Consider the following 56,569-nt stretch of genomic DNA (forward strand, 5'->3'; position numbering starts at 1 on the left):
CAGTCGTTGCTTGACGCCGTCTTGGTCCGGCTTTCCTTGTAGGTCCCGGTAACCGCATAGACGCCGTTTGACGGCTGGACGTTGAAGCTCTTGACCTCACCGGCTTTCAGGTCCTTGACGAATTCAGAGTAGCTGATGTTCTCAGTTGCCCCTGAAGACGACTGACCGCCGAGGAGGAAATTGATGCCCCAAAGGAGAAGCAAAAATACGACTATGTAGAATAGACCATTGCTAAATAGTCGATTCCGATTATTTTTCATAAATGACCTCCGTCAGATCGAAGAATTACTTCTCAAATTTTAACATAAACAAGGGCGATTATCTAAAATTTGCCTCTTACTTTTCGCGTCGTGGCGCAATTTTCCGCAAATAAAGACAAACGCGCCGGTCTTGGCTGCTTCTGGGCCTTTTTTGGTAGGCATATTCGACATAGGCCGGCTCATCCCCAGCAAAAATGCTGAGGCAGCTGCCGCGCAGGGCCAAGGGAATGCCGCTGGCGGCAAACTCCTTCTTGCTTTTAGCGTGGTGGCCGCTGGCCAGGAGCAATTTCTGTCCGGCGGGCAAGGACCCGTAGTGGATTTGGCCAGGCGCCAGATAAAAGCTGGCAGTCAATGTCCACTGCTCTTGGTCAAGCTGTCCCGCCGGCTCATCCGTCAACAAGTATGTCCTGTCCTGAAAGGCGAACGGCTGGTGCAAGGCCAGCTGGCGCAAAGGCTGCGGCTTTGGCCGCCGGCTGGGATAGAGCCACCAGCGCTTCTGGTAGCACTGGACGGTCAGACCGCCCTTTTCCTGCGTTTTTCCTTGTTTTAGCAACTGTATATCTAATTGTACTCTTTTATGATATTTTTTCGCGATAAAGTTGCTTAAATGCAGCCCTAAAAGTTCCGGCGGCAAGCTGTCCGCGAGCCGCCACCCCAGACCGGGAACCAATTCCGGCTCAGGCAGCCCGGCCTGCGCGCTGGCCGTCAATTGCTTCATCCCCTGCCTGAAGCGGTTGGCATTTTCCACCAGCTTGGGATTTTCCTGTTTGAGCAGGGGCAGGACATGGTGGCGCAGCCGGTTGCGCAGGGTTTCATCCGCCAGGTTGGTCTGGTCAAGCACGTAAGGAATTTGCCTTTTCTGGACATAAGCCAGCAATTCTGCTTTTTCAAAATTCAAGAGTGGCCGCAAAAGCTTGATTCCGCCGCGCTCTGAGACGGCCTGCAGGCTGTTCATTTCCTGGGGAATACCTGACCGGAGAAATTTGATCAGGATGTTTTCAATCAAGTCGTCCCCGTGGTGGGCCGTCAGCAGGTAGTCCGCGCCAATTTTCCGGGCCGTCTTTTCCAAGAAAGCATAGCGCCAGTTCCGGGCCGCGGCTTCTATTCCCTTGCCGTTTTCCGGCTGCTGGTCTTTAGGCCACTTGGCCTCAAACAGGCTGATGGCCTTTTGCTGACAGTATTCCTGGAGGACTTGGCTTTCTTGGAAGCTGTCCGCGCGCAGCTGGTGGTCCAGGTGGGCTGCGCAGATCGTGCAGCCTTCTGTTTTTGCCAGTTCAGTCAATAAATCCAGCAGGGCCATGGAATCCGGACCGCCGCTGGCAGCCACCAGCAGCTTCTTGCCTTTTAAAGGCAGCTGCTGCTGCTTGAAAAAGCTGGCCAGCTTCTTTGTTTCATCGTTTATCATCGTTGCTCGTCAATGCTTTCTACAAAAAAATGACCCATCCCTGGGTCATTTGCTAGTTTATGCTCTTATTCAGCTGCCGCCAAAACGGCTTCCAGCTGCTTGATTTCTGCCTGCGCCTTAGCGTCGACCTCATTCAGGGTCTGGGCAAACTGGCTTGGCGTCAGCTGGCTGAACTGGTTGGCCGGATCGGTCAAGTCAGGATCATTGACCCGGCGGATTGACAGGTCATAGCGGCCCTTGCGGATCTGCTGGACGACCACCCGGACTTCCTGGCCGATTTGGTAGCGCTGGCGCTCTCTAAGCCATTCCGGGCCAAAGTCATTCCGGTGAACCAAGCCGCGGTGATGCTGCGGCAGGGTCACGAAGATCCCTAAGTCGGTGATGTTGTTGATCACCCCGTCAAAGCGCTGGCCAGTTTGAATTTTCATTGCTTGTCATCACCTTGTTCGTTAACGTTGTAGACCTTTTCGTTGGCCTTGGTGTACTTGTACTTGTAGCGGATCAGCTTGGCCACGTAGTCGCTGTCCTTCAAGTCGTCACGATTTTCGCGCAATTTCTTGTTGTTGGACTTGACTTGCGCCAGACTGGTTTTGTTGGTGGCCACCTGCTGCTCAACCTTCTTGGTCCGGGCATGGGTAACCACCAGCTGAAAGCCAAGCAGGAGAAACAGCACTAAAAAGCCGGCAATAATCCGGTTGCGGCGCACCCGGTGCACCTCTTTAAACTTTCTCTGCCGTGACTTCAGCTTTCTGACCTGACTGTCAGGCCGCAGCTGCGTAATCTTCTCTGAGTTGTCGTTTCTACCCATCGTGCTGTCCTATTATCCTAAAAATACAGATCATCCTAATTATCCAAAATATCGGTAAATTTATACTTTAGTATAACAGCTTCCTGGGTAAAAGTCATCAGTCAACCAGCTCGTAAAGGTCGCTGGCTTCGGCTTTTTTCGTGGTTTCCCGGATGTCCAGGACCCGAGCCTTGACGACCCTCGTCCCATAAGCAACCGCGATGACGTCGCCAATAGCCACGTTGTAGCTGGACTTGACTGCCTTGCCGTTGACGCTGACGCGGCCTTGGTCGGCCATTTCCTTGGCGACGGTACGCCGCTTGACCAGGCGGGAAATCTTTAAAAACTTGTCAATTCGCATATTGTGCCTCTTTTCTTGCCTTTGTTATCTGATTTGCCTTATCTTTGAATTATCTTGGCCGCGGCCTGGATAAAGGTTCCCAGCTCTGAGAACATCGTCCGTCGCTTGGCCTGAGGCGGCACTTCCAGCAGGACGACCATTTTCTGGTCAGGCCGCATGCTGATCCGGGCCTTCCAGGAAACGTGCTCCAGGGCCTTGAAGATGTTCGGTCCGCTCAATTCCTTTGACGCTGACGTGGAGAAGACCACCTTGATCTTGGCTTCTTTGCGCCGCTTGTCGGTCTGCTTGATCATCGTCAGCACCTGAGCCAGGTCGCAGGCGGCCTTCAAGCCGGCCATGCTGAGCAGGTTCTCGACTGCTTCCGGGTAGTCGCCAAAGCGGTCCAGAAGCTCGTCTTCAATGTCCTGTAGCTCTTGCTCACTGGCAATGCCCTTGATCTTTTTGTAAAATTCGATTTTTTGCTCTTGGTCGGCAATATAGCTGGATGGAATATAGGCTTCCAAGCCCAGATCAAGCTCTGAATTGGACTTGACCGTCTGCTTTTGGCCCTTGCGCGCTCTAATGGCATCAGCCAGCATTTGCGAGTAGAGGTCATAGCCGACAGAGTCGATAAAGCCGTGCTGCTTGGCTCCAAGCATGTTTCCGGCCCCTCTGATCGACAAATCCCGCATGGCAATCTTGAAGCCGGCCCCTAGTTCCGTAAAGTCGCGGATGGCATCCAGACGTTTTTCGCCCACTTCCGTCAAAACCTTGTTGGGCTGGTACAAGAAGTAGGCATAGGCCAGGCGGGCGCTGCGCCCAATCCGTCCCCGGAGCTGGTAAAGCTGGCTGAGTCCGTAGCGGTCAGCGTCCTCAATAATCATCGTGTTGACGTTTGGCATGTCGATCCCGGTTTCGATGATGGTCGTCGTCACCAGGATATCGAATTCTCTTTCCAAAAAGCGGTGCAGAATGTCTTCCAGCTGTCCCTCGCTCATCTGCCCGTGGGCATAGGCGATTCTGGCTTCCGGGAGCAGGGCTTCCAGCCTGGCCACCGTTTCCTCGATGTCGCCGACCCGGTTGTGCAGGTAAAAAATCTGCCCGTCTCTTTGCATCTCCCGCTCACAGGCTTCTTTAATGGTGCCCGGCAATTGCTCAAGCACGTAAGTCTGAATAGGATAGCGGTTTTGCGGCGGCGTTTCCATGACGGACAAATCGCGTACCCCCACCATGGACATGTGCAGGGTCCGGGGAATCGGCGTCGCGGTCAGGGTCAAGACGTCAATGTTGGTCTTCAGCTGCTTGAGCTTTTCCTTATGCTTGACCCCAAAGCGCTGCTCTTCATCGATCACCAGCAGTCCCAGGTCCTTAAAGCCAACGTCCTTGGACAGGATCCGGTGGGTGCCGACGACTAAGTCAATGCTGCCGTCCTTCAGGCCCGCGATGATCTTTTTGGACTCTGCTGGCGTTTGGAAGCGCGACAAACTGGCTACTTCCACTGGGAAGCCCTGGAAGCGGTCTTTAATCGTCTCATAGTGCTGCTGGGCCAGGATCGTGGTCGGCACTAAGAAGGCCACCTGCTTGCCATCCAGAATCGCCTTAAAGGCAGCTCTGAGGGCTACTTCCGTCTTCCCGAAGCCAACGTCCCCGACTACCAGCCGGTCCATTGGCCGGGGTGATTCCATGTCCGCCTTGATCTCGCGCAGGGTCTGCAGCTGGTCAGGCGTCTCCTGGTAAGGGAAGGCATCCTCAAAGGCCCGCTGGTCAGCATTGTCTTTTGAAAAAGCAAAGCCCTGTTCGGATTCGCGCTTGGCATAAAGGTCAATCAGGTCATCCGCGATGTCTTCCACCTTGGCTTGGACCTTGCGCTTGGTCTTGGCCCATTCGCTGCCGCCCAGCTTGTTGATGTGCGGGGCCTTGCCTTCAGAAGCAACGTATTTTTGCACCAAGCCCAGCTGGTCAGCTGGAACGAAGAGCTGGTCGCCCTTTTGGTAGGTGATCGTGATGTAGTCGCGCTTCTTGCCGTCAGTCTCCAGGGTCTTGATCCCTTCAAAGCGGCCAATCCCGTGGTTGACGTGCACCACGTAGTCGCCCGGCTTAAGCTCCGTATAGTTGCGCAGGCGCTGGGCATTTTCCAGGGTCTTGATCCGCCGCTTGGGCTGGCTGGTCTTGTTGAACAGCTCCTTTTGGGTCAAATAGACCAGCTTGCGGCTTGGCAAAAGGAAGCCGCTGGGCATGGCGCCAACGATGATCTGAGCCCGCCCTTCAAGCAGATCTTCGGCCCGGCACAAGGGGTAGTGCATGTCGAAGTCGTTGAAGGTGATGCTCATCTGCTTGGCTTGCTTCTCCGTAGCGGCCTGCAGAATGACGGTCTGTCCGCCCTTTAGGTATGACGTCACTTCCGTGTGCAAAAGCGGCATTTGGCCAAAGAACTGCTGGGGCTCCCGGCTGTCCCACTCCAAGTGCTGGCCAAAGCGCAGGCGGCCCATGGACCGCTTGAACAGGCTGGCAAAAATCCGGTGGTGGCGGTCCTTCTTTAAGACTGCCCCGAAATCCAGGCGCAAGGTCTGCCTTGGCAGCAATTCCCCGCTTTCCAGCTGGCTGTTGAGATAGTCCTGGTTGGCCGCATCGATGGCTTCAACGCTGTCAGTGATCGGCTTCCAGTCATTGAAGAAGAGGAGCGCGTCCTTGGGCAGGTAGTCCAGCAGGCTGCTGGCCTTGGGGTTCAAGTAGTCCACATAGCTGGCGCGATTTTCCGGCAGCTCCCCGCTGGCCAGGGCTTCTTGCGCCAAAGTCAGCTGGGCGGACAAGTCCTTGCCAGCTTTTTCAGCCGCTGCCAGGTCTTTGGCCAGCAAGTCGCCGGCCTGCAGGATGGCCTCTGGGGAATAGACCTGATCGATTGCCGCGGAAATGGTCACTTGGTCCAAGTCCTCCTGGCTGCGCTGGCTAGCCAGGTCAAAAGTCTTGACCGTGTCCACTTCATCGCCGAAGAACTCAAGCCGGACCGGCTCTTCCCGGTCCAGCGGGTAGATATCGACGATATCCCCGCGCATGGCAAATTCCCCTGGCCGCTGGACCAGGGCTTCTTTCTTATAGCCTGACTGCCTGAGCCAGGCCGCCAGGTTGGCTAGTTCAACCTCATCTTCCGGCTGGAAAGTCCGCTTGGCCTTCTTAAAGGCGGCAGGATCCGAAAGCTTGTACTGCAAGCCCTGCGGGGTCGTGATAATGATCCCGCTCTGGCCGCTCAAGGCCAGGTTCAGCGCCTGAATCCGGCTTGAGAGCTCATCTGGCGAGCTGACGGCCGTCTGGGTGGCAATCGTTGGATCCAGGGTGAACAGCTGGACCTGTTCATCAGCAAACAGGCTGACCAGGTCGCTGTAGCGCTCCTGGGCTTTGTGTTCATTTTCTTCAACGACTAAGACCGTCCCCGGCCGCTGGGCCAGCAGGTACTGCAAAAAGAAGGCGAAAGCACCACGCTCGGCCCCCGTCAAAAGCGAGTTCTTGACCGCGGATGTTTTCGCGATGAAGTCATTGACCTGCTGGTCGTCTTTTAAGAAATCAATTAATTGCATACGCTAACAACATTTTTCCTTAATTGTACTTGTTCATCAAATATTGGGCACTCTTGCCGGCGATAAAGTCGTCAATGATCTTGGCGCTAGTCGCGAAGGCTTGATCCATTGCCTTCTGCTGGTCAGCGTCAAAGGGCGTCAGCACCCAGGAAACCACGCTCTGCTTTTGCGGGTGGCGGATCCCGATCTTGAGGCGGTTGAATTTCTCAGTCCCCAAGTCGGCGATGATGCTCTTGATCCCATTGTGGCCGCCTGACTTGCCGCCGGCCCGGATTCTGATCTTGGCAATCGGCATGTCCATGTCGTCGTGGATAATCAGAATGTCTTCTGGCGCGATCTTGAAGAATTTGGCTATTTGGGCCACGGAGCGGCCTGACTCGTTCATGTAGGTCTGCGGCTCCAGCAGAATGACGTCTTCGCCATTGATCTTCTGCTTGCTGTAAAGGCCCTCAAACTTGTCCCGGTCTAAGGTCAGCCCCTTTTCCTTCAAGTAGTGGTCTAGGGCCATGAAGCCCGTATTGTGCTTGGTGCGGTCATACTTGGCACCTGGATTGCCTAAGCCTGCGATTAATTTCATTTTTGCTTGTATCTCCTCGTAATCTGTATCTTTTCTATTCTAGCACATCCCGGCAAATTCCTTATTTTAACGCTCTCTCAGTAATCTTTAATTTAAGCTTTTAGCATGATATAATGTGAAAGTACGAAAACATTTACATCTATTAGTATTTAGACAACTTTACCGGAGGTTCTCCTATGCTGATTAAATCATTGGTGATCAAGAAAGATTATTTGACGACGGTCAACGAACACGCCACCTTGGAAGAAGCCCTGAAGGTTCTGGAAAGCTCTGGCTACCGCTGCGTGCCAATTTTGGATGACAGCGGCAAGATCTTCCGCGGCAACATCTACAAGATGCACATCTACCGCCACAAGTCCCAAGGCGGCGACATGAGCCTGCCAGTTACCTACCTGCTCAAGAACGCCACCAAGACTATCAAGATCAACGCCCCATTCTTCCAAGTCTTCTTCACGATCAAGGACTTGCCTTACATTTCCGTTTTGGATACTGACGGCAGCTTCTATGGGATCTTGACCCACGCCCGCTTGCTGGACATGCTGTCATCCGCTTGGAACGTCAAGACTGGTGCTTACGTTTTGACCGTTTTGTCAACCAACGACAGCGGCAACCTGGCCAAGATGTGCAAGATCATCGCTAAGTTCGTCAACCTGGCCGGGGCGATGACTCTGGATGCGCCAACCGGCCAATACAACGGCAAGTACGTCCGCCGCACCTTGTTCACCCTGCCGCAGGGCACTTCAGAAACCCAGATGAAGGCTATCTGCAAGAAGCTCAAGTCCAAGGACTTCCCAGTCGTGGCCGTCGAAGACCTGGCTGCCGGCATGAACATCATGAGCGAAGAAAAGCCTGGCGTCTTCTTAAACGAAGAAATCAACAAGCACTAAAAAAGCTAGCAAAACAACAAAAGTTTCAGGATCAGCTGATCCTGAAACTTTTTTCTTTGAAATTCGTTATTTTCGCAATTTTTTAGCCTACTTATTGTCGTAGACCCGAGCCAAGCGATCGTTGAACAGGCAGGCCACTTCGTAGTGGATGGTGTCCAGCCAGTCCGCGGCCTTGCGCAGGCTGTTTGGCGCTGCCGGATCCTTGGAGATCAGTTCCACCTTGGTGCCAGCCGGCATTTCTTTTGGCAAAAGCACCATGAACTGGTCCATGCAGACCCGGCCCACAATTGGGCAGTAGACGTCGCCGACCTTGACCTTGAAGCCTTGGAACTTGCGAATCCAGCCGTCAGCGTAGCCAACTGGAACCGTCCCGATCCATTCATCCCCTTCGGCGATGTGGGTTGACCCGTAGCCAACCCCATAGCCCTTGTGAATCTGCTTGACATAGGTCAGTTCACTGATAAAGGACATGGCTGGCTTGAGCTCAAAGGCAGGCTCAAGATCGGCTGAACCGGGAGCTGAAGACGGGTTCAAGCCATAGAGGCCGATCCCGAAGCGGACCAGGTCACTGTCGATGTCCTTTTCAAACAAGCTGGCCGCCGTATTGTCAACATGAATCCACTTTGGCTTGACCGTCAAGAGGCTTTGCAGGTGCTTGAAGCGCTTGACCTGGTAGTCAAAGTAGGCGTGGTCGGCGCTGTCGGCAGAAGCAAAGTGGGTAAACATCCCTTCAACGAAGAAAGCGTCATTGTCCTTCAGGTAGTCGTTGACCCGCTTGAAGTCTTCGTCTTCGCTGAAGCCGATCCGCCCCATTCCGGAGTCGATGGCCAAGTGGATCTTCAGCTGCAGCCCCTCCTTGCGCAGGACCTGTTCGGCTTCCTTAAGCCATTCCAAGCTGGAAACCGGCAGGGAAATGTCATTGGCCGCGGCTAAGGCTGCCTCAGCTGCTGGCTGCAAGCCCAAGACCAGGATTGGCTTGACGACTTGCGCCCGGCGCAATTCCAGCCCCTCATCCAGCATGGCCACGCAGAAACCGTCAGCACCGGCCTCCTCCATCACTGGCGCTAAAGCCACGGCTCCATGCCCGTAGGCGTTGGCCTTGACCACGCAAAAGAGCTTCTGGCCCGGCTTTAAATGCTTCTTGGCATTGACGGTATTCTCTCTAATCGCGGCGACATCAATGTGGAGCGCTGCTGGTCTGTTAACTGCCGTAATCATCGTTATTTATCCCTCCAGAACAACAAATGTACTGATTTCATGATTATCATGCGCGATCGTGGAAAAAATCTTCCCCGGGTAGCCCTTGACCGTGGTCACTGGGGCGCCGTTTTCATCCCACAGGGTTTCAATGTCCTGCAGGGCTACGGCCTTGCCAATTCCAGTTCCAAGCGCTTTGGCAAAAGACTCCTTGATCCCCCAGCGCCCGCCCAGATATTCAGCCTTGCGCTTGTCGCTGAGCTGCTGGTACTGGGCAAATTCAGCTGGCGTCAGGACCTTTTGGGCGAAGTCATCGCCCTTGGCCACCAGAGCCTGAAAACGGGCGATCTCGATGATGTCATTGCCGATTCCCTTGATCATTTTTCCTCCTTGTGCGCTTTCTAAATTATATATCTACAAATTTTAAATAAAAAGACCAAGTCAAAAAGCTTGGTCTTTTTATAAAATTTATCTTTATTTCAGCCTTAGCCCTTGCGGTTCCGGATCTTGAAGCCCTGCTTGCTGCCGTGGCCTGACCGGCCCTTGCGGTCAAAATTGCGGTTGCGGCGGGCGCTCTTCCCGTAGCGGCCGTGGTTGTCGCCCCGGTGGCTGCCATGGCCATTGCCGCCATGGCGGCGATTGCCACGGTATGGCAACGGCTTTTCTGGCGTAATCTTGACTTGAACGTCAGCATCATTGGCCAATTCCTTCAACAAGGCCGCGGCCAGGTCTTCTGCCGTGTAGTTCTCCAGCAGCTGCTCAGCTGCTTCAGAATACTTGGTCAAGTCGTTGGCAAGCAGCTCATCAACCTTGACTGCTGCCTGCTGCATCTGCCCTTCAAAGGCTTGCGCGGCTGTTGGCGGACGAAGCGGAGACATCTTCTTCTTGGTCAGGTCTTCGATGGTCCGCATGTAGCCGACTTCATTCGGCGTCACGAACGTCACGCTCATCCCGCTCTTGCCGGCCCGGCCGGTTCTGCCGATCCGGTGCACGTAAGAGTCAGGGTCTTGCGGAATGTCATAGTTATAGACGTGGGTCACGCCCGAAATGTCCAAGCCACGGGCCGCAACGTCGGTGGCCACCAGGATGTCCAGCTTGCCTTCCTTGAAGCGCTTGAGCACCTGCATCCGGCGGGCCTGGGTCAAGTCGCCGTGGATGCCGGCAGCGTTGTAGCCGCGGGCCAAGAGCCCCCGGGTCAATTCGTCGACCCGGCGCTTGGTCCGGCCAAAGACGACGGCCAGATCAGGATTTTCCACGTCGATCAGCCGGCACATGGTGTCGAACTTTTCGTTTTCGCGCACGCGGACGAAGTATTGGTCGATCAGGTCAGCCGTCAGTTCCTTGGCCTTGATCTTGACGATCTTCGGGTCATTCATGAACTTTTCGCCCAAGCGCTGGATTGGCTTTGGCATGGTAGCACTGAACAGCAGGGTCTGGCTGCGGTTGTCCGCGTAGGACAAAATGCTTTCGATATCTTGAATGAAGCCCATGTCCAGCATTTCGTCAGCTTCATCCAGAACGACTGTCTTGACCTGGTCCAGCTTGATCGTCTTGCGCTTCAAGTGGTCCAGCAGGCGGCCTGGAGTGCCGACCAGGATTTCCGGAACGTTCTTCAAGGCCCGGATCTGGCGGCCAATGTCTGCCCCGCCGTAAACGACCTGGACGCGGGCTTTTTCATCGCGCCCTAAGCGGAAAAGCTCTTCCTGGGTCTGGATGGCCAGTTCCCGGGTTGGCTCAATAATGATCGCCTGGATTGAATGCAGGTTCTTGTCCAGCTGCTGCAGGATCGGCAGGCCAAAAGCCGCCGTCTTCCCGGTCCCGGTCTGGGCCTGGCCAATTACGTCTTCGCCGGCCAGAGCCAAAGGGATGGTTTGGGCTTGAATTGGCGTAGCCTCTTCAAAGCCTGAGCGCTTAATCGCCTTTAACAAATCATCATTCAATCCTAATTCAGTAAATTTCAAATTGTTCTCCTATTTCAGTCTGTCGAGCACTTTTTCCAGGTGCATGCCGTGTGAGCCCTTGAGCAGGACGATATCGTTTTCGTGAATGTCGCTGCGCAGATCATCGATCAAGTGGTCCATCTCATCTTCTGGATAGTAGTGCAGGTTTTCTTCCGGGTACTTGTCTTTTACGGCTTCGTACAAGTACTTCATTTCTGATCCGAAAAGGTAAAGGACGTTGATCTTTTCCGGATCCAGGTCTTGGGCCAATTCCGCGTGCAGCTCATGGGATTTGGCGCCTAATTCCAGCATGTCGGCCAAAACGGCAATCCGCTTGCCGCCTTCCTTTGGCGCGACCTGACCGAAGCTGGCAACGACGGCCTTAACGGCCGTTGGGTTGGAATTGTAGATGTCAGACATGATATCTTCGCCGCAGTCGCCCTTTTCCCATTCCATCCGGTTGGCCGTTGGCACGAAGTGGGCCAGGCCAGCCGCGATTTCTTCATCGCTTTCGCCAAAGTGGCGGCCAACGCAGATGGCGGCCATGGCGTTAGATACGTTGTGGCGGCCGATCATTGGAATGCTGAATTCCTGGTCTGAGTCGTTGATGGTAAAAGTTGCGTGGTGCATGAAGCTGTGCATGCTGGTGGCGTGAACCGTGTCCTGGTCGCCAAAGCCAAAAGTCGCCTTGGCCTGGCTGAGCTTGCCGGCTCTTTCCACCAGCAGCGGCTCATCGCCGTTGTAGATAAACTCGCCGTCTTCCTGCAGGAAGTCGGTAATCTCCATCTTGGAGTCCGCGATCTTGTCGCGGCTGCCAAAGAATTCAATGTGGGCTTCGCCGATCATGGTAATGACGGCAACGTCTGGCCGGGCCAGCTTGCTCAGTTCGTGCAGTTGTCCTGCCCGGTCCATGCCCATTTCCAGGACCAGGATCTCCGTAATCGGCTGCATTTCCAAAATCGTCATTGGCACGCCGATTTCGTTGTTAAAGTTGGCTTGGGTCTTGTAAACGTTGAAGCGCTTGGACAAAACAGCCGCGATCATATCCTTGGTCGTTGTCTTGCCGTTGGACCCAGTGATGCCCACGACCAGGGGATTGACCTTCTGCAGGTAGTAGCGGGCTAAATCCTGCATGGCCCGCAAAGTGTCAGGCACTTCCAAAACCGCGATATTGTCCGGCTTGCCAGGGTGACCCGCCTCCCACAAAGTCGCGCTCGCCCCGGCGCTGACCGCGCTTTCGACGAAGTCGTGGCCGTCGCGCTCGCCCTTGATTGGGACGAACAGGCCACCCGCCGTAATCTTGCGCGAGTCAAAAGCGACCGAAGTGATTACCGTTCCTTCATTGCCTTCACAAGTTGTATTTAAAGCTTGGGCAATTTCTGCCAGCTGCATCTTCATTCCTAAAACTCCTTAAGTTAAGAATCTATTTACACTGTCACCTATTATACTTTGTTTGATACAAGACACTCAACACCTACAATAAAAAAAGCAACCCGGACGGGCTGCTTTTAAAGTGCAAAGAACGATTAGTTCTTCTTGTTGAAGCCGTACTTCTTGTTGAAACGTTCGATTCGACCATCTGCTGCAGCAAACTTTTGCTTGCCAGTGTAGAATGGGTGAGAATCTGATGAAACTTCAACACGAACCAGTGGGTAAGTCTCGCCTTCAAATTCGATAGTTTCTGACGGCTTCAAAGTTGAGCCGGCAACGAACTTAAAGCCAGTTGCTGAGTCCATGAAGCAAACTTCTTGATAATCTGGGTGAATACCTTGTTTCATAATTCTATAACTCCTTTGCCATAACCATTTTTCAGGCCATAGATTAATCGATTAACTCTAATATAATAACACCCTTCGCCGCAATTTACAAGGCCTTGGCGCAAAAGTGCCCCCGAAAAAGCCAAAAACTAGAACTTCAATTCTTGAATGATCCGCTGCTTTTCTTCTGGAGCCAGAACCGGGTAATCTAGTGGCAGCTGGCTGATTGCCTGGGAAATAATGTTGGAGACCAGGTAGCGGGAATACCACTTGTCGTCAGCCGGGATCACGTACCAAGGGTTGGCCGGCGTTGCCGTATTGTTGATGGCTCTTTCATAGGCATCTTGGTATTGCGGCCAGAAGTCGCGCTCCTTAACGTCATTGGCTGAAAGCTTGTAGTTCTTCTTTTCCACCGCCAGCCGGCCCTTGAAGCGGGAAGCCTGCTCTTCCTTGGAAATGTTCAAGAAGAACTTGAGAATCAGGTAGCCTTGCCGGTTCAGATATTCCTCCCAGTAGCGGATGTCGCTGTAGCGCTGCTGCCAAAAGGCCTCCGTCACGTCCGCGGTCTTGACGATGCCCGGCAATTCCTGCTTCAAGACCAGTTCCGGGTGCACGCGCTGAACCAATACGTCTTCATAGTGGGACCGGTTGAACACGCCCAAATAGCCGCGCGGCGGCAGCTGCTTTTCTACCCGCCACAGGTAGTCGTGGGTCAATTCTTCACTGGTTGGCTGCTTGAAATTAGCCGTTTGAAAGCCGATCGGGTCTACCCCTTCAAAGACGTGGGTAATCATGCTGTCCTTGCCGCCGGCATCCATGGCCTGGAAGACGCACAAGACCGCGTACTTCTTATCGGCATACATCTTCTTTTGGGCCTTGCGGATGACTTTGGCGTTGGCCTGAACAGTCTTCTTGATCGCGGCCAGCTGGGCGCTGGAGTCGACCAAATGGGTCGGCAGGGTCTTCAAGCGCAGGTCAGGACCGGTAAACTTGACGTTTTCAGGCAATTCAAATGGCTTAAGCAACATCTATTTTTCCTCCTCATCTCAGCAAAAAGCGAAATATGCAATTAGTCTTCTTAATTTTAAAACAAAAGCCGGCAGCGGGAACAAAAAAAGCTGGATTTGCTCCAACTTTCCTTTTTTTATCGTTTTGCTTTTGTTCTTTTTACTTGTCAGGCACGTCGCGAATCTCGACGTCGGCCCCAATTTGGCGCAGCTTCTGCTCTACCCGGTCATAGCCCCGCAAAATGTTGCCGGCATTGTTGATGACGGTCTCGCCTTCAACCATCAAGCCCGTCAGCATCAAGCAGGCCCCGGCCCGGATTTCATCAGCATGCACCACCGCGGCGTGCAGCTGGCTGCCTGGATGAACCAAAATAATGTTGTCCACGACGTTGATCGAGGCCCCCATCTTCTGCAGCTCAGGCACGTGCCGATTCCGCTTCGGGTAGATCGGGTCAATGATGACCCCTTCGCCCGTCTTTGCGGTCAGCAGCAGCGGCGTGATCGGCTGCTGCAGGTCGGTCGCGAAGCCTGGGTAAGTGCCGGTGCGGACCTGGACCATCTTCAGTTCGCCGGCTGGGTAGACAAAGAGCGAGTCTTCATCAGTATCGATAACGACGCCCATTTCTTCCACCTTGGCCAAAAAGGCATCCAAGTGTTCCGCGATAATGTTGTGGATGCGAATGCCATTGCCGATGCAGGCGGCCATGGAAATATAGGTCCCGGCTTCAATCCGGTCAGGGATGATCGTGTGCGGCACTTTGGCTTCAAGACGCTCAACCCCGTCGATTCGGATGGTATCAGTCCCCGCCCCGCGGATCTTGGCCCCCATGTTGTTCAGGAAGGTTGCCAAGTCGATGATTTCCGGCTCCTTAGCGGCGTTTTCAATCACCGTCCGGCCACTGGCCGTTACGGAAGCCATGATGATGTTCATCGTGGCGCCAACTGAGGCCATCTTCAAATGGATATCGGCACCCTTCAGGCCTTCTTCAGGAGCCGTGATTACGATCTGTTCATTTTCATATCTAACGTCTGCACCCAGCGCTTGGAAACCCATAATGTGTTGGTCAATGGGACGCGGACCAATGTCGTCGCCGCCAGGGAAACCAACAATCGCTTTACCGAAACGACCAAGCAGAGCGCCCATAAAGTAGTATGAAGCGCGCAAACTCTTAATCTTCCCAGCAGGTAACGGGCTCATCTTGATCTCGGTTGGGTCGATGCGCAGCGTCATTTCGTGGAAATCACAGTGAACGTCCATTTCACTCAGCAAGTCCATCAAGTTGTCCACGTCAGCAATTCTTGGAACGGATTCCAAGGTTACCGGAGTACGGGACAAGATTGAGGCTGGAATCAGCGCAACCGTGGAGTTCTTCGCCCCACCAATCCAGATATCGCCCTGCAGGGGTTTCCCTCCGTGAATTATCATTTGCTTCATTTGGGAAAATAAGTCCTTTTCTTTGTTTATTGTCAAATTATCATAATAATGTTAATGGATATTCATTAAAAAAACAAGAGAAGAGATTAGCTCTTCCCTTGCAATCCTTTGTATTATTATCGTACAAAAATTAGAACTTGTCGACCTGCAAACCACTGGCTGCCCCAATAAAGCCCTTGAACAAGCCTTCTGGACGGTTAGGTCTGCTCAGGAATTCCGGGTGGTATTGGGCGGCGATGAAGAACTTCTTGTCGCTCAATTCGATAATTTCAACCAGGCGGTTGTCAGGTGAAACCCCGCTGAAGGTCATGCCGGCCTTTTCAAAGGCAGCCCGGTACTTGTTGTTGAACTCGTAGCGGTGACGGTGACGTTCTTGGATGACGTCCTGGTTGTCGTAGCAGGCGCGGGTCTTGCTGCCGGCCTTCAGCATGGCTGGGTAAAGGCCCAGACGCAAGGTGCCGCCGATCTTTTCCTGGTCGCGCTGGTCAGCCATCAAGTCAATGATGTTGTTTTCGCAGTCTGGCTCAGCTTCGGCAGAGTTGGCATCGTTGAGGTGCAGGACGTTGCGGGCGAATTCCACGCTGGCCATCTGCATCCCCAGGCAGATCCCAAAGAATGGCAGGTCATGCTCGCGCGCGTATTGGATGGCCAAAATCATGCCTTCAAGGCCGCGGGTCCCGAAACCGCCAGGCACGATCAAGCCTTGAGTGTCCTTGAGCAGGTCAGCAACATTGTCCTTGGTAATGTCTTCCGCCTGGATCTTTTCAACTTCGATCTTGGTGTTGTACAGGTAGCCGGCGTGCTGCAGGGCGTCAGTAACTGAGATGTAGGCATCTTCCAGTTCAACGTACTTGCCGACCAGGGTGATCTTGGTCTTGTGCTTCAGGTTCTTTGCCCGTTCATCCATCCGGCGCCATTCATCCATGTCAGCAACTGGCTTAGGACTGTCGATGTGCAGGAAGTCGACGATCTTTTGGTCAACGCCTTGTTCCTGGTATGACAGCGGCACGTCAAACAATGATGGCGCGTCAAGCGATTCAACGATGTAGTCGACTGGCACGTCGGTGAAGGTTGAGATCTTGTCCTTCATTTCCTGTGGAACTTCCATCTCTGAGCGCAGAACCAGCATGTTTGGCTGAATCCCGATTGACCGCAAAGTTGCTACTGACTGCTGGGTTGGCTTGGACTTCAGTTCCTTAGCCGCGCGCAGGTATGGCACGAAGGTCACGTGAACGTACATGACGTTTTCAGCCCCGACTTCCCGGCGCATTTGCCGGATGGCTTCCATGAATGGAGTTGATTCCATGTCGCCAACCGTACCGCCGATTTCGGAAATAACGACGTCGGTGTCAGTCATTTGGGCTGCCCGCATCACCTTTTCCTTGATCATGTTGGTTACGTGCGGAATCACTTGCACAGTGCCGCCGTGGTAGTCGCCGCGGCGCTCGCGCATCAGGACCTCTTGGTAGATCTTACCGGTCGTGACGTTGGAGTACTTGCTGGTTCTAACGTCGACCAGTCTTTCATAGTGGCCCAAGTCAAGGTCAGCTTCAGTACCGTCATCGGTGACGAAGACTTCACCGTGCTGGTATGGGTTCATCGTCCCTGGGTCGATGTTGATGTATGGGTCAAACTTTTGCATGGTGACCTTCAGGCCCCGGTTTTTAAGCAACCGGCCAATGCTTGACGCCGTGATCCCCTTCCCCAGTGATGAAACAACGCCACCTGTCACAAAGATATATTTTGTCATTGAGCTCTCCTTTGAAAAAAATAAAAAGCTCCCTTGGTCAGGGAGCTAAACGCACATAGGGTGCCCAAGCAAAATATTAGCGGCTTTTGCCATTTAAGTCAAGGGCCAACCCCAATAATTAATTATTCGTCGCTGTCGTCTTCGTCGTCCATGTCATCGTCAAGCTGGGACAATTGGCCTTCAATTCCGTCTGGCAGTGAGTCTTCGTCTTCATCATCGCTGTCATCGTCGTAATCACTGTAGTCGTCATCGTAATTGTCGTCGGAACTGTCGTCATCGTCGTCAGTGTCATCGTCATCGTCGACGCTGTCCATGTCTTCGTCTTCAGGGTCGTCGTTTTCGTAGTCGATCACGTCGTCGCCTTCAGTCGTTGCCAAGAAGGCGTTGACCTTCTTGTGGTGCTTGCGGGTTGAGGCTTCATCACCATCGTCTTCTGGGTGGTCGACTTCTTCGTCGATCGCCTCGTACTTGAACCAGGTCCGCAGCGCCCACACGTTTTCACCCATGGAAATAAAGCGGCCATCGGTGTTCATGTCCGTGTAAAATTGTGGCAAGCGTTCGCGAATTTCTTCATCACTCTTGTGCAAGTATTGTTGTACTTCGTTTACGATATCGGCAAAAGCCATTCTTTCGCCATGATCTTCCAAAATTGCGTGCGCAACTTCAATCATTGATAATTCGTTGCGATCTACGTCTTTAAAATCAGCTAATCCCACAGTTGAGCGTCCTCTCTATTTAATCTTATCTATTTTACACGTCATTTAAGCAAAAATCAACGAGACGGCATAACTACCAATTAAGTCTACACCACTAAACAGGTCATATTCAACTTCAAGTTGCTGGCCAGCGGCAATTTCTTTGAATTCCAGCCGCTTGGTCTCAGACATCAGATCCATTTGCCGGCCCTGGACGACGTACTTGCACTGACCTTTCTCGCCCAAGATAAAGTGCATCTGGGAGAAGTTGGCCCGATCGCTCCCCCGGCGGATCAGCAGCTCCTGCTCCTTGACGAGCATCTTGACCGGTACGTTTTCCGTCTCATAAAAAATCCGCTTGATGGCCCCGTCTTCGCGCAGCTCCCCGTCTGCCTCCTGGCGGATAGTCTCAGTTTGGTCCGCTTGGGTAATCTTGCTGGTTAAGTTGATCTTGACTTTCTTACTCATATTTCACTAACTTTCGCGCTTTAATCAAATAGTCCCTTCAGCAGGCTGGAGGGTCTTTTGCTATAATTTTAGATAGCATATTCCTGAACATATTTTAATATGTTTTTGGAAAAATAAAAACAATTAAGAATGGAGGATCCTGTTTTGCCTAAATTTACCAGTCCAAAGTTGGCCCGTGAAGTCGTCGTCCGCGACCCGGTCCACGGCTACATCCATCTTGAAACCCAAGTGGTTCTGGACGTCGTCCGGTCCAAAGAATTCCAGCGGATGCGCCGGATCAAGCAGCTGGGGCCAACGGCGTTCGTTTTCCCCGGGGCAACCCACACCCGTTTTGAACACAATCTGGGCGTTTATGAACTAGCCCGCCGCATTTCCAACCTGTTTACGGACAAGTATCCGTCCCAGGTGCCTGGCGATGGACTGTGGAACAGCGATGAGAACCTCCTGGTCCAATGTGCCGGCCTCTTGCATGACATCGGCCACGGTCCTTACTCTCACACCTTTGAGCACCTTTTTGGCACCAACCATGAAAAAATTGGCCAGATGATCATCACCGACCCCTCCACCGAGGTCAACCAAGCCCTGCGGCAGGTCTCGCCCAGCTTCCCTGAAGCCGTGGCCAGCGTAATCGCCAAGACCTACAACAACCCCCAGGTCGTCAAGATGATCTCCAGCCAGGCTGACGCTGACCGGATGGACTACCTGCTTAGAGACGCCTACTTCACCGGGGCCTCATACGGGGAATTCGACCTTGACCGGGTCTTCCGGGTCATTCGTCCATATAAGGACGGGATCTGCTTTACGGCTAACGGGATGCATGCCGTTGAAGACTATATCGTCTCCCGCTACCAAATGTACCAGCAGATTTACTACCACCGGGTCAACCGGTCCATGGAAGTCATCCTCCACCACCTTTTGGAAAGAGCCCAGCTGCTCTACCAAAAAGGCGAGCTGGAAGTCACTCCCAGCCTGGCGCATTTTTTGGCAGGCGACTGGACCTTGGACGACTACCTTAAAATGGACGACGGGGTCATGGAGACCAACTTCTCCATGTGGACCCAGTCCAAGGACCCGATTTTAGCCGACCTGGCCAGCCGCTACCTTTTCCGCAAGCCCCTGGCCAGCGTCAAGATCGACGAGGAAAGCAAGGGCCTGATCCCCAAGCTCAAGCGCCTGATCAAGCAGGCAGGCTTCAACCCGGACTATTACACCGACGTCAACTCTGCTTATGATGAGCCATATGACGCCTACAAGCCAACGGGCAAGAACGCCAACAGCCAGATTGAGATCATGCAGGACGACGGCTCCTTGATTGAGCTTTCCCACCTCAGCCCCCTGGTCAAGGCCTTAAACGGGACCTTGCAGGGCGACGAGCGCTTCTTCTTCCCGACGGCCATGCTCAGCCGCGGGGATGAGACCCAGCTTTTTGACGCGATCTACGAGGAATTCCAGAAGTACATCAAGAATGGTTCCCTGCACTACCTGCGCCGGCCAAGCAAGAAAAACAAATAAAAGAAAAACTACCAAGTTCTATGAAACTTGGTAGTTTTTTAGACTCTGAAAGCTGAAAAGCTTATTGGTCCTTGTACTTGTTGGCGTCGTAACGCGTGTCGAACAACGGGCTCATTGCCTTGTGTTCCAAGATCAGCTTGATGGCATCGCCCATCAAAGGTCCAACTGAAACCAAAGTCATCTTGTCCAGGTTCTTTTCGGCTGGCTGCTGAATTGAGTCGGTCAAAACAAGGCGCTTGATTACTGAGTTGTTCAAGCGGTCGATCGCTGGGCCGGACAAAACGGCGTGAGTCGCGCAAGCGTAGACTTCGGTTGCACCGGCATCCTTCAAGGCTTGGGCAGCCAAGGTGATGGTGCCGGCAGTATCGATCATGTCGTCGATCAGGATCGCGCGCTTGCCCTTAACGTCACCGATGATGTTCATGACTTCAGCAACGTTGGCGCGTGGACGGCGCTTGTCAACGATGGCAATTGGCGTGCCAAGGAATTCAGCCAGCTTGCGGGCACGGGTAACGCCACCGTGGTCTGGTGAAACGACAACCGCGTCTTCTTCCAAGTGGTTGCTCAGGAAGTAGTCAGCCAAAAGCGGCGCGCCCATCAAGTTGTCGACAGGGATGTCGAAGAAGCCTTGAATTTGTGGAGCGTGCAGGTCCAATGACAGCACGCGGTCAGCCCCGGCGGTTTGAATCATGTCGGCAACGAGCTTGGCAGTGATTGGTTCACGGGCACGGGTCTTGCGGTCTTGACGAGCGTAGCCGTAGTATGGCAGCACGATGTTGACTGAAGCCGCGCTGGCCCGGCGAACGGCGTCGATCATGATCAAGAGTTCCATCAAGTTGTCGTTGACTGGAGCACTGGTTGATTGAATCAAGAATACGTCCTTGCCACGAACTGAGTCGTCAATGTTGACTTGGATTTCGCCGTCACTGAAGCGAACAACGCTTGAAGTTGACAGCTTCACACCCATGCGCTTGGCGATTCTTTCAGCCAATGGCTTGTTTGAATTAAGAGCAAAAAGCTTGATATTGTCCTTGTAAGACATAATTTCCTCCGAAAAAAACAGCATTTACCAACTTCTATTTTAACAAAGTCCAGCATTCTTTTGTTGGAAAAAAGCCATTTGTGTTCAGTTTTTAAGCAAAAAATTTCCCTCTTCCCGCCTTTGCCATGGCCAAAAAGCAGGAAAGGCTTTTATTTTTGGCATGGATAGAATAAAACGTCTGTTTTCGGGCATCAAAAAAGCCTTGACTCGCGTCAAAGCTTTTCTTGGATTACTTAGTCTTGGTTACCGTAACGTCTGAAGCCTTCAAGTAAGCGTCGTTGCCGATGTAGTAGTACTTAGCGCCCTTGATAGTAACAGTCTTTACAACGTTGTAGCTAACGTTCTTGTAAGCTACAGTGCTGCTCCAGCCATTGTACTTGTAAGGCTTGGCCTTGGTGAACTTTGAACCGTTCTTGTGGTAGTAAGGAACAGTCTTCTTGGCTACCTTGACTGCTGCCACCGTCTTTGCTGCCTTCTTAGTTGAAGTCTTCTTTGATGAAGTCTTGCTTGATGACTTAGTTGAGGTCTTCTTTGATGAGGTAGTCTTCTTAGCTGCGGCCTTCTTTGATGAAGCTACCTTAACGTCTGAAGCCTTCAGGTAGGCGTTGTTGCCGATGTAGTAGTACTTGGCACCCTTGAGGGTCAATTCCTTGGAAACCTTGAAGGTAATGTTCTTGTAAGCTACAGTGCTAGTCCAGCCAGCGTACTTGTATGGGTTGGCCTTAGTGAACTTTGAGCCGTCTGCGTGGTAGAAAGGAGTAGTCTTCTTAGTTACCGTAACGGAAGTAACATTGGTTGCGGTACCAGCTGGGACAGCAGCTTTCTTAGCAGTGGCAGCCTTCTTAGTTGAAGTCTTCTTGGCTGCAGTCTTCTTTGATGAAGTCTTGCTTGCAGTCTTCTTTGATGATGACTTAGCTGAGGTCTTAGTTGAAGTGGCCTTCTTAGCCGCAGTCTTAGTTGAGGTCTTCTTTGATAATGAAGCAGCCTTAACAGTCTTGCTTGCAGTTACCTTAACGTCTGAAGCCTTCAAATAAGCATCGTTGCCGATGTAGTAATACTTAGCACCTTTGATAGTAACGGTCTTGATTACCTTGTAGTTTGCGCCCTTGCCAGTAGTAGCGCTGGAGTACTTGCCGTACTTGTAAGGCTTAGCCTTGGTGAACTTTGAGCCGTCCTTGTGGTAGTAAGGAGCAGTCTTCTTAGTGACCGTAACGGCAGTTGCTTGAGTCGCAGCCAGAGTCACGCTAGCGTTTTCAGCAGCCAAAACTGCTGGAGCAGCCATGCCCAAAGCCAGTGATGCAGAAACAAGTGCAATCTTCTTTGTAAGTTTCATTGAAAAATACCTCTCTTCGTATGTCTGAAATACAACACCCTTACTTCTGTTCGATTATACACCTCGAGACTAAAAAATAGTTGTTAAAGTTTAAAAAAGAAACAATAAATCTTTCTTAAGCATTGTAAGCGAATACACCATCTTGAGAAAATTAATTTTTCCGTCCTTTTGTAATCGTTTTGCAACAAGCGCTTTTAACCAAAATAGATTAATCAGACTTTGAACAAGTCGAAGCAGATCGCTCCTGAGTTTGTAAAAAAAGATTTGGACCTTGGCCGCAGTAGTTTTGAAACGAAACGCGTGATTTTGGCTTGGTTGGGGATTATTACGAAAAAAACGGTCTTCCGTGACTGTCAGTCACAGGAAGACCGTTATTGTATCGATCCATAAATTACTATGGATCATCTTCACTTTAAATAAATTATTTCCAGTCGTCAGACTCAGAAAGCGGCAGCTTGTGCCAGTAGTCTTCCTTGTTGACTTGACGGCCGCGGGCGATGGCCATTTCATAGCGGCCAACGTCCTTGGTAATCGTTGAGTCAGCGGCCACAAACGCATGGTCAGCCACGTTGATTGGCGCGATCAAAGTTGAGCCGGCACCGATGAAGGCCTTGTCGCCAACATTGGTGTGGAACTTCTTGACCCCGTCAAAGTTGGAGAAGATGGTCCCGCAGCCAACGTTGATGTCCTTGCCCAAGGTAGCGTCGCCAACGTAAGTCAGGTGGCCCACCTTGGTGTTTTCGCCGATTTCAGCCTTCTTGACTTCAACGAAGTTGCCTAGGTGCGCGCCCTTGCGGATCACTGCCTTTGGCCGCAGGTGGGAGTTAGGGCCAATGTCAGTGTTGTCGTCCATTTGGGCTTCTTCCAGAGTTGATGAGGTAACGGTTACCCCATTGCCAATCTTGCTGTCAATAATCCGGGAACCGGAAGTGATCAGGCAGTCTGAACCGATCTCGGTGTTGCCCTTGATGGTTACGCAGCCTTCAATCACCGTGTCGTTGCCAATCTTGACGCCAGCGTCAATGTAGGCCGTGGCTGGATCAATAAAGGTTACCCCGTCTTCCATGTGCTTCTTGTTGATGCGGGCTTGCATGATCCGCGTAGCTTCTGCCAAGGCTACCCGGTCGTTGACGCCAAGGCTTTCGCTGAAGTCCGGCATCTTGTAGGCACCGACCTTATCGCCTTGCTTGCGCAGAATTTCAATGACATCAGTAATGTAGTATTCGCCTTGGGCGTTGTCATTGCCGATCTGCTTCAGGGCTTCCCACAGTTTCTTGTTGTCAAAGCAGAAAACGCCAGTGTTGATTTCCTTGACCTTGAGCTCTTCAGGATTGCCGTCCTTTTGCTCAACGATCCGCAGCACGTTGCCTTGGTCGTCTCTGATGATTCTGCCATAGCCAAATGGGTTTGGCGCTTCAGCAGTCAAGACGGTCGCGGCGTTGCCTTCTTCTTCATGGTAGGCAAACAGCTTGGCAAAAGTCTCGCTGGTAAAAAGCGGCGTGTCGCCAGTTACGACCAGAGTTGCCCCATCCAGTCCTTCCAATTGGGCTTGAGCCTGCATTACGGCATGCCCCGTCCCCAATTGCTGTTCCTGGAAGGCAAATTCAGACTTGCCTTTCAGCACCTTTTCCACGTCTTCAGCTCCATGGCCAACGATGGTCACGATCTTTTCCGGCTTCAAAGCGCTGGCCGCGCCAACGACATGTTCCACCATGGTCTTGCCGCAGACCTTGTGCAAAACCTTGTACAGCTTTGATTTCATTCTGGTGCCCTTGCCGGCAGCCAAAACTACAACGTATTTTTCCATGATAAATAACCTTCTAAATCAATAAACTCAACCTATTGTAACATTTAGAAGCGGTCAAAGTCAGTTCTAGTCAAAAAGTTCCCAGGTTCAGCGACGATTGATTCCTTTTCGCTGTCAATTTCGTCGATATTGATCAAAGAAACGTAGTCCTTGATCTTGCGGTCGGCTTCGTATTCAGTCTCGCAAAGCACGCAGACGCCGGCGACCTTGCAGTTGAATTCCTTAACCAATTGCCGCATCCCGTCCAAAGTGCCGCCGCCCTTCATGAAGTCGTCCACAATCAGAACGTTCGTATCTTTTTGCAAGGCCCGGGTTGGCAGCTCCATCTTGGCCACGCGTGAAGTTGAAGAAGACATGTAGTTGACGGAAACGGTTGCCCCTTCCGTAACCTTTGACCGCTTGCGGGCCGTTACGGCTGGGACGTTTAAGTAGGCAGCAACGGCATTGGCCAAAGAAATCCCCTTGGTTTCCACCGTCATGACCGCCTCAATGTCTGAGTAAGCGTAGCGGGAGGCAATCAGCTTCCCAATCATGCCCAAGTCCTGCGGGCCACCCAAGACGTCGGACAAGTACACGAAGCCGCCAGGCAGAATCCGGCTGGGGTCTTGAATCCGGCTGGCCAGGTCCTTTAAGTACTTCTCAGCTGGCTTGCGACCCAGGAATGGAATGTAGCGCACCCCTCCTGCCGCGCCGGCGACCGTCTCCAAGATGCCGTCTTCGTTTGCCGCGAGGGTATGCTTCAAGATGGCCAGGTCTTCGGAGATTGAGGACTTGGCGGCCCCATAGCGCTTAGCAAAGAAAGGCAGAGCAATCAGAGTATGTGGCCGTTCCATCAAAAACTTGGTCATGTCTACTAATCTTTCTGAACGTTTCATTCTGTTTCCTTCCTAATGTCTGTTTTTGTACTTATACTAATATACTCTAAAGGGCAAAAAAAAGCACTAACATTTTTCAGAAATGTTAGTGCAAAAATTCGGCTTTTACTCAGTCGCTGCTTCATCATCGAATTCGATCAAGATATTCTTGGTCAAAACGTCCGTATAGCTGTATGAAGCATGCTCGAAGTTGTTGCTGTCCTGATCCAGTGCAACTACGAATACGGCTGGAAAGGTGTTTTTCAAAATGCCCCGTCTTCTGGTGACCTTCTTGCGGCCCGCTTGGGCAACAATCGTCAGTTCTTCACCAAGGTGGGCGTCCAACTTTTGCTTAATAGTTTGAATAGTTACTGGCAATTAATGACACTCCTTTGAGTCCATTAAAGCATATTTCACAAGCAAAAGCAAGACTATTAATACATTTATTTAGATAAACGGGAAATTTCCTCATTTATTTTTATAAAAGTTGCGATCGGCAGCTGCTCCGGCCGGGTCTTGGGATCCAAATCCAGGTCCGTGAACAGCTGGTCTCTTTGCCCCTTGTCTGGCAACAGGTTCTTCAAGTTGTTGTTTAAGGTCTTTCTTCTTTGGGAGAAGCACATCTTGACGACCCAGTTGAAGTGCTTGCGGTCGCCGACATCGGCCCGCTCGGCCTCTTTAAGCGGCGTCAAGACGACTACGGCTGAATCAACCTTCGGAGCCGGCATAAAGGAGCGGTGGTCCACTTCCAGGGCCAGGTTGACCCGCATTTGGGTCTGCACGACAATGGTCAATGGACCGTAGGCCTTAGAGCCAGGCTCAGCTGCCAGCCGCTCAGCGACTTCCTTTTGCATCATCAGGGTCAAGCTGGTGAAATTCAGGTCGGACTCGATCAAGTTGAAGATGATCGGAGTCGTGATGTAATAAGGCAGGTTGGCCACAACCTTGACTGGCTTGGCTGGGTCAAAGAAGCCGGCCAGGTCTTCGGCAAAGTTGGCCTTCAAGACGTCCTTCAAGACGATCTTGAAACGGTCAGCCAAAGCTTCCCCGGCAATCTTTTGCGGCAGCTCATTGTGGAGAATTTCCGGCAGGCTGTCGTCGACTTCATAGGCAAAAACCTTCCCGCCCGCCAAAAGCAGCTGCTCGGTCAAAGACCCGATCCCCGGTCCGATTTCAATCACCTGGTCGCCGGGCTCAATGCCAGCGGCTTCCACGATCCCCTGGACGGCATCCAGGTCGACCAGGAAGTTCTGGCCAAGGTTCTTCTTGGCGTGGACGAAGTAGCGGTTGACGATCGCGGCCGTTCTAACGGGCGTCGCGATTGGAATCTGATTGGACATTTTCTGCCTCCTTTACTGCCCGCGCTAGTTGCTGGTAGCTGATGCCATAGGTCCGCAGGCGCTCATAAAACCTTTTTGAATTGGCATAGCCGATCCCGAGCTTGATCCCGACGGCTTCGCGGAGCTTGCGCGAAGTCTTGCCCAAAGCCAGGCCCAGGTCGATATAGTCGCTGTAGTCAAAATCAGGCTCAGCCGCCTCCACGGCATGAAGCTCAGTCAAAGCGCGCTCCAGGGCCTCCTTTGAGGCATGCTCCACGCCCAGGCTGCCAGCCCCGGCCGGCTCCCCTTCCTTGCGGGTGATAAAGGCCTGCTTGGCATTAGGAACGGCTTCCGTGACGATCCGCCGAATCCGCTCCCCGTTGACGTCCGGGTCGGTAAAGACGATGATCTCCCGGGTCTGGGCCAATTTTTTCAGCTTTTCCAAAAAGACATCAGAAACGGCCGAGCCATTCGTCTCGACCGTCTCAATGCCTGGAAAAAACTGCTTCAAGCGAATTGTGTCGTCTTTGCCTTCCACGACAACGACGGCGTTAAAATTCTTCTGCATTTAATCCGTAAACCCTCATAGTATTTTCAAACGCAGCTTGGGCTGCCTCAGCCAGGCTGATCCCCTTGAGATCCGCAATGGCTTGGGCCACATAGCGGACGTAGCCTGGCTCGTTCTGGTGGCCGCGGTGCGGCACCGGCGTCAGGTATGGAGCGTCCGTTTCCACCATAAAGCGGTCCAGCGGCGCCATTTTGGCTGACTCATGCACTTCCTTGGCGTTCTTGAAGGAAACCACCCCTGAGAAGGACAAGGTCACGTCGTCCAAGCCCAGGAACTTTTCCGTCCATTCAGGGCCTCCGTTGTAGCTGTGCAAAACGGCCCCGTATTCCAGGTTGGCTTCCTTAAGAATCCGGTAGCAGTCCTCAAAGGCATCCCTGGTGTGGATGTTCACCGGCAAATGCAGGTCGCGGGCAACTTCAAGCTGCCGGGCAAAAACTGCCCGCTGCACGTCCCGGGGAGATTCATCCCAGTAATAGTCCAGGCCGATTTCGCCGATCGCGACCACCTGGTCATCCTGAGCCTGCTCAACCAGCAGGTCTTCGGCTGCCTGGTCGTAGTCCTTGGCGACGTCCGGGCAGTAGCCGATGATGGCCTTGACGTTTGGAAACTGGCGGGCCAGCCGCAGGGCGCCCAGGTTCATTTCCGGGTCTTGCCCCACGCAGTTCATCCCCACGACCTCCAGGTCACGGGCGCGGGCGACATAGTCTGCCTCCTTGCCGGCAAACGGCTTGTCGTTCAGGTGGGTATGGTTGTCGTAGATCTTCATTAGCCTAAGAGTGCCCCCAAAGGATGCTCATCGCCGACCAGAGCCAGCTTGATTTCCCCGTCCTTTTCACTGGACAAGAGCATGCCCTGGCTTTCATGGCCCAGCATCTTGCGTGGCTTCAGGTTGGTTACGGCCAACACCTTCTTGTCCAGCAGCTCAGCTGCATCTGGATAGAACTTGCGGATTCCAGACAGGATCTGGCGGGTATTGCCGTCGCCAAAGTCCAGGTGGAAGAGCAGCAGCTTGCTTGACCCTTGAACTGGCTCAACTGACAGAATCTTGCCAACTTGGATCTTGACCTTGTCGAAGTCGTCGATGGTGATCAGCTTTTCTTCAGACTTCTGTTCTCTTCTGGATTGCTTCTTTGGCTTGGCCTTCTTCATTTCTTCCTTGATGTAGGCCACTTCTACTTCGTTCTTCAAACGTGGGAAGATTGGGGTTGGCTTGGCAATAACGTTGCTGTCCCAAGCAAAATCACCAAATTCCAAAGTCTTTTGGCTGGCGTCATCCCAGTCCAGACCCAGCTGCGCGAACATCTTGGCCGGAGTTTCCGTCATGACTGGGGCAATCATGATCGCTACCAAACGCAGCGTTTCAGCCAGGTTGCTCATCACGCGTGACAATTCAGCGGCCTTGCCTTCCTTGTTCAGGACCCAAGGAGTGGTTTCGTCGATGTACTTGTTGGCACGTGAAATCAATTGCCAGACATTTTCCAAAGCGTTGGAGAAGTGCATGTGGTCCATGTTGTCGTAGTAGTCGCTGATCGCCTTGGCAGCTACGGCTTGCAGGTCAGCGCCAAACTTGTCCTGTTCTTGGTCTACAGGAGCCACGCGGCCGGCCTGGTATTGGTTGATCATTGACACCGTCCGGTTCAACAGGTTGCCCAGGTCGTTGGCCAGATCAAAATTGGTCCGTTCAACGAAGTCTTCCGGGGTGAAGGAGCCGTCAGCGCCAAATGGGATGGCCCGCATCAAGTAGTAGCGGACTGGGTCCAGGCCATAGCGGGAAATCAGTGATTCTGGGTAAACGGCGTTGCCCTTTGACTTGGACATCTTGTCCTTGTAGATCAAAACCCAGCCGTGGCCAAAGACCTGCTTAGGAAGCGGCAGATCCAAAGCCATCAGCATGATTGGCCAGTAGATGGTGTGGAAGCGCACGATTTCCTTGCCGACCAGGTGGACGTCAGCTGGCCAGTACTTCTTGAACAGGGAGTCGTCTTCTGAGCCATAGCCCAAAGCGGTGATATAGTTGGCCAAAGCGTCAATCCAGACGTAGATGACGTGCTTTGGATCGCTAGGTACCGGAATCCCCCAGTCAACCGTGGTTCTGGTGACTGACAAGTCTTCCAGGCCCGGCTTGATGAAGTTGTTGATCATTTCCTTTTCACGGGAGTTAGGCTGGATGAATTCTGGGTGGTCCTTGTAGTATTGGAGAAGCCGGTCAGCATACTTGCTCATTCTGAAGAAGTAGGATGGCTCCTTGACCAGCTGCACTTCGTGGCCAGATGGGGCAATCCCGCCGACAACGTTGCCCTTGTCGTCCTTGAAGACTTCCTTCAATTGGGATTCAGTGAAGTATTCCTCGTCTTCAACCGAGTACCAGCCCGTGTATTCGCCAAGGTAGATGTCGCCTTGCTTCAAGAGCTTTTCGAAGATCTTTTGCACGGCCTTGACGTGCTGCTCATCAGTAGTCCGGATGAACTTGTCGTAGTTGATGTCCAGCTTGCTCCAAAGGGCCTTGATGTCGCTGACCATGCCGTCCAGGTATTCCTTTGGCTTCATGCCCAGCTTTTCAGCCTTTTGTTCAATCTTCAAGCCATGCTCGTCGGTCCCGGTCAAAAAGAAAGTGTCGTAGCCACGTGACTTCTTGTAGCGCGTCATCGTGTCTGCGGCTACCGTAGTATAAGCGTTACCGATCGTCAATCTGCCTGATGGGTAGTAAATTGGCGTAGTGATATAAAAAGTTTTCTTATTTTCTGCCATTGTGGTTCTCCTAAAAAATTCTTACTCTCTATCATACACCAAAAGCAGGCGCTTAATAAAGCTGATTAGCTGAGAAAAGCCTTAAAGCCCGGCATTCAAAAAGCCATCGCTCACTCAAGTTGCGAGTGCCGATGGCTTTTTGTTTTTAATAGGAAAATTATCTTCTATATTTAAATCAGGAACTTCTGCTTCTTCATGTAGAAGTACTTGACGACCGTGGTCAAAAGCAGGTAGCAGACCAAGAGGCCAAAGACGATCCACAGGAACTGGGTTGAGATCGGGCCAAACTTCATGGCTCTGGCCACGCTGGAGAATGGCAGGTAGGTGCCAAACAAGGCGGCTCCGAAAGTCCCAACCATGACCGGCAACGAAGCCCGCTGCTGGATGAATGGCAGCTTTTCGTCACGCAGGGCGTGGATGACCATTTCCTGGGTCCACAGGGATTCAATGAACCAGCCCGTGTGGAAGATGGTGACGAAGGCCAGCTGACCGGCTGGTCCTAAGGAAGCATAGCTGCCGCCAACGATGGCCGGGCAGACAATGAAGTAAAGCAAGGCGAAAGTAATGACGTCAAAAATTGATGACGTTGGGCCAAAGTAGAACATGAACTTCGGCATGTTCTTGGTCGTCCATTCCCGCGGCACTTGCAGGTAGTTCTCTGAAACCCGGTCAAATGGCAAGGTCAGGCAGCTGGTCCCGTAGAGCAGGTCCAAAATCAGCAGCTGCAACGGCAGCATTGGCAGAAATGGCAGGAAGATTGAGGAAACCATGATCGACAAGATGTTCCCGAAGTTGGATGACAGGGTAATCTTGATGTACTTCATGGTGTTGGTCAAAGTCTTGCGGCCGATCCGGACGGCATGCTCCAAAACGGACAGGTCCTTTTGCAGCAGGATGATGTCAGCTGATTCCTTAGCAACATCGACCGCGGAATCAACTGAGATAGAGACGTCAGCCTGCTTCATAGCTGGCGCGTCGTTGATCCCATCGCCCATATAGCCAACGGTATGCCCGTTCTTTTGCAGGGTGGCGATAATCTTGGTCTTCCACTCTGGCGACAGCTTGACAAAAATATCGCACTGCTCAACGATCTTGGCCAGCTCTTCATCGCTCTTGCCGACCAGGTCCTTTTGGCTGTAGACCGTATCAATGTTCAAGCCGACCTTGAGGGCAACCGTCCGGGTAACGGCTTCGTTGTCCCCCGTCAGAATCTTGACGGTGATCCCGTCCTGGTGCAGGCTGTTCAAGGCCGCCTTGGCGCTTTCCTTAGGCGGATCAAGGAAGGTCAGGAAGCCGATGATGGTCAAGTTGCTTTCATCCTTGACCGTGAACTCGCCGACTGGCGATGGGTCAACCTTGTAGCCCAAGACAATCACCCGCATTCCGTCGTCGTTCATCTCATCGATGTCCTGCAGGATCTTCTGCTTGCGCTCATCAGTCAGCGGCAAGACTTTCCCGTCAAATTCCACGCTGCTTGAGCAGGCCAGCATTTCTTCCGCCGCCCCCTTGGTGACCAGGAGGTGCTCGCCGTGCTTTTGGTCGGAGTTGGCAACGACCACGCTCATCCGTCTTCTTCTGAAGTCAAATGGAATTTCATCAATCTTGTGGTAGTCGCGCTGGATTTCACTGACATCCAGCTCATTGTTGGCCGCGTCGATGACCGCGCTGTCGATCAAGTCCCGCATCCCCGTCTGGTAGTAGGCGTTCAGGTAGGCCATCTTCAACACGTGACTGGTTTCGCGCATATCCAGGTTGTAGTGGCGCTCCAGAATGACCTGCCCCTGGGTCAAGGTCCCGGTCTTGTCGGTACACAGAACGTCAGCAGAGCCGAAATTCTGGATGGAGTTCATCTTCTTGACGATCGTCTGGTGCTTGCCCATTTCCACGCTGCCCCGGACCAGGTTGGTGGTTACGATGACTGGCAGCATTTCCGGCGTCAGGCCCACGGCCGTAGCAATGGCAAAAATCAAGGCATCAGTCCAGTTGCCCTTGGTAAAGCCGTTGATGATGAAAACCAAAGGCGCGATGATCGCGGTCATGGTGATCAAGAGCTTGGAGATGTCCTTGATCCCAGTGTCAAAAGTGGTTTCCTTCATTTCCGTGTTGGCAATGTCGGCCGCCATCTTCCCGAACATGGTCCGGTTGCCAGTGGCAAAGACTACCCCGCGGCCTGACCCGGACACGATCGTAGTCCCTTCAAACAAGATGTTTGGATAGTCCAGGTAGTTGTCCAGCTTGTCTGAGGTTGGCACCACGTTGGCAATCTTTTCAACTGGCGTTGATTCCCCGTTCAGTGAGCTTGATGAGCAAAACAAGTCAGTGCTGGACAGCAGCTTCATGTCGGCTGGAACCATGTCCCCGGCGGCAACGTTGATAATGTCGCCAACGACCACGTCCTTGGTCGGCAATTCCTGGTCCTTGCCATCCCGGCGGATATTGGTGGTCACGGAGACCATCTTCATCAAGGATTCAACCGCGTTTGAAGTCCGCACGTTCTGAACAAAGGAAGTAATTCCGGAAATGAGCACCATGACGATCATGATGATGACCGTGCTCAGGTCCTTCTGACTGGCTGGGACCAGGATATAGTTGGTGAACAGCGACATGGTGGCCAGCACCAGCAAGACCAGGGTAAATGGCGTCAGAAAGGCTTCAGCCAGGAATTTGAGCTTGCTGTTGCTGTTGCTGTGGGCAATTTCATTGGAACCCGTTCTCTCCCGGATTTCATTCGCCTGCTCGGTCGTCAGACCGCTGCTGCTGGTATGGAGTTGGGCCAGGGTGACCGTTCTTCTTTCCAAAGCAATTCTCGCGACTTGCTTTGCGTCTTCACTCGCTGCTTTTGTCCCCTTTACGGTGGACTTAGTCATGTTGAGCATCTTTCTCCCCTTTCAAATCGCTACCGCAAACGAACAAAAAAGCCCCGCTTACACCAAACTGTAAGGGGGGCTTTGCCAAACAAGGCCTACGCGTCATCTACTAGTCGATCAGTTTTAACACTACGTGACGTAAGCACATGCTAGCTACCTGGAAAGTGCCTTATTTCGACAATTTCTATTTAACCCGTTGGCATCTCTGGATGTTTCTGGGCGATAGCGTGTGTTCACGTAGGAGTCTCACCTAACAGTTCATTTGCACTATATATTAATTTCTTCCACAGGAAACTATACACGCTCAAGTCAGCCTTGTAAACAGCTTTTTTAAAAATAAGCGTGTTTATTTTTAATCTATCTGCGCAGGCGTCTTTTGACCGTGAAGTGCCAGAAGGTCACCAAGCCAATGATGACGACCAGCAGGCCGACCATGATCGGGACGCGGAGGTCCGCTGGCTTGGTGACGCGGCTGATTTCATCCGCCGACAAGTCATACTCATCCTTTGGAAAATGAAAATGCTGGTCAACCAAGGTCACGCACATCTTGAACAGGTTCTGGATTCCCCGGTTGACGGTCAGCTTGCTGTCAGCCGCCAGGTCGCTTTCAACGCTGCGGAGCAAGTTGGCCCGCACCTGGGCAGTAAACTGGCTGTGCAAGTCGCTGCTCGAATAGATGTTGGCCTTCTTGGACCCGTCTTTTTGCACGTTGACGACGATATAGACGGTCTTTTGAGCATAGTTCAGCCCTGAAGGCTGGGTTTTCTTTGCATTGTCAAGCGTCTGCACGATCACGATCGGGTGCTGGCGGCTCTTTTGATACTTAGCATTCTTGCGGTTCACGATCTGCCGGGTGTCCTTGGTCAGGATGCCGGCATTGTCCTGGACGAAAAAGCTGCTGGCGCCCGTCAGCAAAGCCAGGACCAAGACCAGGGGCAAAGCGCGGACCAGCTTATTGATTGCCGTCTTCAAGCTTGTGCGCCAGCTCTTCGACGAATTGGCGGTCAATCTTAATCTGTTCATAAGGTACTCCACTGTCTTGCAACAACTGAATGGCAAGCGGACTGTCATGGTAATCATAGTAATAGTTGATCTTCTTGACTCCAGCCTGAACCAAGTGCTTGGTGCAGTTGTAGCAAGGGAAGTGGGTCACGAAGATTTCCGTGCCATTGGTGGAAACCCCATTTTTGGCGCAGGAAATCAGGCTGTTCATTTCCGAGTGGATGGTCCGGACGCAGTGACCGTCGACCAGCTGGTGGCCCACGTCATCGCAGTGGGGCTCACCGGACACGGAGCCGTTATAGCCGGTACTCAGGATCCGCTTGTCCTTGACCAGGACTGAGCCGACCATCGCCCGGTCGCAGGTTGACCGCTGGGCAATCACTAGCGCCTGCATCATAAAGTATTGATTCCATGGAATTCGCTTGCGTGCCATTTTTGTCTAGCCTCTGTTTTTGAAGTAATTGAAGCCGATCGCATCGCGGACTTCTTGCAAAGTCTCGTTCGCCACGGCGTTGGCCTTTTGTGAGCCCTCGTAAAGCATGTCGTAGACCGCGTCCGTGTCTTGGGCATATTTTGCCCGGCGCTCTCTGATCGGAGCCAGTTCAGCTTCCAAAACCTTGTTCAAGTAGCGCTTGATCTTGACGTCGCCCAAGCCGCCCTTTTGGTAGTCTTCCTTCAGCTGGGCTACCTTGTCCTTGTCTGGGTCAAAGACGTCAAGGTAGGTGAAGACGGTGTTGCCTTCAACCTGGCCTGGGTCTTCCACGTGGATGTGGTTAGGGTCAGTGTACATGGACATGACCTTCTTCTTGACCGTTTCCGCGTCATCTGCCAGGTAGATGCAGTTGCCCAAAGACTTGGACATCTTAGCGTTGCCATCAAGGCCAGGCAAGCGGCCTTGCCCCTTTGGCGGGAAGTAGCCCTTTGGCTCAACCAGGACGTCGACATTGTAGGTCCGGTTGAAAGTGCGGACGATTTCGCGGGCTTGTTCCAGCATTGGTTCCTGGTCATCGCCAACCGGCACCAGCGAAGCCTTGAAGGCAGTAATGTCGGCTGCTTGGGCAATTGGGTAGGTTACAAAGCCAACTGGCACGGAGTCGCCAAAATTCTTCTGCTTGATTTCCGTCTTTACGGTTGGGTTTCTTTCAAGCCGGGCCAAAGTAACCAAGTCCATGTAGTCCATGCTCAGCTCGAACAGCGCCGGAATTTGGGACTGGACGAAAATGGTGGACTTTTCCGGATCCAAGCCAACGGCCAGGTAGTCCAAGGCAACCTCGATCAGGGAGTTGCGGATCTTCTCTGGATTTCTGGCATTGTCAGTCAAGGCCTGGGTGTCAGCGATCATGATATATGGATCGTACTTGCCGGTATTCTGCAGCAAAACCCGGTTCTTCAAAGAGCCAATATAGTGGCCAATATGGAGCTTGCCGGTTGGCCGGTCGCCGGTCAAGATGATTTCTTTAGACATTAACGTATCCTTCCTTCACTCTTTTAACTTGCATTCATTCTTAATTGAACTGTCTGTCGATGTTATTTTTATTTTTTCGTAGATATTATTTTTATTTTAGCAAAAAGCGCTGGCAGATTAAATACTTGCCCGGACTGGCGAGGGGCTGAAACAAGACTTTTTGTCCTTTTTTCCGCTTTTTTGACAATTTTTTTGTAAAAAGCCTTTGCCAAACTAAAAATTAATGGTATACTAAAACCATCTTGCGGGTATAGTTTAATGGTAGAACGCTAGCTTCCCAAGCTGGAGATGAGGGTTCGATTCACTCTATCCGCTTTTTTTATACTCTAAATTAAAATAAGCAAAATAAGAGACGGCCAGATGCCGTCTCTTATTTTTTGTCTTTTTTCAAGATTAAACGACAACGGTGACCATCGTCAGCACCCCGTTAAGGGCCGCCAGGTAAATGGGCATCCAGATCGTCTGCGTGCTCAGGTAGCTCCAGGCAAAGAGCATCCCAAAGCAGACATTGCAGGCCAAAAAGGCCGGGGCAAACTGGAAGCTGAGGGCCGCGTAGAGCAAGCCGGAACACAAGATGCCCAGGTAGGCCACGCTCTTTTGCTCGGCGCGGAACCAGTAGTTGAACAAGAAGCCCGTGCACAAATACTCTTCCAAAACCGGCATGACCACGCCATTGGCCACCATCATGAACCAGTAGAGCAAAGCCGAGGCATGCGCCAGATAGGCGTTCTGCAAGGGCGATGCCGCCATGCCATGGTAGAGCTGCAGGTAGGAGACGCCAATCCTTCCCCCTGCCACCAGCAGGCTCAAAGTCACGGTCAGGCGGTAGCTGCTCAGCCAAGGCACGTTGAAGCGCGAGTCAAAGAAGCGCTGCTCACGGTTGTAGCGGTAGATGTAGAACAAGGTGCACATCGAAGCCACGATCACGAACAGGATGATGTTCCAAATGCTGATGGAGCTGCTCTTTATGGCCAGGTCGTCAACCAAGGCCGTAAAAATAAAAACTGCAAAATAGACCAGATAACGGATAATGTTACCCTCGCGTGATTGTGGCGTGTTCATCGTCTTCCGCTCTCCCTTCCGTGAAACATTTACAATTATTTTATTATAACAGAGAAAGCGGCTGGTTTTTGGTGATTTTCCGAATATTTTTCCTTACTGTTCCTTTACAATGTTTCATGCATTTTTCAATCTTCCTTCTCAGGCTAACAATCAGGTTCCCTAAGAAAAAAGTTAAATCTATCTTAAAATCACTATTGACACTCATTGATTTTCTTCCTAAAATGGACCACATATTGATTAATTTTTTATTAAAATCACCACATTAGTATTTAAAGTGAAAATCAATCTATTTTTCGAGGAACTAACAATGATTATTGCTGACAATTTAAATATTGGCTACAAGGATAAAATCGTCGTCCACGATTTATCTTTTACCCTAGATAAAGGAATGTTTGTCGCCTTGATCGGTGCTAATGGCGCTGGCAAGTCAACGCTGATCAACAGCTTGATTGGCGTTATTCCGCCAGTGTCAGGGCAAATCGCGTGGAAATTGCAGACGGACCGGACCAACCCATTCAATGACGTTGGCTTCAGCCCCCAAAGCCAGCTGATCGATTGGTATACCAGCGTTTATGACAACGTGTATCAAGGTCCGCTTTTGGCCGGGTTCAAGTTAAAAGACGCCAAAAAGGCAACCGTGCAAGCCTTAAGGCTCTTGGCCATCAGCGACTTGAGCTCCAAGCCGGTTGACCATATTTCTGGCGGCCAGCAGCAGCGGGTCCAAATTGCCCGGGAAATTGCCCGGAAGCCACAAGTCTACATCTTGGATGAACCAACGACTGGACTTGATGTTGAAACTTCGGAAAGTTTATTCACATATCTGAAGCAGAGAGTTGACGATGGCTGCATCGTGTTTACTTCTTCGCATGACCTGACTCTGCTAGAAAATTACGCGAGTCATGTCCTTTTTTTAGATGAGCATGAGCAAAAATACTTCGGCCCGCTTACTGGATTTTTGGATAGCGGTACGAGTTTGCGAGAAAAGTATCTTAATGAACGGAAAGCTGTAGAAAATGAATCCGCAAAATTTTAGAAATATTTCTTTGGGCATTCGCTCAATCAGAATCGTTGCCAACAATGAATGGCGGGCTTTCGTGCACAATAAAGGCCTGCTCTTGTCAATGTTTATGGAACCACTGATCACTTATGGCTTGCTGGTTATGGCCTTAAACCAAAATGTGGCCGCCGTGCACTATGAATCGCTGGTTTTGCCTTACAAGCAGTATGCGTTGACTGGCGTATTGACCTTCTTTATGACCACCCAGATGTCACAAGCAATGTACCGGGCAACAGTTGACAAAGAATACGGCTTACTGGCGATTAAATTCACGAATGGCGTTCAGCCCTGGCATTACTTGACGGGAATGAGCTTCTTTCCAATTGTTGGTCTTCTGTTTCAAAGCGCGGTCTTGATTATCCTCGGACTTGTCACGGGCGGCGTTTACAAGTTAGGCCTGCTGCTGTTGTCTTTACTGGTATTGATCGTTTCACTTGAATTCTGGTCTACGCTGGGAATCGTTTTGAGCACGCGGATTTCCTCTTATCAGCAGCGTGATATCATTATGACCTTGATTTTCTCGCCAGTTGCTTATGCCGCGCCAACGCTTTACGTTTTTAGCAATAATTCACCTCTGATTATTAAAATCTTGGCTTACGTCAATCCCCTGTCTTATCAGTTAAAGGCACTTAGAACCGTCGCCTTTGGCTTGTTTAACGTCAGCGATTTGCTAATCGCCCTGGCGCTTACGGTGCTTATGATTATTTTTGCCCAGATAATTTTACGTAGAATGCCATTAAGCCTGGCCGAAAGATAGTATGATTTCCCCTACAAAATTTGCTTCCTAATTTTAGAGGAAATTTTTCTAACCAAAAAATGCCGCCAAAGCAGAAACACTCTGCTTTAGCGGCATTTTGCCATTAGTTGCTATTTTTCTATTTTAGTCCATAATCGCGCAACTCATGGCAAAGTAGACCAGGCCCAGGCAGGAACAGAAAATGACGACTGGCCAGACAGCTTTAGCGACGTTTTTTTGCCGGATGCCACTGACAACCAGATAGATCACCAAGCCAAGCAAGGTTAAAAGGCCTAGAGCCACGATTAAGAGGTGGTGCCACAGCCAGAAAATCACACTGTTGCCGACAACAAGGAAAACACGTTCCCAAAATGGAAGGCGTGAAGCTTGGTACATAACGACGCCTCCTTAGAGATCAAATATCATACCTATTCTGCTTTAGTTGTGACAATTGTAGCACCAATCATGAGCAAAGCGTAGCGGTTTTTCACTTTTTGTCCAGAATAAATTAATAAGTGCTGTTGAAGAAGGAATACCAAGCTTCAGCAGCACTTATTTTAATATGATTAATTTTTCAGTAGATTACTTCAGAACTACGCCATTGGCGCCAACTGCAGAATAGCGGGCCAAGTCCAGTTGCAAGCTGATAACGGCCTTTGGCAGTTCGTTTTCAGCGAAGTTGGACCGCAATTGGGTGTCCAGGTTAGACGCAATTGAGCGGATTGATTCTGACTTTTCAGTCTTCTTAATAGCTGCTTCAATCAGCTTGCTCAAAGCTGCGTTTGCCTTGACTGCCGGGTCATTTGCGACAGTTTCCAACTGCTTCTTGAATGCTTCTTCTGCTTCATTTTCTTTCTTGTTAAACAACATCGTACAGCCTCCTATAAATGAAAAATTAAACAATATTTTTCGCTTACATTCTAGCACTGTTTGTAATTAGTGGAAGAGGAAAATTGATTCCCTAACAGCTCATTGCAATCTTACCCTTTTTAATCTTTAGTTGCAGAAAAGTACTTATCCGGTCAGTTTTTGGACTGATCCTGTTCTTCTTCCAGTGCTGCGATCTGCTTCTTCTTATCTCTCGAGAAGTAAACTATATCTCCGTTTGGAAAGGATACATATCTTTTAGCCAAATCTACGCTGACAACATTATCCGGATTGATTACGCATGACTGCGAAACCTTTAGCAAAAAATCATTTTCTTCATCCAGCTTAGAAATGTTGCTCTTAAATTCGCTGTCACCATTTGCCGCTACTAAATGAACTTTGTGTTGCATCGTGCTGTTTTCGATATAGTAAATTTCAGAAGCACTGACTCTTTGTAAATACCGGCCGCACTTGTAGCTAAAATACTGATGGTTTACGTGACTTAAAAGGTCCAGATTATCAAAGGCCGCTTGTAGAGTTTCCTTTAGCCGTTGCATAAAGGCGGCTGAGGGCAGTTCCTTGTTGATGTAATCAATTGCACCAATTCGCCGACGATAGGTCAATGGGGCGTATTTATCATACGCTGTCACAAAGATTATCTGCGCGTTGGGATCACGACTTCGAACAAACTCAGCCAAGTCAACGCCCGTCTTAATCCCCTTGTTCAATTCAATGTCTAAAAAATAAAGTGCATTAGTTGTTTCGTTAGCTACCAAATAGCCAGCCACCTCTTCAAAACTGTTGGCAACCAATGCTAATTCCACCTTGCTCTGCCGGTAATTTTCGTTGTCATCTGACAAATTCTCGCTGGCATAAACTATCCTTTGAGCAAGGCTTTCAGCCAAAGACGCATCGTCATCACACACGATAACCTTATATTCCAACTTACTCATCCTCTTCTTGATCAATCGTTAAGTAAAGGTCAAACCAGCCATCCGAAACATTGTATGAGATATCTAATTCCGAATACTTTTGTTCGATATCTTGCAAGTTTGCCAACCCCAGCCCTTGATGTCCTGTTTTCGTTGTAAAGCCTTTAGTTGCTAGATTTGTATGCTGTCTTTTACCCGGAACGATCTTGTTTCGGATTTCAAACTCTAGACTATCTGTTGTTTCTTGGTAAAGCATCGCCTGTATCTCTGGATGACCATTTCTTTCTGAAAGAGATTGACTCTCCTCTAATGCATTGTCAAAGGCAATCCCAATTACTCTAACTAAGTCAAGTTCATCAACATTGCCTGGGATTGATGCAATTATCTGCCGGCATTCAAAGTCATATGGAATGCCAGCCTGATATATAGCATTTAACTTCGTAATGATGATGCTCTTAAGGGTTTTAACTTGGATGTGATTGGCGTCTTTGTACTTAAGAAGAGCTTGGGAATCAAGATTTTCAGCCGAATAACGCTCCAATTTTTCTAGCAGTTCTTGCACATTTCCTTCTTTTGCACTCACCTTTAATGAATTTAATAGATTCCGGTAATCGTGCCTAAATGCCCGAAGATTATCTTCACTTTGTTCAAGGTAGTTAGCATATTCCTCCAGCTCTTTTTGCTTTTGCTGCTGTACTTGATTCCTAACACGTGCGTCTTCTGCCTTTCGTAACGCATAATAAATAATCCAGCTGAAAGCGGCTTGACCAAGTGACAAATAGGAATAAACAATAATAGAGGGTTTGGCCTCATCTAGAAAAACATTGACCAAATTAACCGCCATCATTGAGCAGAATGAATATGCCAATAAGCTCCAAAAGATTTTTCGACACTGATCTTTCAGTCTTTGTAATAGCCACCTCTGGAAATGTTTAATCAGCAAAACACATAGCGAATAGTAAACAATGGACAAGCCCAACGTGCAGAGACTAGACATTAAATCGCTGATATTCGGAATTTTTTGCAAGAAGACAATAATCAAGTCATACAAAAAATCTATCAGTAAGCCTACCATGAATGAGCCCGAAACCTTGAGCAAGCCATATTTTCGATAATACCAGGTGAATAGTATCAATTCCATCAAGCTAGCTACGTTTGTTTCCCATCTTCCTTGTATAGCTATTAAGATTGCCAATACGCACAGTCCGAAAGCAAATATACGATCTCGCCAACCAGTCAGTTTAATTTCAGCTAAATGATAACCAACATATACATCATATACAGCCGAAATAGCAGCTGACAAAAGTCCAGAAATCAATTCAATATATAGTTTAATTTCTTCCATAGTGCTTGTGATGCAATAAGCGGAAAATCAAGGCGGATTCACTCTGTTTTACTTGAGTAGCACCACCAATATAAATGCCAAATTTTTCCATTCCGCCCCCAACGATTTGCCCCAATTCTTCATCTGTCAGCGTTTCAATTTTATGAGATTTATTATCCATAATTTTCTTTCCTTCCGTGAAAAAGTAACCTGTTTTCATCCTAGCAAATTTTTGCGCTTTCGTGAAAAAAAGACGGAATTCGTCAGAATCCGGACCGATTTTTCAACCGCCAACACCTTCCTGCTTTAATGCTATAATTGTAAGAAAACGCGAAAGGAGCTGATTGGATGCCTGAATTAGAGAAGATCGTCGAGCGCCCCTTGATCACCATCACCAACCTGATCTGGAGCTTCAACAAGGAGACCCACCGGGTTCAGCTGCTTCTGGTCAAGCGCAAGGACCAGCCTTTTGCTGACCGCTGGGCGTTGCCAGAAACCCTGCTGCGTGAGAATGAAAGTGCCGACCAGGCTGCCGTACGCCTGATCAAGGAAAAGATCGGCCTGGATCTGCCTGAATCTTCTACCGAGCAGCTGGCCACTTTTACCGCTCCCCACCGGGCTCCCGGTGAGCGGGCTTTGGCTTTGACCTACATGACCTACCTGCCCGCCATGCCAGCGCTTCGCCCTGGCTATGGCGCGACCGCGGTTGCTTGGTTTGCCTTTGAGAATTTTGGCCATAAATATGAGTTGATCTCTAGCGACCAAACCTTTGAAATCGCCAAGGGCTCCCATGCCCTGGCCTTTGACCATGACGAGATCATCGCCGTCGCTATCCAGCGAATCAGAAACAAGCTGGACTACCAGCCAACCATTTTGCAGATCCTCGGACCTGAATTTACCCTGCGGGAAGCCCGTGAAGTCTATGCCCCCTTCTTTCAGACCACAGTCGACAAGATCGACAATTCCAACTTCCGCAAGACCCATGGCTTCTTCTTGACTGAAACCGGCGTGCAGAAAAATTACCATAAAAGCGGACGGCCACCCAAACTATATCGGCTAAAAGACTTGAAAAACAACATTTTATGGAGTAAAGTTGACGCTAAGTAAGTTTAAGTGAACTTTACTTTTATTTTTTGCCTAGCTTTAGGTAAGTTATACTTTTAACTATTATGGAATTATCCAACATCAAGGATGAAAGAGGATTTTTGAAATGACTGAAGAAGCGCTTTTGATCATTGACTACACCAATGATTTCGTTGACGACAACGGCGCCTTAACCTGTGGCAAGCCTGCCCAAGTCCTGGCTGACCAAATCGTCAAATTAGCTGACGAATTCTACAAAGCCAATAAATGGGTCATCCTGCCAACCGACAAGCATTTTAAGGGCAACCCTTACCACCCGGAAACCAAGCTCTTCCCGCCGCACAACCTGCCCGGCACTTGGGGCAGAAAGTTCTATGGCCCACTGGAAGACTGGTATCAAGCCCACAAGGACAGCGACCATGTCGTTTTGCTGGACAAGGGTCGCTACTCTGCCTTCTGTGGCACCGGCTTGGACCTCTTCCTGCGTGAGCGCCATGTTTCCCGCGTCCACCTCACTGGCGTCTGCACCGACATCTGCGTCCTGCACACGGCCATGGATGCCTATAACCATGGCTATGAAATCACCGTTCACGAAAAGGCAGTCGCAGCCTTGAACGATGCCGGCCAAAACTGGGCCCTGAACCACTTCAAGTCCTGCCTGGGCGCTGAAGTCGTTGACTAGCAGGAAAAATTAACGGGAAATCATCCAAAAAGCGAGCAAGCTTCATTCAAAAAATATATAATACTTTTAAGTTCTTGGCTTCTTCGTTGAGAACGAAAGTTTGTTTTTTATATTGAGAAAGTAGATTTTTTATACTATGTCTTTATCACACGCATTAATCACTGACCTTTACGAATTTTCAATGGCCAATGGGTACTTTGAAACCCTGCCCCGCGATACTGAAGCCGTATTTGACGTCTTCTACCGCAACGTGCCAGACAACGGCTCATTCGTGATCGCTGCCGGCCTGGAGCAAGTCGTTGAACAGCTTAGAGGCTTCCACTACACCAAGGAAGACATTGACTACCTCAAGAGCCTGCACCAATTCAGCGATGAATTCATTTCATACCTGGAAACCATGACTTTTGACTGCGTCGTTTACGCGATTCCAGAAGGCACGCCAATCTTCCCACGCGTGCCAATCCTCACGGTCAAGGGGCCTTTGATCCAATGCCAATTGCTTGAAACCTTCGTTTTGAACCTGATCAACCATCAATCCTTGATTGCAACCAAGTCACGCCGGATCAACCTGGCTGCTGCCGGCCGGCCAGTCATGGAATTCGGTGCCCGCCGGGCTCAAGGTCCTGACGCTTCCGTATTGGGCGCCCGGGCTGCTGTTATCGGCGGCTGCGGCTCAACCAGCAACTGCCTGTCCGCTGCCAAGTTCAACATTCCTGTTGCCGGCACCATGGCCCACGCTTGGGTTCAAAGCTTCCCAACCGAGCTTGAAGCCTTCGAAAGATGGGCTGACGTTTACCCTGGCAACGCCCTGCTCCTGGTCGACACCTACGACGTCGTCAAGTCCGGCGTGCCAAACGCCATCAAGGTCTTCAAGCAATTGAAGAAGAAGGGCTACAAGAAGTTCGGGATCAGAATTGACTCCGGCGACATCGCCAAGCTGTCAAGAAAGGCCCGCAAGATGATGGACGACGCTGGCTTCCCAGAAGCAACCATCACCGCTTCCAACGCCTTGAACGAAAACGTCATCCACTCTCTGCTGCAAGAAGGTGCCCCACTGGACAGCTTCGGCGTTGGCGAACAATTGATTACCAGCTCCAGTTCTCCAGTCCTGTCCGGCGTCTTCAAGCTGGCCGCTTTGAAGATGGACGGCGGCGAATGGGAGCCAAAGATCAAGCTGTCCAACTCCAAGGAAAAGGTGACCCTGCCTGGTGAAAAGAAGGCCTACCGCCTCTACCACAAGGGGACCAAAAACGCCTTCGCTGACGTCATTGCCCTGGCCGATGAGAAGCTGCCTGATGAATTCGTCGGCGTAAACATGGACCCAATGATGACCGAAACCGAAGCCGACTTGAAGGACTTCGACGCTGTCCTTTTGACCCAAGTAGTCGTTGGGCCAAAGGCCAAGTCAATCGAAACCGATACTTTCAAGATTCAAAAGCACATGTACGAAAAGCTGGCTGAACTGCCAGAAGAAACCCAAAGACTTTTGAACCCAGACCGCTACCCTGTCTACTTGACTCCAGCCTTGGCTGAACTGCAAGCCAAGATGATCAAGGACATCAAGGGCAAGTAAGCCTGAGCTAAGCCGTCTTTTAAAGCAGCACCTGGATTTTTCCAGATGCTGCTTTTTTAATGACAGAAGGATGGGAAAACGAACATGAAGCAAATCTTGGAAAGCGGCCTCCTGCTCTTAAACCTGGCCGCTTGCGCCCTCTACGGGATCGACAAGGTCAAGGCCAAGCTGCACGCCTGGCGCATCCCCGAACGGGTCCTGCTCGCCTGCGGCCTGCTGGCGCCGGTGGGGGCAGGTCTGGGAATGCTGCTTTTTCGCCACAAGATCCGCAAGCCGCGCTTCTATCTGGCCCTGCTTGCCGGCATCATCCTGTGGCTGCTGGCTTATTGCCTGATCCGCGGCCTTTAAATCTGCCAACCAAAAAATCCTGCCGCAAGCGACAGGATTTTTTCATGCAATCTTATCTATCCAACAATTCGGCGGTACACGCGCGTGGTAATGGCGTAGATGGCCAGGTAGAAGGCGAAGACGGCCACGGTCACCCAAAAGGCAACCTTCAGCATCATCGCGGAGTTGTAGATGCTGAACTCATACAAGACCTTCTTGACGGCAGGCGCCGCGATCAGCATGTTCAGCAAGCCCCCGGCCAGAGGGAAGAAGAAGATCAGCAGCACTTGCACGTGGATAGCCTGGCTGCTTTCCTGCTCGCTCAGCCCCACCTGCTGCATGGTCACGAATCTGGACCGGTCGGCATAGGCTTCAGAAACCTGCTTGAAGTAGATCACGACCGCGGTCGTCAGGATCAGGGCCACGCTGATCATCAGGCCAATCATGATCACCCCGCCCATCAAGCTGGTATAAATGGACTCATTCATGGCCGCGCCAGTGAAGTTGATGGGGGAGGCGTTGACGTTTGAGAGATTGTATGCCAGCTTTTTCTCGTAGTTCAGGCGCTGCTTCAAGCTGGAGCCGGCGATCCGGTAATTATAAGCATAGACATAGACCGGCTTGGCTTGCTTGGGCAGAGTCTTGACGATCACCCAAACTGGCTCCAGGACTGCGTGATTTGGATTGTAGGCCCACTTGAACTGGTCCAGCTGCTTGATCTGGTACTCTTTCTCGTAAATGGTCAAACTGGTCCCCATCCGGCTCTGACGGGCATGAACCAAAGCCTGGCTGCCCTTAAGACTGATTTTTTGCCCCGTCAGCTTCTGGTAGTTGGCTTGATCCAGCAGCATCAGGCTGGTATTGGCCGTACTCGAAAAAGTCCTGCTGACTTTCAGCTGGTTCCCAGTCCGCTCAGCGAAAACCGGGTCCGCCATCTTAAACTCCGTCACTGGCCCCCGCTTGGTGCCGGCCTTGACTGACGTCTTTTTGATATAAGCTCGGGTCCGCTTAAGCAGAGGCTTTTCCGTCTGGATAACCACGTCTTTAGGGTTCCAAGACTTTAAGGCTTCCTCTTTCCCGCTGTAACCGGAGATAGAGCCAAACAGCACCACCATCACGGCGGAAACCATCAGGCAGACTGAAGCCAGGCTGGCGCCGTTGGCCCGCATTCTCTGAAGCAGGCCGGAAACGGCAATGAAGTGCTTGGGCTGGTAGTAGTAGCGCTTGCGGGTCTGCAGAAACTTGAGCAGGACCACGCTGGCGGCGATGAAGACGAAGTAGGTCCCGGCAATTACCAAAAAGGCCGCGCCAAAGAAGCGCATCAGCGCGCTGGCCGTTGGCTTGGTGGTCACTGCCAGCCAGTAGCCCCACCCTACCAGGATCACGCCAATTGCTCCGCCCAGGTAGGGGGTCTTCTTGCCCACCTTGGCCGCTTTTTTGCCGGAATTCCACAATTGCCGCGGCGTCATGCTTTTGACCTTAATGGCATCCAAGATGAACAGGCAGGCAAACAAGGCCGTCAGGAGGCTGGCCGTTTTGCCAATCGCCGCCAAGGACAGCCAGCCTTCCTTGACTTTGGTCAGCTTGAGCAGCTTGGCATAGCTCTGAAAGGCGATTTTTTCAAAAATCTGCCCGACCACGACGCTCCCGGCCAGGCCAGACAGCAGAAGGTAAAGCTTCTCCAGGCCAATCATGGCGATCAGGTTCTTAGATGTCATCCCCAGCATGCTGTAAAGGCCCATCTCCTGCTCGCGGCGGCGGGCAATGAAGTTATTGGCATAAACCATGAAGGCCGCGGTCAAGATAATGACGATCCAAGATCCCAGCTGCAGCAGCACGTTGGTCGCGAAGCCGGATTCCAAGTCCTGCAGGCTGCTGTTGGCCATCAGGGCGTAAAAAATATAGTTCAAAGCGCCCAAAACCAGGACTGACAAGAGGTATGGCAGGTAGACCTGGCGGTTGCGCTTGAGGCTGGAGATGACTAGCTTATTGAGCATCTGCATCACCGCCCGTCAAAGCTACCATGGCATTATTGATCTGCTCCTGGTAAGTCCGCTGGTCCAAGTCGCCCCGGAAGATTTCGTGGTAGATCCGCCCGTCCTTGATGAAGAGGGTCCGCTTGGCATAGCTGGCCGCGGCAGTTGAGTGGGTCACCATGATGATCGTCTGCCCCTTCCCGTTGACCTCGTCAAACAGGTGCAGCAGCTGCTTGGAAGTCGCTGAATCCAGCGCCCCGGTAGGCTCATCGGCCAGCAGGAGGTCTGGGCGCGCGATCAAGGCTCTGGCCACGGCAACCCGCTGCTGCTGGCCGCCAGAAGCCTCAACCGGATAGCGGTCCAAGATCGGGCTGATGCCCAGCTTAGGCGCCAGCTCCTGCAGCCGCTGCTCCATTTCATCGACCGGCGTCTTGGCCAGAACCAGCGGCAAGAAGATATTGTCCTTGTTGGACAGACTGTCCAAGAGGTTGAAGTCCTGGAAGACAAAGCCCAGGTGCTCCCGGCGAAAGCGCGCCGCCTCATCCGGCTTAAGCGTGCCTAAGTCCTGCCCGCCTAAAATGGCCTGCCCGCCCGTAGCCTTGTCCAAGGTGGCCATGATGTTGAGCAGGGTGCTCTTGCCGGCGCCGGATTCCCCCATGATGGCCACGTACTCCCCTTTTTCCACGGTGAAGTTGATGTCCTTCAGGGCCGTCACGGCATTGGCGGCTTTTTCATTGTAGACTTTTTTGACATGATTCAGTTTTAAGAGTGGCATCTCTTTGGCTCCTTTCATCGTCCCTTTGCTTGATGCTTCTATTATAGAAAGCCCCCGCTCCTTTTCCTACTTACGAAAGTGGCAACTAGCTTACGTTTTCGTAAGGTGGCAATTTAAAATTCCTGCCAGAAAAAGGCCACATTATCTCAAATACGTGGATAATGTGGCCTTTATCGTTAATTTGCTTCAAATCTCCAGGCTTGCTTGGCGTCAGGCGCCCTTGACCTGGTCGACTGGAAAGATTACCCGGGCCGCGACGCCCTTGGCTTCCGAGGTGACGGCGACGCCCAAGCCCAGCTTGTCGGCCGCTTCTTTGACGAAATACAGGCCCATCCCCGTCGACTGGGCGTTGTGGTGGCCATTTTGACCGGTAAAGCCCTTCTCAAACAGGCGCGGCTGGTCGCTGGCCGCGATCCGCGGGCCTTCATCATAAATCGTCAGGGCCTGGTCCTTAAAGTAGATCCTGATCTGATCGCCGGTTGAATACTTCAAGGCATTGCTCAAGAGCTGCTGCACGATGAAGCGCAGCCACTTGCGGTCTGTCAACACCTGGACTTCAGCCAGGTCTACTTCGGGGATGACCCCTTTTTCCAAAAAGACGGCCATGTTCTGGGCCAGCAGCTCGCTGACCAGGCTGGTCAGCTTGCACCAGGCAAAGTCAAAGTCGTTCTGGTCCGCGGCCAGGCGCTGACCGCCCAAGAGCAGGTCGAGCTGGTAGTCCGCCTGCCTGAGCGGCTGCTCCAGGTCCCGGCTTTGCACCTGGCTGCCCTGGCTGGCCAGGCCGCTGATCTCAGTCAGGGAGTTCTTGATCTCATGAGCCAGCAGCTCCATCTGCTCAACTTCTTCCTGGGCCTTTAGGTTCCAGGCCTGCTCGCTTTTCTGCTTGTCAGCCGCAAGCAATTGGGCCCGCTTGATCAGGGCCAGTTCGCTGGGGCTGGCGGCCTTCAAGGCCCTTTGCCCGTCCCAGCGGCGAATTTCTGCCGTCTTCTTCCTTTCATGCAGGAAGTCGCCAACCAGCCAGGCCAGCAAAAAGGGCAGCGTATAGCGGATCAAGTCGCCCCAAGCCTCCAAGCGGCAGCCATAGAGGTTCAGGACCAAGGCCGCGAAGGCCAAAACAAGCGCGTACAGCAAGAGCAGGGGCAACGCTTTTTTCAGGTACTGGCGGTAAAAAGTCTTCTTCATTGCATCCCCCTAGTCCACGATCCGGTAGCCCACGCCCCGCTCCGTCAACAGCTGCTTGTCCAGGTCCAGCTGGTGGAGCTTGCCCCGCAGGCGCGAGACGTTGACGTTCAAGGTGTTTTCGTTCAAGTACTTGCCGCCCTGCCAAAGCAGCTCCAGGATCTCCCGCTTGGAAACGGCCTGACCCTTTTGCCTGAGCAGGATCTGCAGCATGGCCCCTTCCGTTGGCGTCAGCTGCACGGCCTGCCCGTCCTTGACCAGTTCGTTGGTCAGGCTGTTGAAGCTGGCCCCGGCAAAAGCCAGCTGCCTGCCCACCTGAGGCTTGTTGCGCCGCAGGATCGCCTGAATCTTGGCCAGCAGAACCGCCCCGGAGAAAGGCTTCATTATATAGTCGTCCGCCCCGGCGGAAACGGCATGCATCACGTTGGCGTCAATGTCCGCGGCCGAAATCACGATAATCGGCACGGTGCTCTTCTTTCTGACCTCCTGGATCCAGTAGAAGCCGTCAAAAGTTGGCAGGGTGATGTCGCACAAGACCAGGTCCGGCTGGCTCGCGACTGCTTCTTCTGCCACCCGGTTCCAGTCCTTGACCACGACTGGCTCATACTGCCATTTGCGCAAAGTCTGGCTGATATTGGCAATAATTTGCTGGTCATCTTCGACCAGCATGATTCTTTCCATGCTTCCTCCTTACTTGCCTTGATATTGTGGCAAAACGAAGCGTTCAATGGCCTCTGCTACCCCGCCGTGCAGGTAGTCATGCTCGGTAATTGCATCGCAATCCGCCCGCATCTCAGGCGTGGTGTTGGCCATGCCAACGCCCAGGCCGGCCGCCTTGATCATGGCATCGTCGTTGAAGCTGTCGCCTAAGGCCATTGTTTCCCGCAAGTCCAGGCCGATTTCAGCGCACAGGCGCTTTAAGCCATTGCCTTTATTGACGCCAACGGGGTTGAACTCCAGGTAGCGGCTGGAAGAGCAGCTCATCTCCGTCCGTTCCTCCATGTCGCCCATTTTGCTTCTGATCTGCTTGATCTTGGCAAAATCGGGATTCTCATACAGAATCTTCACGAATTTCTCGCCGCTTTCGCGCAGGCGGTCCAAGGTCGGGTCCGTGATTTCGATCAAGTCCAGCCGCCCCCGGCAGAATTCCCGCTCTTCGTCAGTCAAATTATAGGCAAAAACCTTGTCCTCACTGTAAATGTGCATGCAGACGCCATACTTCTGCCCGCGCTCATAGAGCTCTTCGATCAGCCCGTAGTCCATCCCGGTAAGGCTGATCAGGCGCGGCCCCTGATTTTCATAGATGGCCCCACCGTTGTAAGTGATGGCGTACTGGCCAGGCGCGTCTTTGATCCCCAATTCCTCAAGCGTCTGCTGAATCGAGCCAAAGCCGCGGCCCGTGGCAGGGACGAACTTGATACCCAATTCCTGGCACTTGCGAATGGCAGCCAGGTTCTCCTGGCTGATATGGTGGTCAGGACCCAGCAGGGTCTCGTCCAAGTCGCTCGCGATCAATCTGTACATCTTGCCTGCTCCTTTCTAAGCTGCTTGTTCTGGCTGCTTTCGTTTTTCCCTTACTTAACTATACAATTGACTGCCACAAGAAAAAAGAATCTCCGCTTGGCGAAGATTCTTTAGCTGGCTATTGCAGGCTCTTAAGCATCTTGAAGGCCGTTTCCGTGCTATGAGCCTTCATCTGGTACACGCTGGATCCCTTAGACCAAGTGATCACGGTGTTTAACGAGCCCAGGCTCTCGCCGACGTCGACCTGGACGCTGGCATTGCTGTCGCTGGCCGGCAGACCATACTGCCGGTAAAGCTTGAGCAGGGCCTTGGCCGTTGGAAGCGCCTCTTGCCCTTGCACCTGGCTGGCCCGCACGACGAAGGACCACTGGCCCTGATTGAACTGCAAGTAGGTCGATCCGGCCGCTCCTTCCTCAGTCCCAGTCACTTGGCCGTCAAGCTTGACCGTTGGCAGGCCGCTCTTGGGCTCCTGGTAGTTGATCAGGCTGCTGGCGTCAGTCACGTTCTTGTTTTCCGTCAAGACGACGTATGGCTTTTCCTTGGCCACCTGGCTGGCGTTCAACGGCAACGGACTATTGCCGACGCTGTAGTAGACGACGTTCTGACTGGCAGAACTCGTCCAGCGCGCGTTCAAATTTTCGCTGCCCTGGCCCAGGCCGTCAACCGTTGGCAAAAGCATCCCCGGCAGCTGGGTTCGCAGCTGGGCCGTCAAGCTGCTCATGCGGCTAGCGGTTGAACTAGATGCGGACTTAGAGCTGGCGCGGCTTGAGGCGGATTTGCCTGAGCTGGCGGCGGAACTAGCCGCGGACTTAGAACTGGCGCGGCTTGAGGTGGATTTTTTCTTTTGAGACTGGCTGGAAGCCTGACTGGACTTTTCCTGGCTTTGGCTTTGCTCTTGGCCCTGGCTTCCGCAACCCGCGAGCAAGGCCGCGGACGCGAGGAGCAGGCCAAGGACTTGTTTTCTATGTTTCATTGCCTACACTCTTTCCGTTGAATACTTATCCCTGCTTTTTGCTTGTTCACCTTTAATTATAAACTTGGATAAGGCTTTCATAAAGAAAGAGCCCCTTAAGACTTAGCTAATTTTTGGTAAAAAGCTTTAGCTGGTCTTCTTGCTCGAGACTGCGCTTTAGGCCTTAGTCAACCGACGCGTTTTTTAAAAATACGCGAAAAAACACCCACCTAACTGAGCACTGTCAATCAGTTAATGGTTTGACGCTGCTAAGCTAGATGAGTGTTTTAGGCCGTCCTCCGCTTAAAGGCAATGCCTTAATTCAATGACATTGGCCCGCTGGACAGCTTTCATGGTCTATCTTCTTGAGGAAATCGTGACTTCACCGGCGATATCCTTGTTGAAAAAGGCCCGGATCTCTTCCAGATCCATCTCCTGGCCCAAGGCCCACATCAGCTTGGTTACGGCACTTTCACTGGTCATGTCGCGGCCGCTGATGGCCCCTTCAAGCAAAGCAGCCCGGCCGACCTCGTACTTGGTCAGGTCAGTCCGCTCGTACAAGCACTGGCTGCAAGCGATAACCGGGATCCCCTGCTTGATGATCTCGCCCACGGCCTTGACCATGTTCCGGCGCATATAGTTCATCCCGCCCAAGCCATAAGCTTCGATGACGATCCCCTTGCATCCGGCGTCAACCATGGCTTTGAGCATGGCCGGATCAAAGCCTGGGAAAAGCTTGACCATCGCCACATGGGGGTTGACCTTGGTGTTCAGGGTGCAGATGGCGTGCTCGCTTGGCACATACTCATTCGCTGAGTGCTTGATGTCGATCCCGTCGGAAGTTACCTGGGCGACTGGATCCATGTTGATGGACTTGAAGGCGTCAAAACCGGTGGTTCTGATCTTCACGCAGCGGCATCCCCGCATGATCTGCCGGTTGAAGGCAATGTAGATCCCCGGCTTGCAGGTCGCCGCGGCAGCGAAGGCCACGCGGAGGTTGTCCGGGGCATCGCTCAAGATAGCCTGCATAGGCACCTGGCTCCCAGTAAGAACGACTGGCAGGTCAATCCCCTGAAGCATAAAGGTGAGCATTGAGGCCGTGTAGGCCATGGTATCCGTCCCGTGGGAGACGACGATGCCGTCGTAGCCCCGGCGGAGCTGGTAAATTTGTTCGGCGATGTAGGTCCATTCTTCTGGCTGGATATTGGATGAGTCCAGGGAAAGGATGTCCTTGGCCGTAATTTCATAAGGCTGCCCGCCCAAAGTATGGAGGAGCTCAGCACCGGATTGTCCGGGCACTAAGCCCTCTTCTGAAGCTACTGAGGCAATGGTACCTCCTGTTGACAAGAGCAGAATCTTTTTCTTGGTGTTAGTCATGGTGTCCCCGCTTAATAACTTGTATGTTTGCGAAAAAATATTTGCACGTCTCCACTTTAACCGCTCGTTTTTCTATTTGCAAGCCGCTTCTTTTGTTCCTGCTCATCAGCCTGGACCAGGAACTGATAAAGGCGCTCCATGTACTCCTTGTACTGGGCCAGCTCCTGCTCGCTGTAGAGGCTTTCGATCTTATCGTGGAACTGGTGCACTGACGCCAAGGCCTCTTGACACTTTCCCTCGCCTTCTGGCGTCAGCTGGATAATCTTGACCCGCTTGTCCATTTCACAGACGCGGCTGATCACGTAGCCCTTGCCATCCAACCGGGCGACGATGCCGGCCATCGTTGCCTGGGCCACTTCAAAATGGGTTTCCAGCTTCTTTAACGGTGCCCGCTTGTCTGGACATTTCTTATACAGGTAAGCCAACACGTGAAATTGCGAGAAGGTCAGGCCCATTTTCTGCAAGGCGCGGTTGCCATGCTTGGCCATTAAGTCGTAGTTTCTCTTCAAGAGCAGGCCGAAATCTCTATCCATTCTTCAATCTATCCCCTTGTTAAATTATCCACGTTTTCAGCCCAGCAGCTGAAAACAATAGCATGCTTTTGTTGTCGTTCTATCATTCTAACATTTTTTCCGCGAAAGCAAAAAGGACTGAGCCAGCCAGCTCATTCCTTTAATGGCTATTTTTCAAGTTTCTTGGCCTCATCCATGATGGTCTGATAGACGGCCTTGACCGCGACCGCGTATTCCGGCCGTCCCGCCAGCCTGGCCACCTTGTCCAAGACCTGCCCCTCGCGCTTAGGGTCATAACCGGCGATTTCCTGGGCCTGCTTGACCGCGCCAACCTGGCGGACAATGTCGTAGCGCTTGACCAGAGCCGCTACCAGCTCCCGGTCGGCTTCATCGATCTGCCCACGCAAGGCGGCTAATTCTCTGGTTTTCATTTTCGCTTTTTCCTTTATTTTCATCTGAATTCCTATCGAATAATTTTATCTGTAAGTCCAGCTTATCACACCAGCTTTTATACATTTTTCTTTCATCAAAGCTTTACGCAGACTTTGCAAAAAAGTTGAGCTAGACCGCTTTACGAAAGGAAATGAAAGTATTATCATATAAATGAGAAAATTACGATTGGGTTGAGCGTCCCACCAAGCGCTCGGCTTATCTTTTGGTAAACTATTGTTATCAGTGTAATTTTTCACATCACAGAGAACGCGAGCCACGTCCAAGGCTCGCGTTTTTTGTTTGCCGGCCTAGTTCTTGGTCACGTCGATCCAGGCTTCATAGCCCGAGTACTTTTCCAGGTCAGGAATTGATAATTTTACCGCTGAATTTGACGAGCCAGCTGCCGGGAAGACTTCCTCATGGCGCTTAAGCGACTCATCCAGGTAGACTTGGACCCCGTCTTTGACCGCGAAGGGGCAGACCCCGCCCGGCGCGTGGCCGACATAGTCCTCAACCTGGTCAAAGGGAATCATCTTGGCCTTCTTGTGGAAGACGCCCTTGTACTTGTGGTTATCGATCCGGGCTTCGCCAGCCATAACGATTAAAACCGGCTCATCATTGACCAGGAAAGACAGGGTCTTGGCAATCTGGTCAGGCTCAGTGGACAAAGCCTCAGCCGCCAAATCAACCGTTGCCGATGATTCAGGCAATTCGATCACATCGACGCCCGTGCCCGCGAAAAATGCTTTTACTTTGTCTACTGCCATATTTCATGCCTCTTTCTTTGCAAATCAAAATCAGATTCTAGATTAATTTTAAATTAGAAAGTAGTATACCTCTTTTATTTGTCTTTCACAATAAAAAGGACCTGAAAAATTTGTCTTTCTTTTGCCTTCTGCAAAAAAATAAGCGTCAGCCTAGTGGTGACAAAGGCCGGCGCTTATTTCACTCAGGGAGCCACGATCAAAGGAATGAAGGAGTCGCGTGGCTCATCAAGCATCATGCATACGAAATTTTAGATATTGTGTTGAGTGTATATGAAAAAATATGCTGTTGCAATCACAAACAAAAATAAAGAAAAGGGCCAGGGAGGGATCGCGATGTCTTTGCCAGCTCCCCAGCTCAGCTTAAGTATAAGACAAGCAGGCAAAAGTCCCAGCAGTAAAGCAGGCAAAACGTCCGTTCTTGAGACACCTTTCAGTTTTTGTCTGATTAAGGTGCAAAAGCCTTTATTTTGCCAAAAGCTTTGTTATATTTGTCGCAGAGGATTATTAGAGTGATTGATTTCGGAGATGGACAGGAATGAGACAAAACGAAAACAGGATGAGGCGCGATATCTTGCTGGCAATGAAGACAATGCTGAGCAGGAAGCGGTTTGAGGAGATTACGGTTGCCGACATCTGCAAGGAGGCCATGATTCACCGCAGCTCTTTCTACCGCTACTTTCGCGACAAATATGAGGTCGTGGATGAGCTTTTCATGACCTTGATCCGCCAGCTGCTGGCGGACACGAAGACGTCCACGGACGCCATTGAGCAGATCAAGGCCTTCATGCATGAGAACCTGACCCTCCTGCACAATCTCAGCCCGCAGAACCAGGGCCGGATCAATTTCTACCCGGACACCATGCACCTGATCCAGGACCTGCTCGCTGAATCCCTGCACATGACGGAAGCGGCAGGCACGACCGACCAGGACCCTCTCCTGCACCAGATCAAGATCGCCGATAATCCTGAAATGGCCATCGCCTTCTACAGCGGCGGCATCATGGGCCTTTTTGAAAACTACGACATCTTTGACCACCCCGATCGGATCGACAAGCTGCTCAACCACTGGAAGGAAATGCGGCTTTCCGCGCCAGCTGAAAATAAGCAAAAATAAGCACCGAACTATGAGACGACTAGTTCGGTGCTTATTTACCTCGTAAAAATGCTCTTATTCCAATTCCATTTCCAGCTTCTTGACGGCGGCGTTGACCTTGGCGATATCGCTTGGCATTGTCGTGCAGCATCCCCCAACGATCGTGGCCCCGGCATCCAGCCAGTCCTTAGCCGCGGCCCCAAAGCTGGTGTCTTCAGCTGGATACTTCCACGCCTTGGCCTCTGGATCATATTCAGCGCCAGAATTTGGATAGATCACGACCGGCTTCTTGGCCACGGACTTGACCGTCTTGACGGCGGCTGAGCCCCATTCCAGCTTAAAGCAATTAATGCCGGCCGCGAAGACCTGCGGGTCATCCTGCACGGCCTGGATGGCCGCGGTCAAAGGCGTCCCCTCACTGATGGTTTCCGGGTCCTTTAACGAGAAGCTGACGTAGACCGGGATCTCCGGGTACTGGTCCTTGAGGTAGGCCAGAATGGCCTGCACCTCGTCCAGCCTCGGCTGGGTCTCAATGGCCAGGCAGTCGACCCCGCTCTTGACCAGCTCTTCAATCCGCGGCGCGTGGAAGTCCACGTATTGGTCGCGGCTTAGCAGGTAGTCGCCCCGGTACTCGCTTCCATCGGCCAGGTAGGCCCCGTAAGGGCCCACGGACCCAGCCACGAAATTGTGGATGCCAGTCCGCTCCTCGTAATCGTCACGGGCCTTAAGCGCGATCTCCGCGGCCTTTTCCATCAAGCCCCGGGCCTCGCTGGCGCTTAAGCCATGCTTCTCAAAAGCTGGGATGCTGGTCTGGTAGGTATCCGTGATCGTCATCCGGGCTCCGGCCTTAAAATACTCGTAGTGGACCCTGTAGACCCGTTCAGGATGGTCAAGCAAAGCCTCAGCCGTCCATAAGTCGGTATTGGTCTGCTCACCCCAAGCTTCCAAAGGGGTTGACATGGATCCGTCCAGCACGAGTGGTTCTTTTAGCAACGATAATAAATCCGTCATTGGGAATCCCCTCCCTACTCACCTGTTTATTATGCTATTATAGTTATTATTTTAAATAGAATTTAGCGTAAATAAAAGAGGAATGCTTCATGACTCAAGAAAAAAACAAAGGAAAAGTCGAGCACCTGGAACGAAAAATGGAGGCCCGGCATATCCAAATGATCTCCCTGGGCGGGGTCATTGGGACGGGACTCTTCCTTAGTTCCGGCTATACCATCAGCCAGGCCGGGCCAATTGGGACCATCCTGGCCTACTTCGTCGGAGCGGTATTGGTTTACGCCGTCATGCTCTGCCTAGGCGAATTGTCCGTGGCCATGCCTTACACCGGCTCTTTTCACGTCTATGCCAAAAACCTGCTCAACCCGGCAACGGGCTTCGTCGTTGCCATTCTCTATTGGCTGACCTGGACCATTGCCTTGGGCAGCGAGTTCACGGCCTCAGGGATCATCATGCGCCACTGGTTCCCCAGCATCCCGGTCTGGGTCTGGAGCCTGGTCTTCATGATCCTGATCTTCATGTCCAACTACTTCTCCGTCCGCGTCTTCGCGGAGAGCGAGTTCTGGTTCGCGGCCGTCAAGGTCTTTGCCATCGTTGCCTTTATTGTTTTGGGCGGGCTGGCAGTCGTTGGCCTCATCCCGGTCAAAGGCTACGCTCACGCCCCGCTTTTGACCAACCTGACCAAGGACGGATGGTTTCCGACCGGCTTTAAGGGCGTCTTTACGACCATGCTGACG

At 51.8% G+C, this 56,569-nt stretch carries 57 protein-coding genes, 1 tRNA gene and 1 riboswitch (2 of these 59 running past the window's edge); of the genes, 11 read left to right on the plus strand and 47 right to left on the minus strand.

Going from position 1 to position 56,569, the window contains the following annotated elements; translation table 11 throughout:
- The 7 genes from ftsH to pth all read right to left on the minus strand — a co-directional run.
- Positions 1-260 carry the start of an ATP-dependent zinc metalloprotease FtsH gene (gene ftsH / locus OCH80_RS03805; protein ID WP_404537980.1) on the minus strand. 1,987 nt of this gene lie to the left of the window's left edge, so 260 of the gene's 2,247 nt are visible here — the first part of the coding sequence; the start codon lies at positions 258-260; its stop codon lies off the left edge, out of view.
- Between the two features lie 76 nt (positions 261-336).
- Positions 337-1,665, minus strand: coding sequence for a tRNA lysidine(34) synthetase TilS (gene tilS, locus OCH80_RS03810; RefSeq protein WP_404537982.1), 1,329 nt, complete (start codon positions 1,663-1,665; stop codon positions 337-339).
- 65 nt (positions 1,666-1,730) lie between these two features.
- On the minus strand, positions 1,731-2,093 hold the full coding sequence (locus tag OCH80_RS03815) for a S1 RNA-binding domain-containing protein (RefSeq protein ID WP_404537984.1): 363 nt from the start codon (positions 2,091-2,093) through the stop codon (positions 1,731-1,733).
- The gene (locus OCH80_RS03820; protein ID WP_404537986.1) at positions 2,090-2,473 is read right to left on the minus strand and encodes a septum formation initiator family protein; all 384 of its coding nucleotides are present in this window, start codon (positions 2,471-2,473) and stop codon (positions 2,090-2,092) included. The genes OCH80_RS03815 and OCH80_RS03820 overlap by 4 nt, the downstream gene beginning before the upstream one ends.
- A gap of 97 nt (positions 2,474-2,570) precedes the next feature.
- Positions 2,571-2,813, minus strand: a complete 243-nt coding sequence (locus tag OCH80_RS03825) for an RNA-binding S4 domain-containing protein (protein ID WP_154546809.1) — start codon at positions 2,811-2,813, stop codon at positions 2,571-2,573.
- Between the two features lie 38 nt (positions 2,814-2,851).
- On the minus strand, positions 2,852-6,364 hold the full coding sequence (gene mfd / locus OCH80_RS03830; protein ID WP_404537988.1) for a transcription-repair coupling factor: 3,513 nt from the start codon (positions 6,362-6,364) through the stop codon (positions 2,852-2,854).
- Between the two features lie 19 nt (positions 6,365-6,383).
- Positions 6,384-6,941 (minus strand): aminoacyl-tRNA hydrolase, encoded by a 558-nt coding sequence (pth, locus tag OCH80_RS03835; RefSeq protein ID WP_404537990.1) that lies wholly within the window; start codon positions 6,939-6,941, stop codon positions 6,384-6,386.
- 176 nt (positions 6,942-7,117) lie between these two features.
- Here pth and cbpA point away from each other — a divergent pair, with 176 nt between their 5' ends.
- Positions 7,118-7,828, plus strand: a complete 711-nt coding sequence (gene cbpA / locus OCH80_RS03840) for a cyclic di-AMP binding protein CbpA (protein WP_154546806.1) — start codon at positions 7,118-7,120, stop codon at positions 7,826-7,828.
- 87 nt (positions 7,829-7,915) lie between these two features.
- On the opposite strand, the gene alr is transcribed toward cbpA, so the two are convergent.
- The 10 genes from alr to OCH80_RS03890 form a co-directional block, all read right to left on the minus strand.
- Positions 7,916-9,046: an alanine racemase gene (gene alr, locus OCH80_RS03845; protein WP_404537993.1), complete on the minus strand. Its 1,131-nt coding sequence runs from the start codon at positions 9,044-9,046 to the stop codon at positions 7,916-7,918.
- 6 nt (positions 9,047-9,052) lie between these two features.
- Positions 9,053-9,406, minus strand: coding sequence for a holo-ACP synthase (gene acpS, locus OCH80_RS03850; RefSeq protein ID WP_206987813.1), 354 nt, complete (start codon positions 9,404-9,406; stop codon positions 9,053-9,055).
- 104 nt (positions 9,407-9,510) lie between these two features.
- Entirely contained in the window at positions 9,511-10,986 is a 1,476-nt protein-coding gene (locus OCH80_RS03855) for a DEAD/DEAH box helicase (protein WP_404537995.1), read from the minus strand.
- 9 nt (positions 10,987-10,995) lie between these two features.
- Entirely contained in the window at positions 10,996-12,363 is a 1,368-nt protein-coding gene (murF, locus tag OCH80_RS03860; RefSeq protein ID WP_404537997.1) for a UDP-N-acetylmuramoyl-tripeptide--D-alanyl-D-alanine ligase, read from the minus strand.
- A gap of 128 nt (positions 12,364-12,491) precedes the next feature.
- Positions 12,492-12,743, minus strand: coding sequence for a type B 50S ribosomal protein L31 (locus tag OCH80_RS03865; protein ID WP_154546801.1), 252 nt, complete (start codon positions 12,741-12,743; stop codon positions 12,492-12,494).
- A 128-nt stretch (positions 12,744-12,871) separates the two neighbouring features.
- Positions 12,872-13,750, minus strand: coding sequence for a PPK2 family polyphosphate kinase (locus OCH80_RS03870; protein ID WP_206987819.1), 879 nt, complete (start codon positions 13,748-13,750; stop codon positions 12,872-12,874).
- Positions 13,751-13,889: 139 nt separating this feature from the next.
- Entirely contained in the window at positions 13,890-15,164 is a 1,275-nt protein-coding gene (locus OCH80_RS03875) for a UDP-N-acetylglucosamine 1-carboxyvinyltransferase (RefSeq protein ID WP_154546799.1), read from the minus strand.
- Between the two features lie 130 nt (positions 15,165-15,294).
- Entirely contained in the window at positions 15,295-16,914 is a 1,620-nt protein-coding gene (locus OCH80_RS03880; RefSeq protein ID WP_154546798.1) for a CTP synthase, read from the minus strand.
- Positions 16,915-17,036: 122 nt separating this feature from the next.
- Positions 17,037-17,630 carry a DNA-directed RNA polymerase subunit delta gene (gene rpoE, locus OCH80_RS03885; RefSeq protein ID WP_404538001.1) on the minus strand — a complete coding sequence of 198 codons (594 nt, stop codon included), beginning with the start codon at positions 17,628-17,630 and terminating at the stop codon, positions 17,037-17,039.
- Positions 17,631-17,675: 45 nt separating this feature from the next.
- Positions 17,676-18,077, minus strand: coding sequence for a DUF1934 domain-containing protein (locus tag OCH80_RS03890; protein WP_404538003.1), 402 nt, complete (start codon positions 18,075-18,077; stop codon positions 17,676-17,678).
- Positions 18,078-18,221: 144 nt separating this feature from the next.
- Here OCH80_RS03890 and OCH80_RS03895 point away from each other — a divergent pair, with 144 nt between their 5' ends.
- Entirely contained in the window at positions 18,222-19,589 is a 1,368-nt protein-coding gene (locus tag OCH80_RS03895) for an HD domain-containing protein (protein ID WP_154546795.1), read from the plus strand.
- A 61-nt stretch (positions 19,590-19,650) separates the two neighbouring features.
- On the opposite strand, the gene OCH80_RS03900 is transcribed toward OCH80_RS03895, so the two are convergent.
- The 13 genes from OCH80_RS03900 to trpS all read right to left on the minus strand — a co-directional run bounded on the left by OCH80_RS03900 (position 19,651) and on the right by trpS (position 34,594).
- A complete protein-coding gene (locus OCH80_RS03900) occupies positions 19,651-20,631 on the minus strand; it encodes a ribose-phosphate diphosphokinase (RefSeq protein WP_154546794.1) in 981 nt (326 codons plus the stop codon).
- A gap of 229 nt (positions 20,632-20,860) precedes the next feature.
- Positions 20,861-21,964: a hypothetical protein gene (locus tag OCH80_RS03905; protein WP_404538006.1), complete on the minus strand. Its 1,104-nt coding sequence runs from the start codon at positions 21,962-21,964 to the stop codon at positions 20,861-20,863.
- 421 nt (positions 21,965-22,385) lie between these two features.
- A complete protein-coding gene (glmU, locus tag OCH80_RS03910; protein WP_404538008.1) occupies positions 22,386-23,771 on the minus strand; it encodes a bifunctional UDP-N-acetylglucosamine diphosphorylase/glucosamine-1-phosphate N-acetyltransferase GlmU in 1,386 nt (461 codons plus the stop codon).
- A gap of 44 nt (positions 23,772-23,815) precedes the next feature.
- Positions 23,816-24,646, minus strand: a complete 831-nt coding sequence (purR, locus tag OCH80_RS03915) for a pur operon repressor (protein ID WP_206987827.1) — start codon at positions 24,644-24,646, stop codon at positions 23,816-23,818.
- Between the two features lie 105 nt (positions 24,647-24,751).
- Positions 24,752-25,003 (minus strand): Veg family protein, encoded by a 252-nt coding sequence (locus OCH80_RS03920; protein WP_404538011.1) that lies wholly within the window; start codon positions 25,001-25,003, stop codon positions 24,752-24,754.
- A gap of 65 nt (positions 25,004-25,068) precedes the next feature.
- Entirely contained in the window at positions 25,069-25,965 is an 897-nt protein-coding gene (rsmA, locus tag OCH80_RS03925) for a 16S rRNA (adenine(1518)-N(6)/adenine(1519)-N(6))-dimethyltransferase RsmA (protein ID WP_404538013.1), read from the minus strand.
- The gene (rnmV, locus tag OCH80_RS03930) at positions 25,931-26,512 is read right to left on the minus strand and encodes a ribonuclease M5 (RefSeq protein WP_404538015.1); all 582 of its coding nucleotides are present in this window, start codon (positions 26,510-26,512) and stop codon (positions 25,931-25,933) included. Before rnmV ends, rsmA begins: the two co-directional genes overlap by 35 nt.
- The gene (locus OCH80_RS03935) at positions 26,496-27,278 is read right to left on the minus strand and encodes a TatD family hydrolase (RefSeq protein WP_404538017.1); all 783 of its coding nucleotides are present in this window, start codon (positions 27,276-27,278) and stop codon (positions 26,496-26,498) included. Before OCH80_RS03935 ends, rnmV begins: the two co-directional genes overlap by 17 nt.
- Positions 27,278-29,260, minus strand: a complete 1,983-nt coding sequence (gene metG, locus OCH80_RS03940) for a methionine--tRNA ligase (RefSeq protein ID WP_404538019.1) — start codon at positions 29,258-29,260, stop codon at positions 27,278-27,280. The genes OCH80_RS03935 and metG overlap by 1 nt, the downstream gene beginning before the upstream one ends.
- Positions 29,261-29,430: 170 nt before the next feature.
- Positions 29,431-32,127, minus strand: coding sequence for a magnesium-translocating P-type ATPase (gene mgtA / locus OCH80_RS03945; RefSeq protein WP_404538021.1), 2,697 nt, complete (start codon positions 32,125-32,127; stop codon positions 29,431-29,433).
- A gap of 101 nt (positions 32,128-32,228) precedes the next feature.
- A riboswitch (M-box (ykoK) riboswitch) is annotated at positions 32,229-32,392 on the minus strand.
- Positions 32,393-32,484: 92 nt separating this feature from the next.
- On the minus strand, positions 32,485-33,099 hold the full coding sequence (locus tag OCH80_RS03950) for a methanol dehydrogenase (protein ID WP_404538091.1): 615 nt from the start codon (positions 33,097-33,099) through the stop codon (positions 32,485-32,487).
- A complete protein-coding gene (locus OCH80_RS03955) occupies positions 33,080-33,562 on the minus strand; it encodes a deaminase (protein WP_154546784.1) in 483 nt (160 codons plus the stop codon). The genes OCH80_RS03950 and OCH80_RS03955 overlap by 20 nt, the downstream gene beginning before the upstream one ends.
- A 6-nt stretch (positions 33,563-33,568) precedes the next feature.
- On the minus strand, positions 33,569-34,594 hold the full coding sequence (gene trpS, locus OCH80_RS03960) for a tryptophan--tRNA ligase (RefSeq protein ID WP_404538023.1): 1,026 nt from the start codon (positions 34,592-34,594) through the stop codon (positions 33,569-33,571).
- A gap of 244 nt (positions 34,595-34,838) precedes the next feature.
- Between trpS and OCH80_RS03965 the strand changes: the two genes are divergently transcribed.
- Positions 34,839-34,909: transfer RNA gene (locus OCH80_RS03965), tRNA-Gly, on the plus strand.
- Positions 34,910-34,987: 78 nt separating this feature from the next.
- Here the strand turns inward: OCH80_RS03965 and OCH80_RS03970 are convergent.
- On the minus strand, positions 34,988-35,656 hold the full coding sequence (locus tag OCH80_RS03970) for a CPBP family intramembrane glutamic endopeptidase (RefSeq protein ID WP_404538025.1): 669 nt from the start codon (positions 35,654-35,656) through the stop codon (positions 34,988-34,990).
- Between the two features lie 307 nt (positions 35,657-35,963).
- Between OCH80_RS03970 and OCH80_RS03975 the strand changes: the two genes are divergently transcribed.
- Both OCH80_RS03975 and OCH80_RS03980 read left to right on the plus strand, forming a co-directional pair.
- Positions 35,964-36,689, plus strand: a complete 726-nt coding sequence (locus OCH80_RS03975) for a metal ABC transporter ATP-binding protein (protein ID WP_404538027.1) — start codon at positions 35,964-35,966, stop codon at positions 36,687-36,689.
- The gene (locus OCH80_RS03980; protein ID WP_404538030.1) at positions 36,670-37,470 is read left to right on the plus strand and encodes an ABC transporter permease; all 801 of its coding nucleotides are present in this window, start codon (positions 36,670-36,672) and stop codon (positions 37,468-37,470) included. The genes OCH80_RS03975 and OCH80_RS03980 overlap by 20 nt, the downstream gene beginning before the upstream one ends.
- 123 nt (positions 37,471-37,593) lie before the next feature.
- Here the strand turns inward: OCH80_RS03980 and OCH80_RS03985 are convergent, their stop codons facing one another.
- The 5 genes from OCH80_RS03985 to OCH80_RS04005 form a co-directional block, all read right to left on the minus strand.
- Positions 37,594-37,845, minus strand: coding sequence for a hypothetical protein (locus OCH80_RS03985; protein ID WP_003614028.1), 252 nt, complete (start codon positions 37,843-37,845; stop codon positions 37,594-37,596).
- A 186-nt stretch (positions 37,846-38,031) separates the two neighbouring features.
- Positions 38,032-38,319 carry a bacteriocin immunity protein gene (locus OCH80_RS03990; protein WP_404538033.1) on the minus strand — a complete coding sequence of 96 codons (288 nt, stop codon included), beginning with the start codon at positions 38,317-38,319 and terminating at the stop codon, positions 38,032-38,034.
- 152 nt (positions 38,320-38,471) lie between these two features.
- Positions 38,472-39,260, minus strand: a complete 789-nt coding sequence (locus OCH80_RS03995; RefSeq protein ID WP_404538035.1) for a LytR/AlgR family response regulator transcription factor — start codon at positions 39,258-39,260, stop codon at positions 38,472-38,474.
- 1 nt (position 39,261) lies between these two features.
- On the minus strand, positions 39,262-40,593 hold the full coding sequence (locus OCH80_RS04000) for a GHKL domain-containing protein (protein WP_404538038.1): 1,332 nt from the start codon (positions 40,591-40,593) through the stop codon (positions 39,262-39,264).
- Positions 40,580-40,753: a hypothetical protein gene (locus OCH80_RS04005; RefSeq protein ID WP_404538040.1), complete on the minus strand. Its 174-nt coding sequence runs from the start codon at positions 40,751-40,753 to the stop codon at positions 40,580-40,582. Before OCH80_RS04005 ends, OCH80_RS04000 begins: the two co-directional genes overlap by 14 nt.
- Before the next feature lie 167 nt (positions 40,754-40,920).
- On the opposite strand from OCH80_RS04005, the gene OCH80_RS04010 reads away from it, so the two are divergent.
- The 4 genes from OCH80_RS04010 (at position 40,921) to OCH80_RS04025 (ending at position 44,258) form a co-directional block, all read left to right on the plus strand.
- Positions 40,921-41,679, plus strand: a complete 759-nt coding sequence (locus OCH80_RS04010) for an NUDIX hydrolase (protein ID WP_404538042.1) — start codon at positions 40,921-40,923, stop codon at positions 41,677-41,679.
- 103 nt (positions 41,680-41,782) lie between these two features.
- Positions 41,783-42,337 (plus strand): isochorismatase family cysteine hydrolase, encoded by a 555-nt coding sequence (locus OCH80_RS04015; protein WP_302187626.1) that lies wholly within the window; start codon positions 41,783-41,785, stop codon positions 42,335-42,337.
- A 136-nt stretch (positions 42,338-42,473) separates the two neighbouring features.
- Complete coding sequence (locus OCH80_RS04020; RefSeq protein WP_302187627.1) at positions 42,474-43,910, plus strand: nicotinate phosphoribosyltransferase; 1,437 nt, start codon at positions 42,474-42,476, stop codon at positions 43,908-43,910.
- Positions 43,911-43,994: 84 nt separating this feature from the next.
- The gene (locus OCH80_RS04025; protein ID WP_404538045.1) at positions 43,995-44,258 is read left to right on the plus strand and encodes a DUF1294 domain-containing protein; all 264 of its coding nucleotides are present in this window, start codon (positions 43,995-43,997) and stop codon (positions 44,256-44,258) included.
- A gap of 56 nt (positions 44,259-44,314) precedes the next feature.
- Here the strand turns inward: OCH80_RS04025 and OCH80_RS04030 are convergent, their stop codons facing one another.
- The 10 genes from OCH80_RS04030 to OCH80_RS04075 form a co-directional block, all read right to left on the minus strand.
- Positions 44,315-46,234, minus strand: a complete 1,920-nt coding sequence (locus OCH80_RS04030) for an FtsX-like permease family protein (protein WP_404538047.1) — start codon at positions 46,232-46,234, stop codon at positions 44,315-44,317.
- Positions 46,224-46,988 (minus strand): ABC transporter ATP-binding protein, encoded by a 765-nt coding sequence (locus tag OCH80_RS04035; protein ID WP_404538050.1) that lies wholly within the window; start codon positions 46,986-46,988, stop codon positions 46,224-46,226. Before OCH80_RS04035 ends, OCH80_RS04030 begins: the two co-directional genes overlap by 11 nt.
- Before the next feature lie 210 nt (positions 46,989-47,198).
- Entirely contained in the window at positions 47,199-48,170 is a 972-nt protein-coding gene (locus tag OCH80_RS04040) for a sensor histidine kinase (protein WP_404538052.1), read from the minus strand.
- A gap of 9 nt (positions 48,171-48,179) precedes the next feature.
- The gene (locus OCH80_RS04045) at positions 48,180-48,848 is read right to left on the minus strand and encodes a response regulator transcription factor (protein ID WP_404538055.1); all 669 of its coding nucleotides are present in this window, start codon (positions 48,846-48,848) and stop codon (positions 48,180-48,182) included.
- Between the two features lie 9 nt (positions 48,849-48,857).
- Positions 48,858-49,691, minus strand: coding sequence for a Cof-type HAD-IIB family hydrolase (locus OCH80_RS04050; RefSeq protein WP_404538058.1), 834 nt, complete (start codon positions 49,689-49,691; stop codon positions 48,858-48,860).
- A gap of 118 nt (positions 49,692-49,809) precedes the next feature.
- Positions 49,810-50,664 (minus strand): hypothetical protein, encoded by an 855-nt coding sequence (locus tag OCH80_RS04055; protein WP_404538061.1) that lies wholly within the window; start codon positions 50,662-50,664, stop codon positions 49,810-49,812.
- Between the two features lie 336 nt (positions 50,665-51,000).
- Positions 51,001-52,020: an asparaginase gene (locus OCH80_RS04060; protein ID WP_404538063.1), complete on the minus strand. Its 1,020-nt coding sequence runs from the start codon at positions 52,018-52,020 to the stop codon at positions 51,001-51,003.
- 56 nt (positions 52,021-52,076) lie between these two features.
- Positions 52,077-52,553: a MarR family winged helix-turn-helix transcriptional regulator gene (locus OCH80_RS04065; protein WP_404538066.1), complete on the minus strand. Its 477-nt coding sequence runs from the start codon at positions 52,551-52,553 to the stop codon at positions 52,077-52,079.
- 146 nt (positions 52,554-52,699) lie between these two features.
- Positions 52,700-52,963, minus strand: coding sequence for a chorismate mutase (locus OCH80_RS04070; protein WP_404538068.1), 264 nt, complete (start codon positions 52,961-52,963; stop codon positions 52,700-52,702).
- Positions 52,964-53,272: 309 nt separating this feature from the next.
- Positions 53,273-53,731: a YbaK/EbsC family protein gene (locus tag OCH80_RS04075; RefSeq protein ID WP_154546762.1), complete on the minus strand. Its 459-nt coding sequence runs from the start codon at positions 53,729-53,731 to the stop codon at positions 53,273-53,275.
- Between the two features lie 535 nt (positions 53,732-54,266).
- On the opposite strand from OCH80_RS04075, the gene OCH80_RS04080 reads away from it, so the two are divergent.
- Entirely contained in the window at positions 54,267-54,845 is a 579-nt protein-coding gene (locus OCH80_RS04080; RefSeq protein ID WP_404538071.1) for a TetR/AcrR family transcriptional regulator, read from the plus strand.
- Between the two features lie 54 nt (positions 54,846-54,899).
- Here the strand turns inward: OCH80_RS04080 and mmuM are convergent, their stop codons facing one another.
- Positions 54,900-55,835, minus strand: a complete 936-nt coding sequence (gene mmuM, locus OCH80_RS04085) for a homocysteine S-methyltransferase (RefSeq protein WP_404538074.1) — start codon at positions 55,833-55,835, stop codon at positions 54,900-54,902.
- 89 nt (positions 55,836-55,924) lie between these two features.
- Here mmuM and OCH80_RS04090 point away from each other — a divergent pair, with 89 nt between their 5' ends.
- On the plus strand, positions 55,925-56,569 hold the 5' portion of the coding sequence (locus OCH80_RS04090; protein ID WP_404538077.1) for an amino acid permease. 759 nt of this gene lie beyond the right edge of the window; 645 of the gene's 1,404 nt are visible here — the first part of the coding sequence; the start codon lies at positions 55,925-55,927; the stop codon falls past the right edge of the window.

The sequence above is a fragment of the Lactobacillus sp. 23-2 genome (assembly GCF_044902225.1).
Classification (GTDB): Bacteria; Bacillota; Bacilli; order Lactobacillales; family Lactobacillaceae; genus Lactobacillus; species Lactobacillus absianus.

Coding starts and splice junctions, on each gene's coding strand:
- mgtA (WP_404538021.1), bottom strand. CDS start 32,127: ATGACTAAGTCCACCGTAAAGGGGACAAAAGCAGCGAGTGAAGACGCA.
- OCH80_RS04080 (WP_404538071.1), top strand. CDS start 54,267: ATGAGACAAAACGAAAACAGGATGAGGCGCGATATCTTGCTGGCAATG.
- OCH80_RS04010 (WP_404538042.1), top strand. CDS start 40,921: ATGCCTGAATTAGAGAAGATCGTCGAGCGCCCCTTGATCACCATCACC.
- rnmV (WP_404538015.1), bottom strand. CDS start 26,512: ATGCAGAAGAATTTTAACGCCGTCGTTGTCGTGGAAGGCAAAGACGAC.
- alr (WP_404537993.1), bottom strand. CDS start 9,046: ATGATTACGGCAGTTAACAGACCAGCAGCGCTCCACATTGATGTCGCC.
- OCH80_RS03880 (WP_154546798.1), bottom strand. CDS start 16,914: ATGACAAAATATATCTTTGTGACAGGTGGCGTTGTTTCATCACTGGGG.
- purR (WP_206987827.1), bottom strand. CDS start 24,646: ATGAAACGTTCAGAAAGATTAGTAGACATGACCAAGTTTTTGATGGAA.
- OCH80_RS04000 (WP_404538038.1), bottom strand. CDS start 40,593: ATGGAAGAAATTAAACTATATATTGAATTGATTTCTGGACTTTTGTCA.
- glmU (WP_404538008.1), bottom strand. CDS start 23,771: ATGGAAAAATACGTTGTAGTTTTGGCTGCCGGCAAGGGCACCAGAATG.
- OCH80_RS04055 (WP_404538061.1), bottom strand. CDS start 50,664: ATGAAACATAGAAAACAAGTCCTTGGCCTGCTCCTCGCGTCCGCGGCC.
- OCH80_RS04065 (WP_404538066.1), bottom strand. CDS start 52,553: ATGGATAGAGATTTCGGCCTGCTCTTGAAGAGAAACTACGACTTAATG.
- cbpA (WP_154546806.1), top strand. CDS start 7,118: ATGCTGATTAAATCATTGGTGATCAAGAAAGATTATTTGACGACGGTC.
- OCH80_RS03875 (WP_154546799.1), bottom strand. CDS start 15,164: ATGAAGCAAATGATAATTCACGGAGGGAAACCCCTGCAGGGCGATATC.
- OCH80_RS03890 (WP_404538003.1), bottom strand. CDS start 18,077: ATGAGTAAGAAAGTCAAGATCAACTTAACCAGCAAGATTACCCAAGCG.
- trpS (WP_404538023.1), bottom strand. CDS start 34,594: ATGTCTAAAGAAATCATCTTGACCGGCGACCGGCCAACCGGCAAGCTC.
- OCH80_RS04015 (WP_302187626.1), top strand. CDS start 41,783: ATGACTGAAGAAGCGCTTTTGATCATTGACTACACCAATGATTTCGTT.
- OCH80_RS03865 (WP_154546801.1), bottom strand. CDS start 12,743: ATGAAACAAGGTATTCACCCAGATTATCAAGAAGTTTGCTTCATGGAC.
- OCH80_RS04005 (WP_404538040.1), bottom strand. CDS start 40,753: ATGGATAATAAATCTCATAAAATTGAAACGCTGACAGATGAAGAATTG.
- acpS (WP_206987813.1), bottom strand. CDS start 9,406: ATGATCAAGGGAATCGGCAATGACATCATCGAGATCGCCCGTTTTCAG.
- OCH80_RS04075 (WP_154546762.1), bottom strand. CDS start 53,731: ATGGCAGTAGACAAAGTAAAAGCATTTTTCGCGGGCACGGGCGTCGAT.
- OCH80_RS04045 (WP_404538055.1), bottom strand. CDS start 48,848: ATGGAAAGAATCATGCTGGTCGAAGATGACCAGCAAATTATTGCCAAT.
- OCH80_RS03990 (WP_404538033.1), bottom strand. CDS start 38,319: ATGTTGTTTAACAAGAAAGAAAATGAAGCAGAAGAAGCATTCAAGAAG.
- OCH80_RS03825 (WP_154546809.1), bottom strand. CDS start 2,813: ATGCGAATTGACAAGTTTTTAAAGATTTCCCGCCTGGTCAAGCGGCGT.
- OCH80_RS04035 (WP_404538050.1), bottom strand. CDS start 46,988: ATGCCACTCTTAAAACTGAATCATGTCAAAAAAGTCTACAATGAAAAA.
- tilS (WP_404537982.1), bottom strand. CDS start 1,665: ATGATAAACGATGAAACAAAGAAGCTGGCCAGCTTTTTCAAGCAGCAG.
- OCH80_RS03970 (WP_404538025.1), bottom strand. CDS start 35,656: ATGAACACGCCACAATCACGCGAGGGTAACATTATCCGTTATCTGGTC.
- OCH80_RS03955 (WP_154546784.1), bottom strand. CDS start 33,562: ATGGCACGCAAGCGAATTCCATGGAATCAATACTTTATGATGCAGGCG.
- OCH80_RS03870 (WP_206987819.1), bottom strand. CDS start 13,750: ATGTTGCTTAAGCCATTTGAATTGCCTGAAAACGTCAAGTTTACCGGT.
- OCH80_RS04060 (WP_404538063.1), bottom strand. CDS start 52,020: ATGACTAACACCAAGAAAAAGATTCTGCTCTTGTCAACAGGAGGTACC.
- OCH80_RS03935 (WP_404538017.1), bottom strand. CDS start 27,278: ATGAAGATCTACGACAACCATACCCACCTGAACGACAAGCCGTTTGCC.
- OCH80_RS04050 (WP_404538058.1), bottom strand. CDS start 49,691: ATGTACAGATTGATCGCGAGCGACTTGGACGAGACCCTGCTGGGTCCT.
- murF (WP_404537997.1), bottom strand. CDS start 12,363: ATGAAGATGCAGCTGGCAGAAATTGCCCAAGCTTTAAATACAACTTGT.
- mmuM (WP_404538074.1), bottom strand. CDS start 55,835: ATGACGGATTTATTATCGTTGCTAAAAGAACCACTCGTGCTGGACGGA.
- OCH80_RS03900 (WP_154546794.1), bottom strand. CDS start 20,631: ATGTCTTACAAGGACAATATCAAGCTTTTTGCTCTTAATTCAAACAAG.
- OCH80_RS03820 (WP_404537986.1), bottom strand. CDS start 2,473: ATGGGTAGAAACGACAACTCAGAGAAGATTACGCAGCTGCGGCCTGAC.
- pth (WP_404537990.1), bottom strand. CDS start 6,941: ATGAAATTAATCGCAGGCTTAGGCAATCCAGGTGCCAAGTATGACCGC.
- mfd (WP_404537988.1), bottom strand. CDS start 6,364: ATGCAATTAATTGATTTCTTAAAAGACGACCAGCAGGTCAATGACTTC.
- OCH80_RS03985 (WP_003614028.1), bottom strand. CDS start 37,845: ATGTACCAAGCTTCACGCCTTCCATTTTGGGAACGTGTTTTCCTTGTT.
- OCH80_RS04025 (WP_404538045.1), top strand. CDS start 43,995: ATGAAGCAAATCTTGGAAAGCGGCCTCCTGCTCTTAAACCTGGCCGCT.
- OCH80_RS03975 (WP_404538027.1), top strand. CDS start 35,964: ATGATTATTGCTGACAATTTAAATATTGGCTACAAGGATAAAATCGTC.
- OCH80_RS04070 (WP_404538068.1), bottom strand. CDS start 52,963: ATGAAAACCAGAGAATTAGCCGCCTTGCGTGGGCAGATCGATGAAGCC.
- rsmA (WP_404538013.1), bottom strand. CDS start 25,965: ATGTCCAATCAGATTCCAATCGCGACGCCCGTTAGAACGGCCGCGATC.
- OCH80_RS04030 (WP_404538047.1), bottom strand. CDS start 46,234: ATGCTCAATAAGCTAGTCATCTCCAGCCTCAAGCGCAACCGCCAGGTC.
- OCH80_RS03815 (WP_404537984.1), bottom strand. CDS start 2,093: ATGAAAATTCAAACTGGCCAGCGCTTTGACGGGGTGATCAACAACATC.
- OCH80_RS04040 (WP_404538052.1), bottom strand. CDS start 48,170: ATGAAGAAGACTTTTTACCGCCAGTACCTGAAAAAAGCGTTGCCCCTG.
- metG (WP_404538019.1), bottom strand. CDS start 29,260: ATGGCAGAAAATAAGAAAACTTTTTATATCACTACGCCAATTTACTAC.
- OCH80_RS03905 (WP_404538006.1), bottom strand. CDS start 21,964: ATGAAACTTACAAAGAAGATTGCACTTGTTTCTGCATCACTGGCTTTG.
- OCH80_RS03980 (WP_404538030.1), top strand. CDS start 36,670: ATGAATCCGCAAAATTTTAGAAATATTTCTTTGGGCATTCGCTCAATC.
- OCH80_RS04020 (WP_302187627.1), top strand. CDS start 42,474: ATGTCTTTATCACACGCATTAATCACTGACCTTTACGAATTTTCAATG.